This is a genomic window from Roseateles sp. UC29_93 (assembly GCF_042695725.1).
GTDB lineage: Bacteria > Pseudomonadota > Gammaproteobacteria > Burkholderiales > Burkholderiaceae_C > Roseateles > Roseateles noduli_A.
On the sequence record NZ_CP170545.1, the window covers coordinates 4,192,258 to 4,248,242 of the forward strand.

General features: G+C 68.3%; 51 protein-coding genes, 4 pseudogenes and 1 riboswitch (2 of these 56 only partly in view). Of the genes and pseudogenes, 29 read left to right on the plus strand and 26 right to left on the minus strand.

What is annotated here, in order from left to right:
* Positions 1–224: pseudogene (locus ACFJIX_RS19570) on the minus strand (TonB-dependent receptor domain-containing protein); it reaches 1,679 nt to the left of the window's first position.
* Between the two features lie 81 nt (positions 225–305).
* A riboswitch (cobalamin riboswitch) is annotated at positions 306–559 on the minus strand.
* Positions 560–705: 146 nt separating this feature from the next.
* The gene (locus ACFJIX_RS19575) at positions 706–1,683 is read right to left on the minus strand and encodes a GMP reductase (protein ID WP_377153962.1); all 978 of its coding nucleotides are present in this window, start codon (positions 1,681–1,683) and stop codon (positions 706–708) included.
* Positions 1,684–1,927: 244 nt separating this feature from the next.
* On the opposite strand from ACFJIX_RS19575, the gene ACFJIX_RS19580 reads away from it, so the two are divergent.
* Entirely contained in the window at positions 1,928–3,049 is a 1,122-nt protein-coding gene (locus ACFJIX_RS19580; protein ID WP_377153963.1) for a beta-ketoacyl-ACP synthase III, read from the plus strand.
* Between the two features lie 11 nt (positions 3,050–3,060).
* On the opposite strand, the gene ACFJIX_RS19585 is transcribed toward ACFJIX_RS19580, so the two are convergent.
* The 9 genes from ACFJIX_RS19585 to ACFJIX_RS19625 form a co-directional block, all read right to left on the minus strand.
* Positions 3,061–3,507, minus strand: a complete 447-nt coding sequence (locus ACFJIX_RS19585; RefSeq protein WP_377153965.1) for a hypothetical protein — start codon at positions 3,505–3,507, stop codon at positions 3,061–3,063.
* Positions 3,508–3,632: 125 nt separating this feature from the next.
* Positions 3,633–4,271, minus strand: coding sequence for a glutathione S-transferase family protein (locus ACFJIX_RS19590; protein ID WP_377153967.1), 639 nt, complete (start codon positions 4,269–4,271; stop codon positions 3,633–3,635).
* 70 nt (positions 4,272–4,341) lie between these two features.
* The gene (locus tag ACFJIX_RS19595; protein WP_377153969.1) at positions 4,342–5,127 is read right to left on the minus strand and encodes a helix-turn-helix transcriptional regulator; all 786 of its coding nucleotides are present in this window, start codon (positions 5,125–5,127) and stop codon (positions 4,342–4,344) included.
* A 195-nt stretch (positions 5,128–5,322) separates the two neighbouring features.
* Complete coding sequence (locus tag ACFJIX_RS19600) at positions 5,323–5,862, minus strand: metal-dependent hydrolase (protein WP_377153972.1); 540 nt, start codon at positions 5,860–5,862, stop codon at positions 5,323–5,325.
* 21 nt (positions 5,863–5,883) lie between these two features.
* Positions 5,884–7,092: a M48 family metalloprotease gene (locus tag ACFJIX_RS19605; RefSeq protein WP_377153975.1), complete on the minus strand. Its 1,209-nt coding sequence runs from the start codon at positions 7,090–7,092 to the stop codon at positions 5,884–5,886.
* Positions 7,093–7,171: 79 nt separating this feature from the next.
* The gene (locus ACFJIX_RS19610; protein ID WP_377153977.1) at positions 7,172–8,194 is read right to left on the minus strand and encodes a ribonuclease I; all 1,023 of its coding nucleotides are present in this window, start codon (positions 8,192–8,194) and stop codon (positions 7,172–7,174) included.
* A gap of 105 nt (positions 8,195–8,299) precedes the next feature.
* Positions 8,300–9,127, minus strand: a complete 828-nt coding sequence (locus ACFJIX_RS19615) for a transporter (protein ID WP_377153979.1) — start codon at positions 9,125–9,127, stop codon at positions 8,300–8,302.
* 109 nt (positions 9,128–9,236) lie between these two features.
* Positions 9,237–11,507, minus strand: coding sequence for a penicillin-binding protein 1A (locus tag ACFJIX_RS19620; protein ID WP_377153982.1), 2,271 nt, complete (start codon positions 11,505–11,507; stop codon positions 9,237–9,239).
* Between the two features lie 322 nt (positions 11,508–11,829).
* Entirely contained in the window at positions 11,830–12,723 is an 894-nt protein-coding gene (locus ACFJIX_RS19625; RefSeq protein ID WP_377153984.1) for a CPBP family intramembrane glutamic endopeptidase, read from the minus strand.
* A 168-nt stretch (positions 12,724–12,891) separates the two neighbouring features.
* On the opposite strand from ACFJIX_RS19625, the gene sbcB reads away from it, so the two are divergent.
* Both sbcB and ACFJIX_RS19635 read left to right on the plus strand, forming a co-directional pair.
* A complete protein-coding gene (gene sbcB / locus ACFJIX_RS19630; RefSeq protein ID WP_377153987.1) occupies positions 12,892–14,355 on the plus strand; it encodes an exodeoxyribonuclease I in 1,464 nt (487 codons plus the stop codon).
* Between the two features lie 225 nt (positions 14,356–14,580).
* Entirely contained in the window at positions 14,581–15,510 is a 930-nt protein-coding gene (locus tag ACFJIX_RS19635; RefSeq protein ID WP_377153989.1) for a GGDEF domain-containing protein, read from the plus strand.
* A 158-nt stretch (positions 15,511–15,668) separates the two neighbouring features.
* On the opposite strand, the gene ACFJIX_RS19640 is transcribed toward ACFJIX_RS19635, so the two are convergent.
* Positions 15,669–17,924, minus strand: coding sequence for a TonB-dependent receptor (locus tag ACFJIX_RS19640; protein WP_377153991.1), 2,256 nt, complete (start codon positions 17,922–17,924; stop codon positions 15,669–15,671).
* 297 nt (positions 17,925–18,221) lie between these two features.
* Between ACFJIX_RS19640 and ACFJIX_RS19645 the strand changes: the two genes are divergently transcribed.
* Positions 18,222–18,527: a flagellar basal body protein gene (locus ACFJIX_RS19645; protein WP_331614553.1), complete on the plus strand. Its 306-nt coding sequence runs from the start codon at positions 18,222–18,224 to the stop codon at positions 18,525–18,527.
* A gap of 136 nt (positions 18,528–18,663) precedes the next feature.
* Here the strand turns inward: ACFJIX_RS19645 and ACFJIX_RS19650 are convergent, their stop codons facing one another.
* Entirely contained in the window at positions 18,664–20,631 is a 1,968-nt protein-coding gene (locus ACFJIX_RS19650) for a bifunctional 2',3'-cyclic-nucleotide 2'-phosphodiesterase/3'-nucleotidase (RefSeq protein WP_377153993.1), read from the minus strand.
* Positions 20,632–20,636: 5 nt separating this feature from the next.
* Positions 20,637–21,152, minus strand: coding sequence for a GAF domain-containing protein (locus ACFJIX_RS19655; RefSeq protein WP_377153995.1), 516 nt, complete (start codon positions 21,150–21,152; stop codon positions 20,637–20,639).
* Positions 21,153–21,234: 82 nt separating this feature from the next.
* On the opposite strand from ACFJIX_RS19655, the gene ACFJIX_RS19660 reads away from it, so the two are divergent.
* Entirely contained in the window at positions 21,235–21,930 is a 696-nt protein-coding gene (locus ACFJIX_RS19660; protein ID WP_377153997.1) for a hypothetical protein, read from the plus strand.
* Between the two features lie 44 nt (positions 21,931–21,974).
* Here ACFJIX_RS19660 and ACFJIX_RS19665 read toward each other — a convergent pair whose 3' ends face one another.
* The 4 genes from ACFJIX_RS19665 to ACFJIX_RS19680 all read right to left on the minus strand — a co-directional run bounded on the left by ACFJIX_RS19665 (position 21,975) and on the right by ACFJIX_RS19680 (position 24,885).
* Complete coding sequence (locus tag ACFJIX_RS19665) at positions 21,975–22,451, minus strand: DUF2269 family protein (protein WP_377154000.1); 477 nt, start codon at positions 22,449–22,451, stop codon at positions 21,975–21,977.
* Positions 22,452–22,495: 44 nt separating this feature from the next.
* Positions 22,496–22,885: a DoxX-like family protein gene (locus tag ACFJIX_RS19670; protein ID WP_377154002.1), complete on the minus strand. Its 390-nt coding sequence runs from the start codon at positions 22,883–22,885 to the stop codon at positions 22,496–22,498.
* Positions 22,867–24,282 (minus strand): DCC1-like thiol-disulfide oxidoreductase family protein, encoded by a 1,416-nt coding sequence (locus ACFJIX_RS19675; protein WP_377154004.1) that lies wholly within the window; start codon positions 24,280–24,282, stop codon positions 22,867–22,869. The genes ACFJIX_RS19670 and ACFJIX_RS19675 overlap by 19 nt, the downstream gene beginning before the upstream one ends.
* Before the next feature lie 72 nt (positions 24,283–24,354).
* Complete coding sequence (locus ACFJIX_RS19680) at positions 24,355–24,885, minus strand: GbsR/MarR family transcriptional regulator (RefSeq protein WP_377154007.1); 531 nt, start codon at positions 24,883–24,885, stop codon at positions 24,355–24,357.
* 188 nt (positions 24,886–25,073) lie between these two features.
* Between ACFJIX_RS19680 and ACFJIX_RS19685 the strand changes: the two genes are divergently transcribed.
* Positions 25,074–27,788, plus strand: a complete 2,715-nt coding sequence (locus ACFJIX_RS19685; RefSeq protein ID WP_377154009.1) for a hypothetical protein — start codon at positions 25,074–25,076, stop codon at positions 27,786–27,788.
* Here the strand turns inward: ACFJIX_RS19685 and ACFJIX_RS19690 are convergent.
* From ACFJIX_RS19690 to ACFJIX_RS19705, 4 genes are all read right to left on the minus strand, one after another.
* Complete coding sequence (locus ACFJIX_RS19690) at positions 27,756–29,024, minus strand: alpha/beta hydrolase family protein (protein WP_377154011.1); 1,269 nt, start codon at positions 29,022–29,024, stop codon at positions 27,756–27,758. The two genes, ACFJIX_RS19685 and ACFJIX_RS19690, sit on opposite strands and share 33 nt — an antisense overlap.
* A 63-nt stretch (positions 29,025–29,087) precedes the next feature.
* Positions 29,088–30,824 carry a YbaL family putative K(+) efflux transporter gene (gene ybaL, locus ACFJIX_RS19695; protein ID WP_377154013.1) on the minus strand — a complete coding sequence of 579 codons (1,737 nt, stop codon included), beginning with the start codon at positions 30,822–30,824 and terminating at the stop codon, positions 29,088–29,090.
* Positions 30,824–31,165: a DUF4936 family protein gene (locus ACFJIX_RS19700; RefSeq protein WP_377154015.1), complete on the minus strand. Its 342-nt coding sequence runs from the start codon at positions 31,163–31,165 to the stop codon at positions 30,824–30,826. The genes ybaL and ACFJIX_RS19700 overlap by 1 nt, the downstream gene beginning before the upstream one ends.
* Entirely contained in the window at positions 31,162–32,151 is a 990-nt protein-coding gene (locus ACFJIX_RS19705) for a YgfZ/GcvT domain-containing protein (protein ID WP_377154017.1), read from the minus strand. Before ACFJIX_RS19705 ends, ACFJIX_RS19700 begins: the two co-directional genes overlap by 4 nt.
* A gap of 109 nt (positions 32,152–32,260) precedes the next feature.
* Between ACFJIX_RS19705 and mltG the strand changes: the two genes are divergently transcribed.
* The 11 genes from mltG to ACFJIX_RS19760 all read left to right on the plus strand — a co-directional run bounded on the left by mltG (position 32,261) and on the right by ACFJIX_RS19760 (position 40,172).
* The gene (gene mltG, locus ACFJIX_RS19710) at positions 32,261–33,256 is read left to right on the plus strand and encodes an endolytic transglycosylase MltG (protein ID WP_377161862.1); all 996 of its coding nucleotides are present in this window, start codon (positions 32,261–32,263) and stop codon (positions 33,254–33,256) included.
* 60 nt (positions 33,257–33,316) lie between these two features.
* Complete coding sequence (tmk, locus tag ACFJIX_RS19715; RefSeq protein ID WP_377154019.1) at positions 33,317–33,928, plus strand: dTMP kinase; 612 nt, start codon at positions 33,317–33,319, stop codon at positions 33,926–33,928.
* A complete protein-coding gene (gene holB, locus ACFJIX_RS19720) occupies positions 33,922–34,986 on the plus strand; it encodes a DNA polymerase III subunit delta' (protein WP_377154021.1) in 1,065 nt (354 codons plus the stop codon). Before tmk ends, holB begins: the two co-directional genes overlap by 7 nt.
* Positions 34,987–35,062: 76 nt before the next feature.
* The gene (locus ACFJIX_RS19725) at positions 35,063–35,452 is read left to right on the plus strand and encodes a PilZ domain-containing protein (protein WP_088407064.1); all 390 of its coding nucleotides are present in this window, start codon (positions 35,063–35,065) and stop codon (positions 35,450–35,452) included.
* Positions 35,453–35,540: 88 nt separating this feature from the next.
* Positions 35,541–36,326 carry a TatD family hydrolase gene (locus ACFJIX_RS19730; RefSeq protein WP_377154023.1) on the plus strand — a complete coding sequence of 262 codons (786 nt, stop codon included), beginning with the start codon at positions 35,541–35,543 and terminating at the stop codon, positions 36,324–36,326.
* Between the two features lie 34 nt (positions 36,327–36,360).
* On the plus strand, positions 36,361–37,089 hold the full coding sequence (locus ACFJIX_RS19735) for an ankyrin repeat domain-containing protein (protein ID WP_377154025.1): 729 nt from the start codon (positions 36,361–36,363) through the stop codon (positions 37,087–37,089).
* A gap of 175 nt (positions 37,090–37,264) precedes the next feature.
* Positions 37,265–37,531: a hypothetical protein gene (locus ACFJIX_RS19740; protein WP_377154027.1), complete on the plus strand. Its 267-nt coding sequence runs from the start codon at positions 37,265–37,267 to the stop codon at positions 37,529–37,531.
* 163 nt (positions 37,532–37,694) lie between these two features.
* Positions 37,695–38,357: an OmpA family protein gene (locus tag ACFJIX_RS19745; protein WP_377154030.1), complete on the plus strand. Its 663-nt coding sequence runs from the start codon at positions 37,695–37,697 to the stop codon at positions 38,355–38,357.
* A 27-nt stretch (positions 38,358–38,384) separates the two neighbouring features.
* A complete protein-coding gene (locus ACFJIX_RS19750) occupies positions 38,385–39,095 on the plus strand; it encodes a hypothetical protein (protein WP_377154032.1) in 711 nt (236 codons plus the stop codon).
* Between the two features lie 305 nt (positions 39,096–39,400).
* The gene (locus ACFJIX_RS19755) at positions 39,401–39,562 is read left to right on the plus strand and encodes a DUF1328 domain-containing protein (protein WP_067270282.1); all 162 of its coding nucleotides are present in this window, start codon (positions 39,401–39,403) and stop codon (positions 39,560–39,562) included.
* Between the two features lie 61 nt (positions 39,563–39,623).
* Positions 39,624–40,172 (plus strand): hypothetical protein, encoded by a 549-nt coding sequence (locus ACFJIX_RS19760; protein ID WP_377154034.1) that lies wholly within the window; start codon positions 39,624–39,626, stop codon positions 40,170–40,172.
* A gap of 180 nt (positions 40,173–40,352) precedes the next feature.
* Here the strand turns inward: ACFJIX_RS19760 and ACFJIX_RS19765 are convergent, their stop codons facing one another.
* Entirely contained in the window at positions 40,353–40,832 is a 480-nt protein-coding gene (locus ACFJIX_RS19765) for a carboxymuconolactone decarboxylase family protein (RefSeq protein WP_377154037.1), read from the minus strand.
* Positions 40,833–41,072: 240 nt separating this feature from the next.
* Here ACFJIX_RS19765 and ACFJIX_RS19770 point away from each other — a divergent pair, with 240 nt between their 5' ends.
* Entirely contained in the window at positions 41,073–42,269 is a 1,197-nt protein-coding gene (locus tag ACFJIX_RS19770) for an MFS transporter (RefSeq protein WP_377161864.1), read from the plus strand.
* A gap of 135 nt (positions 42,270–42,404) precedes the next feature.
* Here ACFJIX_RS19770 and ACFJIX_RS19775 read toward each other — a convergent pair whose 3' ends face one another.
* The gene (locus ACFJIX_RS19775) at positions 42,405–42,626 is read right to left on the minus strand and encodes a hypothetical protein (protein WP_377154039.1); all 222 of its coding nucleotides are present in this window, start codon (positions 42,624–42,626) and stop codon (positions 42,405–42,407) included.
* 335 nt (positions 42,627–42,961) lie between these two features.
* Here ACFJIX_RS19775 and ACFJIX_RS19780 point away from each other — a divergent pair, with 335 nt between their 5' ends.
* Positions 42,962–43,084, plus strand: coding sequence for a hypothetical protein (locus tag ACFJIX_RS19780; protein ID WP_377154041.1), 123 nt, complete (start codon positions 42,962–42,964; stop codon positions 43,082–43,084).
* The gene (locus ACFJIX_RS19785) at positions 43,081–43,494 is read left to right on the plus strand and encodes a hypothetical protein (protein WP_377154043.1); all 414 of its coding nucleotides are present in this window, start codon (positions 43,081–43,083) and stop codon (positions 43,492–43,494) included. The genes ACFJIX_RS19780 and ACFJIX_RS19785 overlap by 4 nt, the downstream gene beginning before the upstream one ends.
* Positions 43,495–43,586: 92 nt before the next feature.
* Here the strand turns inward: ACFJIX_RS19785 and ACFJIX_RS19790 are convergent, their stop codons facing one another.
* Entirely contained in the window at positions 43,587–44,282 is a 696-nt protein-coding gene (locus ACFJIX_RS19790; protein WP_377161866.1) for a Bax inhibitor-1/YccA family protein, read from the minus strand.
* 105 nt (positions 44,283–44,387) lie between these two features.
* Between ACFJIX_RS19790 and ACFJIX_RS19795 the strand changes: the two genes are divergently transcribed.
* The 5 genes and pseudogenes from ACFJIX_RS19795 (at position 44,388) to ACFJIX_RS19815 (ending at position 50,657) form a co-directional block, all read left to right on the plus strand.
* Positions 44,388–44,789 (plus strand): heme-binding protein, encoded by a 402-nt coding sequence (locus ACFJIX_RS19795; RefSeq protein ID WP_377154045.1) that lies wholly within the window; start codon positions 44,388–44,390, stop codon positions 44,787–44,789.
* 442 nt (positions 44,790–45,231) lie between these two features.
* Positions 45,232–46,360 (plus strand): annotated as a pseudogene (carA, locus tag ACFJIX_RS19800) (glutamine-hydrolyzing carbamoyl-phosphate synthase small subunit).
* 18 nt (positions 46,361–46,378) lie between these two features.
* Positions 46,379–49,644: pseudogene (gene carB / locus ACFJIX_RS19805) on the plus strand (carbamoyl-phosphate synthase large subunit).
* Between the two features lie 84 nt (positions 49,645–49,728).
* Positions 49,729–50,208 carry a transcription elongation factor GreA gene (gene greA, locus ACFJIX_RS19810; RefSeq protein WP_088406621.1) on the plus strand — a complete coding sequence of 160 codons (480 nt, stop codon included), beginning with the start codon at positions 49,729–49,731 and terminating at the stop codon, positions 50,206–50,208.
* Between the two features lie 11 nt (positions 50,209–50,219).
* Positions 50,220–50,657 (plus strand): DUF4149 domain-containing protein, encoded by a 438-nt coding sequence (locus ACFJIX_RS19815; protein WP_377154047.1) that lies wholly within the window; start codon positions 50,220–50,222, stop codon positions 50,655–50,657.
* 84 nt (positions 50,658–50,741) lie between these two features.
* On the opposite strand, the gene yhbY is transcribed toward ACFJIX_RS19815, so the two are convergent.
* On the minus strand, positions 50,742–51,221 hold the full coding sequence (gene yhbY / locus ACFJIX_RS19820; protein WP_377154049.1) for a ribosome assembly RNA-binding protein YhbY: 480 nt from the start codon (positions 51,219–51,221) through the stop codon (positions 50,742–50,744).
* An 18-nt stretch (positions 51,222–51,239) separates the two neighbouring features.
* Here yhbY and ACFJIX_RS19825 point away from each other — a divergent pair, with 18 nt between their 5' ends.
* The 4 genes and pseudogenes from ACFJIX_RS19825 to glmM all read left to right on the plus strand — a co-directional run.
* Positions 51,240–51,914, plus strand: coding sequence for an RlmE family RNA methyltransferase (locus ACFJIX_RS19825; RefSeq protein ID WP_377161868.1), 675 nt, complete (start codon positions 51,240–51,242; stop codon positions 51,912–51,914).
* Positions 51,915–52,200: 286 nt separating this feature from the next.
* Positions 52,201–54,105, plus strand: coding sequence for an ATP-dependent zinc metalloprotease FtsH (ftsH, locus tag ACFJIX_RS19830; RefSeq protein WP_377154051.1), 1,905 nt, complete (start codon positions 52,201–52,203; stop codon positions 54,103–54,105).
* A gap of 204 nt (positions 54,106–54,309) precedes the next feature.
* Positions 54,310–55,158: a dihydropteroate synthase gene (folP, locus tag ACFJIX_RS19835; protein ID WP_377161870.1), complete on the plus strand. Its 849-nt coding sequence runs from the start codon at positions 54,310–54,312 to the stop codon at positions 55,156–55,158.
* A gap of 135 nt (positions 55,159–55,293) precedes the next feature.
* A pseudogene (glmM, locus tag ACFJIX_RS19840) lies at positions 55,294–55,985 on the plus strand (phosphoglucosamine mutase) (it continues 647 nt past the right edge of the window).

A 55,985-nucleotide genomic window follows, 5' to 3' on the forward strand; every position in this document is an offset into this window, starting at 1 on the left:
GCGGCGCCGCTGTCGCGCAGGGTGTCGCGGTCGATCAGGACGACGTCGGCCACGCTCTTGCTCAGCGCCTGCGGCTCGCGGGTGCCGATGACGACGACGGGATCGAGGGAAGACTGCGCGAAGGCGCCCGTCGAGACGATGGACAGGGCGGGCAGGGCGACCAGCGCGGTCGCGGAAGCACGGGCGACGGCGCGCAACGCGGCGCGGGGAGAAGAGGGTTGCATGTCGGAATCGGATGAGCAGCGGCAGACGGCCGCTTCCCCGCGGCCGCATGCGGAATGGACGCACCATCCCCCTGGAGGGACGGCGACGATCCGCCTGTTGGCCGGTATCCGGGCTGTCGGAAGAATGAACCCGTGTTGCCTTCCCGGACGACCGTCCAGTGGTTTTCAGACACGAGCCGCGCGCTCTCAGCTTTCAGAAGAGGCGCGCCTTCCGCTTACCGTTGCGGGGGCAGCTCAGGTTGGGGCCACGACCGCGCGGGTGCGGCCCCTCCTGATTCCCGTTGAACTGCGCCGGCGGAAGGCCGGGCGCGAGCACCAACGGGGCGCATCATAACGGGAGGCCCCTCGACTTCGAGTCGTCTGGCGCGGGCACTCCACGACGCGAGGGGCATCCCTCCGGGAACCCCTCGCATCATTCCGGCCCCACCAGCACTCGCTGCCCGCGGGCCTGGGGCATGCGGGTGGACTGCGGGCCTTGTCCTTACATGAACAGGTGTTCGCCGGCGTTTTCTCCGCCGAGGACCACGTAGTTCACCTTGCGCAGATCGCCGAGGCTGCGGCCGCCGGCATAGGAGATGGAGCTCTGGAGGTCCTCTTCCATCTCGCGCAGCGTGTCGGCGAGGTGGCCCTTCACGGGCTCAAGGATGCGCTTGCCCTCGACGTGCTTGTACTCGCCCTTGTTGAAGTCGGACGCGGAGCCGTAGTACTCCTTGTAGCGCTTGCCGTCGACCTCGACGGTGTTGCCCGGCGACTCCTCATGACCCGCGAAGAGCGAGCCGATCATCACCATCGCAGCACCGAAACGCACGCTCTTGGCAATGTCGCCGTGATGGCGGATGCCGCCGTCGGCAATGATCGGTTTGGTCGCGACACGGGCACACCACTTCAGCGCCGAGAGCTGCCAGCCGCCGGTGCCGAAACCGGTCTTCAAGCGCGTGATGCAGACCTTGCCCGGACCGATGCCGACCTTGGTCGCGTCGGCGCCCCAGTTCTCGAGGTCGATGACGCCCTCGGGCGTGCCGACGTTGCCGGCGATGACGAAGGTGTCGGGCAGCTTGTGCTTGATGTGGCCGATCATGCGCTGCACGGCATCGGCGTGGCCGTGGGCGATGTCGATGGTGATGTAGTCGGCGCCGAGACCCTCGGCGGCCAGGCGGTCGATGAGGGCGTAGTCCGCCTCCTTCACGCCGGCGCTGATCGAGACCAGCAGGCCCTTGTCGCGCATCGTGCGGGCGAAGGCGATCGCATCGAGGTCGAAGCGGTGCATCACGTAGAAGTAGCCGTTGGCGGCCAGCCATTCGGTGATGGACTCGTCGACGACCGTCTTCATGTTCGCAGGCACCGCCGGCAGCTTGAAGCGGCGGGGGCCGAACTCGATGGAGGTGTCGCACTCGCTGCGGCTGTTCACGCGGCACTTGCGCGGCAGCAGCAGGATGTTGTCGTAGTCAAAGATTTCCATGGTCCAAAGTCGCAAAGTCGGGCTGCGTTGATGCAGTGCACGCCCTGGGCTGCGAGCGCTTGACTTGGGACCCGGCCAAAAAAACCGAGTCCCAAAATTTGGGCCCGGTGACCCATTCTACGCGTGCTGCGGGAAGTCCGCGCCGCGCTGCGGTGCAGCATGCATCGATCGGGGGCTTTTGGGCGCAGTTCGCTAAACTTCGCCCCCTTGGCCCTGCAACGGGCGACATCAGAAGACAAGCCACATGCATTCCGTCGTCATCAGCGGCACCGGTCTCTACCAGCCCCCGCACGTCATCACCAACGCCGAGCTGGTGGACTCGTTCAACCGCTACGTGGACCTGCAGAACGCCGAGCACGCCGAGGCCATCGCCGCCGGCACGCGCGAGGCGCTGGTGCACTCGAACGTGGAGTTCATCGAGAAGGCCTCGGGCATCAAGCAGCGCTACGTGATCGAGAAGGAAGGCGTGCTGGACCCGACGCGCATGTACCCGCGTTTCGAGGAGCGGGCGGACGACCAGCTGTCGCTGATGGCGGAGATCGCGGTCGACGCGTCGCGCAAGGCGCTGGCGGCCGCGGGCAGGAAGCCCGAGGACGTGGACGCGGTGTTCTGCTCGGCGGCGAACATGCAGCGCGCCTATCCGGCGATGGCGGTGGAGATCCAGCAGGCGCTGGGCGCGGGCGGCTACGGCTTCGACATGAACGTGGCGTGCTCGTCGGCGACCTTCGCGCTGGAGCAGGCGTACAACGCGGTGCGCTCGGGCGCGTCGAAGTGCGTGCTGATCGTGAATCCGGAGATCACCTCCGCGCATCTGGAATGGAAGGACCGCGACTGCCACTTCATCTTCGGCGACGTGTGCACGGCGATCGTCGTCGAGCGCGCCGATCTGGCGACCGCGCCTGAGCAGTGGGAGATCCTGGGCACGAAGCTGGCGACGCAGTTCTCCAACAACATCCGCAACAACTTCGGCTTCATGAACAAGGCCGAGGACAGCGATCCCAACGGTCGGGACAAGACCTTTCGCCAGGAGGGCCGCAAGGTCTTCAAGGAAGTGGTGCCGATCGCCGCGGCGCACATCGAGAACCACCTGGCCGCGCTGCACATCCAGCCCAATGACGTGAGCCGCTACTGGCTGCACCAGGCCAATCTGGGCATGAACCAGCTGGTGATCAAGAAGCTGGTCGGCGGCGAAGCCGGCGCGGAGATCGCGCCGCTGATCCTGGACACGTATGCGAACACGGCGTCGGCCGGCTCGGTGATCGCGTTCCACGAGCATCGCGCCAACCTCAAGCAGGGCGACCTGGGGGTGATCTGCTCGTTCGGGGCGGGGTACTCGGTGGGGAGCGTGATCGTCAAGAAGCGCTGAGCTTCCGGGGGTCAGGCCTGAACGTCCACCAGGACGCCCTTGGCCTGGTCCGGCGCCTCCTGCGGCGCCTTGCCGACCGCACCGTCGTAGGTCACGGGCGCAGCGGTGCCATCGGACGTGGCGTCGTCCGCGGATCCCTCCGCCAAGGCCCCGTCGACTTCGGTCCCCGTCGCCGGGTCCGCCGCACCTGCCGTCGAATCGACCAGGTCGCTCTTGCTGGCCGCCTCCGTTTCGGCCTGCGCCAGAGCGAGCGCCTGCTGCGCCTTGGGCGACAGCGCCTTCAGCTTCTCATCCTTGACCGCTTGCGGGATCGTCGTGTCCTTGTTGATCAGTTGCGCCTGGAGGCCGGTTTCGAGCAACGCGGCGGCGGCGCCCTTGGGCGCGGTGCCAGGTCTTGCCGGCCCGCTGTCTGCAGACGGCTTGAAGGCGCTCAGGGTCGAGGTGAGGGAGATGTTCATGGTCGCGGTTGAAGAGGCGAAAGCCTCGTCCCTCGTCGCAAAGGCGGAGGTCCTGCCATGACATCGGCGGGAACCTGCCAAGGCTGAAGGTCCCATTCGAGGTAGACCGTTGCCTGGCGGCGTGGTCAGGTCAGCAGTGGCTTCAGGTCAGGATCGCCCTTCGCCATGGCCCGTCGATAGGCCGGCCGTTCGCCAATGCGCTGCAGATACGCCCGGATGTTCGGATACGGCGCCAGATCGACCGGCATGAACAGCCGCATCGTCGTGAGCGAGAAGACGCTCATGATGTCGGCCGCCGTGAACTCGGCGCCGGCGAAGTAGGGCGCTTGGCCGAGTCGTTCTTCAACGAGCGCCAGCACCTTGTCGAGCCGCTCCTGCGTTGCCTCCAGGACCGGATGATTCGCCGGCAACGCGCGCCCCAGCGTCATTCGTCGCAGCAGCACCGGCTGCAGATTGCCGTTGGCGAAGTGGAACCAGTACAGGAACGGTGCGAAGTCCGGATGATCGGCGCCGGGCTTCAAACGGCCATCGCCGTGCCTCGCGATCAGGTACTCGACGATCGCCGCCGATTCGGCCAGCAGCAGGTCGCCGTCCTCGATCAGCGGCGCGGCGCCGAGCGGATGCAGCGCCTTGAGCTCGGGTGGCGACAAGCGCGTCACCGCATCGCGCGTATAGCGCTTGAGCTCGTAGGGAATGCCGAGCTCTTCGCAGAGCCACAGGATGCGTTCCGACTGGGAATGGCCGAGGTGGTGGAGGGTGAGCATGTCGTTCAGTCGAAGTTGTCGAAGTCGTTGAAGGCGCTCGGGTCGTCGAGGTCGTCGACCGAGCGCCGCGTCAATCCGCGCGCTCGTGCCCGCGGACGGAAGTGGGCGCGAAGCCGAAGCGTTCACGGAAGCGCACGGCGAAGCGGGAGGGCGACTCGTAGCCCACGGAACGGGCGATCTCAGACACGGGCTGTGTGGTCGCCTGGAGCAAAGTCAGCGCGGAGGCCATGCGGGCGTCGACGATCAAGGCTGTCATCGATGCGCCTTCAGCGGCCAGTCGGCGCCGCAGCGTTGCTTCGGACATCGCCAGCGCGTCGGCGACGCGGGAGGCTGTCCAGCCGTGATCCAACCGGCCGGCGATCAACGCGCGCACGCTGATGGAGACACTGGCATCGACGGGCGCGGATCGCAGCACGACTCCGTCCTCCAACAACCAATGCATCACCTCCAGCACGCGCTGACGGGCGATGGCATCGGGCAACGCAGGGTCAGGTGCCAGTGCTTGCGTGGCGCGCTCGAAGGCGTCGGACAGGCCGGGCCGCACCTTCGACAGCAAGCGCACCGGGGAGGGCGGTGTGCCCCTTCGCTCGTGCTGAGCGACGCGAGCCGCGTAGTACGCGTCGTCCAGCAATTGGGCGTCGAAGAGCAGCCAACGCGCTTCGTACTGCGTTCCCTCGGCGACGAGGTTGGTGAAGTCGACGGTCTGGTTGCCGCTCAGCAGGATGGCCTGCCGGGGCTGCGCACGCACGCTGGCCCCGCGTGCCGGCTTGACGGTCTTGATGCCGCGATCGACGAGGATCAGTGCGGGCAGATCGACGCGCATCCGCAGGATCTGCAGGCCGCGCCCTTGCAGCACGTGAGCCGCGACACCGACGCCGGGGCGGATGTGCAGCTCGCGGGCCAGCGCGGACCCGTCGGGGGCGTGGATCGTGCTCGGCTTCAAATCGATTCCTCGTGAAGGGATGAATCGATCCTAGCGGGAGAGCCTCACGCCGCCGGTGCGGCGGCGATCAGGTTTGGTGCCGATCCGATCAGACCCGATCAGGCCGGGTCAAACGCGCCGACGGCGCCATGCGGCCACTCCGACCGCGATCCCGATGGCCGCAGCCAACGCTGGCAACCACACCCACACCAGCTCCGACTGCAGCACCTCCCAGCCCCGCCCGCTGAGCACGCGCTTCAAGCTCAGCGGCGACACCTCGATGACCTGCGCGGAGAAGAAGACGCGTTCCTCTGAGAACGGCCACCACAGCGCGACGCCGTGGCCGCCGTCGGTGAGCATGTCCAGCAGGCCGTGGGACAGGCCGGACAGAGCGACGAAGACGAAAGCCCACCAGCGCGGCGCCCGCAGTGCCCGCGCCGACAGGAATGCGATCAGTCCCATCAGCAACGCGAAGACCAGAGAATGCGAAGCCCCTCGATGCCCGAACGCATCCGCGTACGGGATGCCGATGCGGAAGGCGATGACGTCGAGGTCCGGGATCACCGAGGCGGCGATGCCGGCCATCAACAGGCGGTTGGAGACGAGCGGCTTGCCCAGGCCCAGTCGCGCGGCGACGGGGATGATGGCGTGGGTGAGGATGGTGGGCATGTCAGGCCCTCAAGCGTTGGCTCATCCGTAGATCGCTTCGAGCTTGCGCCCGACGAGTGTGGTTTGCGACATCTGCAGGAGGCGACTGACTTCTTCAGCCAGCGCCTGCTCGTCGGCAGGAAGCAATGCCACCGTGGGCGGCAGATCCTCCCGCCGGAGCAACTGATCGACCCGCATCGCGGTCGGTGGATGACTCGCGTCCGTCCGCCAGGACTCAGACCGGGACGCCGCGCGATGCGCATCGAGTTCGGCGGCGCCGACCGCCGCGGCGGCGCCTCGCACCGCCGGCTCGATCGCGTCGTGCGGCGTGGTCAGCGCATGCACGCGGACAGCAGCATCGACGACCTCGTCCAGATAGGTCTTCTCCAGGACGCCGCGCATCGCCGCCGAGCCGGCGACCGTTGCCGCCAGCAGGTCGGCCAGGTACTCGGCGCGCTGCGATTCCCGCATCACCAGCCAGAGCATGCCGCGGGCCGCCGCGAACAGCAGCTCGGAGACGGTGAGCATCAAGAGTTCGAACGGCAGCCCGACCAGCGACACGATCGGCCCGGCCGCCATGCCCTGTCCGAGCTGACCGATGGCGAGCGGTCTTGCCGCCGTCCCCCAGGCCGCCAGCGTGTCGACCGCATGGCCGAGGAACTGGCCGCGCAACGGATCGCCGTTCACGCCGTGCGACAACTCATGGGCGAGGAGGGCCACCTGCTCGGCCGGCGTCAGGATCGCCATCAGCGGGCTGCCGATCTCGACGTAGCGCTCCCGCCGCCAGCCGGCGACGCGGTAGTTGGCGTTGAAGTCCGCGCAGACGCCGATGCCGTCGACCGGTCGCGCGCCCAGCGCAGCCGCGATCCGGTCGCTCAACGCATGGAGCGCGGGAAAGCGCTCGCGCGAAAGAAGGTGGTCGGGGGCCTGAGGGAGGCGGGGACGGGCGGCGATGCACAACAGCACGAGCGCCACACCGCCGAGCGGGATGAAGAGGTTGTTCCAGGCACCCGCCAGCAGCATCACGCCCGCCACGCCTGCGCCGAGTCCGGCGCCGTGCACCAGCAAGGCCAGCAGATAGGCCAGGGCGAGGCGACCGGACACCCGCACGCGAAGGCGCCGGGTCGCGATCAGGTCCTCCCGGGAGACTTCTTCCAGCAGGTTCCTGGACAGGCGCTCGCCCAGCTGTCGACGGACGCTTTCCCAACGCCGGATGGCCGTCGCGGACGACGGTTCGATGGCCGCGGCCATGCCTCACTCCCTGGATCGTTTTATTGGACGTGGAGCATACAAGCAGCGTTCATCGCGTTGCAGTAGGGCTTCGCCGCGTTCAGCGCCCGCTCGCCTCGATCCGGATCTCATCCCTGCGGCAGGTCCCGCCGCCGCTGCCGCTCGGCTGATCGCCCAGCAGCTCCTTCAGTGTTCCGCCGGCCTTGTAGTCCCTCGGCAGCTTCACCTGGATCTCGGTGAGGTACTGCCCCGAGCACATCAGCTTCACGCTGTCGCGGTAGGCGTCGCTGCCGGTCTCCGCCTTCAGCTTCTCGTAGAAGGTGTTGCGCGAGATCGCTCCGCCGATGTTCTGACGGATGTACTTGCCCACGCCCGAATCGTTGAACTGCTTCACCAGGTCCACCGCCCGGCGGAAGTACGCGTCCGGATTCAGCGTCGTCTGGCAGGTGCCGTGCTTGCGCCACTCGTGCTCGCCGAAGCCCTTCTCGTAGAGGAAGTTCGGCATCCACGGTCCGATGTACGACACCGTCTCCTTCGAGAGGTTCATCGGCGCATTGCTGCAGTCCCCGTAGCTGATCCCGCATTGCTGCCGGTTGGGCCACAGGCCGTGCAGCGTCAGGTTGGTCACCTTGAGCTTGCCGTCTTCCATCGCCTCGCACTCGGGCTTGCCGCGCCGCCCGCCCGCCGTCCATTCGCAGAAGCCGGGCTGCCACGACATCGCCAGCACGAAGCTGTCGTATTGATCCGGCGTCTTGCACATGCCCTGACCGGAGTTCGCCGCGGCGGTGTCGCCCGACGGCGCGCGGGCACCGGGTGATGTCGCGGTCGATGTCGACGGGGCGGCACCGCCCGCGGCCGCGCCGCAGTCGTTCTGCACCCAGCGCTCCGGTGGCCGCGCGCCGGGCACCTGCACCCGCGTCCAGCCCGCGTTGTGCGACTCCAGGATCGTGTAGCCCGTGCCCGGCGACAGCTTCGCGCCGTCGGGGTTGGTGCTCTTCCTGAAGGACTGGAAGGCGTCGCAGGCGCGCGAGGCGGTGAAGGTGCCGCTCGCGGGATCGGCCCACGCCGAGGGCAGGGCGCTGATCACCAGCGACAGGGCGGCGATTCGGAGAACGAGGCGCATGGGAGTCAGGCGATGCTGTCAGGACAGCCGGCTTTGTACGTCATCTCGGCGTCGACGGGAATGAGCCCGTGGCTCACATGAAATAGCCCGTGGCTAACGGGACGATCAGAACCCGATCGACACACCGACGCCCAGCACCCAGTCCGCCGTCTGCTTCGTCAGACCACGGTTGATCGACGCGTCCAGCTGGAGCTTCCGGTCGACCAGCCAGGTGACGCCGGTGCCCGCCGAGATGCTCCGCCCGCCGTTGCGGTTGGACGCGAGCTGGTCGCCCGCGACTTCGACGTAGCCCTTCCACGCCTCCGCGATCGGCCAGCCCAGCGACGCGCCGAGGATGCCGCCGACGAAGTGCTTGCCGTCGTCGCGACTGTCGCGGTACAGCCCGCCGATGAGGCCGGCCGACCAGTCATGCGGCAGGTCCCATTCCGACGTCAGCCGCAGCGACGGGCGCAAGCCCTGACCCCGGAACGCGGACGAGCCGCTGTCCATGTCCACGTTGAACAGCCACGCGAGCCCCGGCTTGCTGCGCTCGGCGTCGCCGTCCTGCACGTGCCACTTCACGCCGAGCGCCGTGTCGGCCCAGCCGCTCACCTTGGCGGTGCCGCTGCCGTCGGACGCGCGCAGGCGCTGGTAGCCGTCGGTCTCGACGCGGAACTCCCAGTCCTCGGCAAAACCGAAACGCAGCAGCGTCGGCGTCGACCACAGCCGGCTGCGCACGCCGTCGCTCTTGTCGCGTTGGTAGCCCAGGCCGGTCTCCAGCAGCGCGCGGCCCTTGCCGACGGTGCTGCTCGATTCGACGATGCCGGGCTGATCCGGCTCGATGGCGTCGTCGGCATCCGCCGCGCGGGCAGGTCCCGCGAACGCGGCAAGCGCGGCGAGCGTGGTGAAGAGGAGACCCGCCAGCCCGCCTCCGGAAAAGGTACCGTCCTTCATCGCAAACTCCCTCCGCGTCAGTTCGCGGTCCTTGGCGCCATGGCCGTCACGGCCGTCGTGGTGACCTGAGTGGCCCCGGCGGCCTCAGTGGCCGCAGCGATCGATCCGGTCACTGTCCGCCGCTGCGATCGCCGCCCATCCACCAGGACGGCGGCACGCCCGAGGCGCCCGTCGCAGGCCCCGAGGCCGCGTCCGACGCCGGCAGCGGCGGCGGCATCGGCCCGATCGTCTTCAGACCCGCGTCGCCCGCATACTCGCTGAAGACCCAGTCGGGACCGAACGGGCCTTCCTCCTGCACCAGGCCGCCGTCCTTCGGCGGCTCGATCTCGGAGGGCTTGATGTCCTTCAGCGCGACCTGCATGTAGTCGATCCACGCCGGCAGCGCGATGCCGCCGCCGGATTCGCCCGCCCCCAGGCTGCGCGGCTGGTCGTAGCCGATCCAGACCACCGTCGCCACGCGGCGCTGGAAGCCCGCGAACCACGCATCCACCGCGTCGTTCGTCGTGCCGGTCTTGCCGTAGAGGTCGTAGCGCTTGAGCGAGGCGCTCGCCTTGTAGGCCGTGCCGCGGATCGCCACCTCGCGCAGCAGCGAGCCGGTGATGAACGCGTTGCGCTCGCTGATGGCGCGGCGGTCGTCGGTGAGTTTCTCCGGCTCCGCCTGGAACAGCACCTGGTTCTGCGAATCCACGATCTTCGTCACCAGCAGCGGCTTGAGCAGGTAGCCGCCATTCGCGAAGACCGAATAGGCGCTCGCCATCTGCAGCGGCGTCACCGAGCCCGAACCCAGCGCCAGCGTCAGGTTCTCCGGCTGCTTCTCGAGGTCGACGCCGAACTTCGCGGCCCAGGCGCGCCCGCGCGCCGGCGTGAGCTGTTCCAGCACCCGGATCGTGACCATGTTCTTGGACTTGGCCAGCGCCTGGCGCAGCGTCATCGGGCCGTCGAAATTGCCGTCGGAGTTGCGCGGATTCCAGTCGCCGACCGAGATCGGCGCGTCGTCCACCAGCGTCGCGGGGCTCGCGCCGACTTCCATCGCGCCGGAGTAGATGAAGGGCTTGAAGCTCGAGCCCGGCTGCCGCCATGCCTGTGTCGCGTGGTTGAACTGGTTGCGGTTGAAGTCGAAGCCGCCCACCAGCGCCAGGATCTTGCCGCTGTCGGGCTCGACCGACACCAGCGCGCCCTCGGCCTCCGGCGACTGCGTCACCGCCCACGCGCCCTTGGGGAACTCCTTGGTCGGCGCGCCGCGCAGCACGCGGATGATGGAGCCTCGCTGGATGCGCAGGTCGGGCTTGGCCTTGGCGGAGAGGGCCGACTGCACCGAGCGCAGGCCTTCGCCCTTGATCTCGATGTCGTCGCCGTCGGAGAGGCTCGCCTGGAGCTTGTTGTTCGCGACCTGCGTGACGACCGCGGCGCGCAGGTCGTCGTTGTCCTGGTGCTCGTTGAGCGCCTGCGCGATCGCGGCGTCCTGGTCCTGCGCGTCCATGCCGTCGGGCAGGTCGACGTCGCCTTCCGGACCGCGCCAGGCCTTGCGGCGTTCATAGTCCATCAGCGTGCGGCGCAGCGCCTTGTATGCGGCGACCTGGTCGTCCATGCGCAGCGTCGTTGTCACGCGCAGGCCGCGGCTGTAGGCCTCGTCGCCGTATTGCGCGTGCACCACCTGGCGGACCATCTCCGCCGCGTACTGGCCGTAGGGCAGGCGCTGGTCCTGCGCGGTGCGCAGCTTGACCGGCTCGTCGCGCGCGTGCTGCGCCTGCTCCGGCGTGATCATCCCGACGTCCACCATCCGCTGCAGCACCACCGCCTGGCGGCGCTGCGCGCGGGGCAGGTTCATGATCGGGTTCGCGTAGTACGGGTTCTGCGGCAGGCCCGCCAGCATCGCCGTCTCCGCGGTCGACAGGTCCTTGAGCGACTTGCCGAAGTAGGCCTGCGCCGCCGCCTCGAAGCCGTAGGCCCGCTGACCCAGATAGATCTGGTTCATGTAGACCTCGAGGATCTTGTCCTTGGACAGCTGGCTCTCGATCTTGAAGGCCAGCAGGATCTCGACGAACTTGCGGGTGTAGAGCTTCTTCTTCGTCAGGTACAGGTCACGCGCAAGCTGCTGCGTGATCGTCGACGCGCCCTGGCTGCGCGACGAGAACAGGTTGGCGATCGCCGCCCGGAAGATGCCGGTGAAGGACACGCCCTGGTGGTCGTAGAAGTTGGCGTCCTCCACCGCGAGCAGCGCCTGCTGCATCTGCTTGGGGATCTTGTCCAGCGGCAGGTAGCTGCGCCGTTCCGCGCCGAACTCGGCCAGCAGCTGGCCGTCCTCGGTGTAGACGCGCAAGGGCTGCTTGGGGTTGTAGTCGGTCAGACGGTCCAGGTCGGGCAGGCCCGGCCAGACCACCGCGGCCCGCGCCGGTGACCAGCAGCGCCAGGGCGAGCACGCCGGCACCGGACCAGACGGCGATGCGCTTCCACGTGGGCAGTTCACGCAGCGAGTCCCGGATCGGCGCGGTACGGCGCCAGAGCGCCAGGAAGAAACCGGCCAGGGAGCGGGCGACGGTGCGAGCGAATTGAGCGATCTGCTGCATGCGGGGCGCACGAGTTCAGGTCGGCGGATTATCGTCAGACATCCGGGGTTGTCCCGGCATCGCTTCGCACGGCAACAATCCGTACACAGAAGACACACGGCCGACTCACATTGATGGGAATCGGCGGGCAGGGCATCAACCGTGCCCGAGGTTCAAGGTCAGGAAGACCAGCGCGTTGAGCGCGAAGTGCAGCAGGATGGCGAGCTCGATGCGGCCGCTCAGCGTGTAGGCCAGGCCGTAGCCCAGTCCGGCCAGCATCGCCAGCGCCACGTAGGCGGTGCCGCCCGCCGCATGGGCCAGGCCGAACAGCAGGGCGGCCAGCAGCACCGGCAGCCAGCCGTTCATCGTGCGCAGGTCGGTGCCGAGGCGGCGCGCCAGCAGGCCCTGGATGACGCCGCGGAAGGCGGCCTCCTCGGCCACGCAGGTCAGGAACAGGTTGGCGGCCAGGTACAGGCCGGCGTTGTCCGGCCAGCGCAGCGTCGGCCGGCCGAGGCCGCCGACCACCGCCAGCAACCAGGGCAGGGCGAGCGTTGCGGCGACGACCGCCCCGAGCGCCCAGCCCGGCAGGCCGGGCAGGCCGGGCGAAGGCGCCAGCGCGACGCCTTCCGACCGCCTGCGCTGCTGCGAGGCCAGCACCGCCAGCATCAGCATGCCGGCGACGCCCTTGTCGAAGTTCAGGTACTTGAGCGACGGCGGCCGGGCGTCGGAGGTGGTCGCGAGGTAGGTCGGATTCAGGAACCCGGGCAGCAGGTGCAGCGCCAGCGCGAGGCCGATCACCAGCATCAGCAGCATCAGCGTGGCCTCGCGGCGTGGGCGGTGGCGGGCCTCGATCGCCATCCAGGCGAGCGACGCCAGGGCGGCCACCGGCACCATCGCGGCGACCGTGAGCTGCCCGTTCACCAGCCCGGCGGTGACCGCCATGATCAGCAGGGACAGCCAGGGCCAGGGCGCGCGCACCGGCAGCAGCGTGGCGGCAATCGACAGGCACAGGAGCAGGTGGCTGAGCGGCATCGGGGTCCGGGTTGTCATGGGGCAATCGCGCCGCAGTATCCGCGAAGCGGAGCGGCGTCCTTTCCAGGCGCGGTACGCACGCCCGTTGCGCGCCCTGTGGCGCCTCCCTTCGCCCGCCCGGATGCCCGCCCGGATGCCCGCCCCGATGCCCGGCATCGCCGCCCCGCTGAGGTATCGTCCCGCCCCATGCATGAGATGACTTTCTACTGGCACGACTACGAGACCTTCGGACGCGTGCCGCGCCGCGACCGGCCGGCGCAGTTCGCCGGTATCCGCACCGATGCGGACCTGAACGAGATCGGCGATCCGCTGATGGTCTACTGCCAGCCGCCGACGGACTCGCTGCCCGATCCGGAGTCCTGCCTGCTGACCGGCATCCTCCCGCAGACCTGCGCCGAGCAGGGCCTGGCCGAACACCGCTTCGCCGCCGACATCCACGCCGAGCTGTCGCGCCCGGGGACCGTCGGCCTGGGCTACAACACGATCCGCTTCGACGACGAGGTCACGCGCTTCCTGTTCTGGCGCAACCTGATCGATCCCTACGGTCGTGAATGGCAGAACGACTGCGGCCGCTGGGACCTGCTGGACGTCGTGCGCTGCGCCTACGCGCTGCGCCCGGAAGGCATCGAGTGGCCGAAGCACGAGGACGGCCGCCCGTCCTTCAAGCTGGAGCACCTGACCGCCGCCAACGGCCTGGCCCACGAGGCGGCGCACGATGCGCTGTCCGACGTGCGCGCCACGATCGCGCTGGCCCGCCTGATCAAGCAGAAGCAGCCCCGGCTGTGGGACTTCTGCCTGAAGCTGCGCCGCAAGGACGCCGTCTGGGCCGAGATCGGCACGAACCGGCCCTTCCTCCACGTGTCGGGCATGTACGGCACGGAGCGCGGCTGCATCGCGCTGGTCTGGCCGCTGGCGCCGCATCCGACCAACAAGAACGAGCTGATCGTCTGGGACCTGGGCAGCGATCCGGCCGAGCTGCTGGCGCTGGACGCCGAGGCGATCCGGTTGCGGATGTACACGAAGCAGGAGCTGTTGCCCGAGGGCGTGACGCGGCTGCCGATCAAGACGATCCACGTCAACAAGTCGCCGATCGTGATCTCGTCGATGAAGATCCTGTCGCCCGAGATGGCCGCCCGCTGGGGCCTGGACCTCGCGCAGGGGCAGGCGCATGCGCATGCGCAGACGCTGGCGACGCGTGGCGGGGAGCTCGCGCGGCTGTGGCCGCAGGTGTTCCAGCGCCCGGCCGGTGAGGGCGCTGTCGACGTCGACGAGGACCTGTATGGCGGCTTCGTCTCGAACGACGACCGCCGTTCGCTGGAACGCCTGCGCGGGCTGTCTCCCGAGGCGCTGGCCGACCGCGTGGCGCAGGGCAAGGTCGCCTTCGAGGACGCCCGGCTGGAAGAGATCCTGTTCCGCTACCGCGCGCGCAACTTCCCGGACAGCCTGACCGCGGACGAGCAGGCCCGATGGGAACACCACCGGGCCACCCGGCTGCACCTGGGCGAAGGTGGGGCACAGACGCTGGAAGCCTTCTTTGAACGCATCGACACGCTGGCCCAGGCAGCCGAAGAGTCGGAGGACGAGCGCGCGGGCGAAATCCTCTCCGCCCTGTACGACTGGGCCGAACAGATCGCCCCGCCGCCGCCCTGAGGCAACCCCGCTTTCGGGCGCCCCGTGTCGTTGCAAATCCTCGCCATAGCAGGGCGATGGCTGTGGTTTGCGCCTGACGGTGCATCCCAAACCGGGGCCGCCTCAGGGCGGCGGCACCTCGACGGCACACCGCGGCGGCACCGCCGCGGCACTGGAACGGGGGCCTTCCGGGGTTTCCAGGACCGGGTAAAACGGGTACACCTTCGTCAAACGCCAGGAGACGACATGCAATCCCAACACGACGCCGCCGACCCGATCGCCGCCCGCATGCGGGCGATGATGGTGCGGGCGCCGCTGGCCGTGGCCTTCGTGGCCGCCGGCCGCTTCGAGGTGGTCAGCGAGCACTTCAACCACCTGTTCGGCCACGGCGACGAGACCGACCTGACAGGCACCGACCAGCGCGCGTCGGTCGTGTCGGATTCGGCGCACCAGGCGCTGCAGGCCCGCATCGGCACCGCCTTCGGCGCGGGACGGCCGCTGGACGAGGAAGTGGAATTCGTCCGCCGCGATGGCTCGCGCTTCTGGGGCCGGCTGCAGGCGACGCCCGTGCACTGGGAACAGCCGGCGGGCGAGGCGATGTGGATCCTCGACGACGTCACCGCCGCCCGCCAGCAGCGGTTGCAGCCGACCTGGTCCGCCAAGCACGACGAGGTCACCGAACTCTCCAACCGCCGCGAGATGGAACGCCGCCTGGCCGAACACGTCGGCAGCCGCCGGCATGAGCCGGTGTCGGTGCTGTTCGTCGACATCGACAAGTTCAGCGAGATCCTGCAAGGCATGGGGGCGGAAGTCGCCGACCATTTCCTGTACGGGCTCGGGCAGATGCTGATCACGAAGGTGCGGGCCTCCGACACCGTCGCGCGGCTGGAGAACGACCACTTCGTCGTGCTCCTGCCGGACTGCGACCAGCATTACGCCCAGATCGTCGCGGAGAAGATCCGCTCGTCCATCGCCGGCTATCGCCTGCGCTGGGGCCTGCACCGGGCGCGTGTGAAGGCCAGCCTGGGCGTGGTGCAGCTGCAGCCGTCGCTCGATACCGTGGATGCGGTGCTCGGCGCCGGGCAGTTGGCCTGCGCCGAAGCCAAGGCGGCCGGCGGGGATTCGGTCCGGGTGTTCATCTCGAGCGGGAGCTACGAGGAACTGGCGGGGGCTTGAGGCTCGCTCGTCGCTGGAGGCCCCCGGACTTCGCAACGCCAGGCGCGGCCCATCACAGGGCATGAGGGCTCCCTCCAGGACCCTCACGCCCTGTTCCGGGCCCAGTGGCGTCTCTGCCCTCGTGAGAGGGCTCGTGGCCTGCGTGGGGGCGTCCTGGCTCAGTACTCGAACGAGGCGTTCACGCTGACCGTGCGCGGCGTGCCCAGCACCAGATAGCCGCTGCCCGGGAAGCCGCCCGAGGACGCCCAGTAGTTGCGGTCCGCCACGTTGTCGACGCGGGCCCGCAGCGTGACCAGGTGGCCGCGGACGTCCATCGCATACCGCGCGCCGACGTCCACGCGACCCCAGCCCGGCACGCTCAAGGTGTTGGTCGCATTGGCGTACATGCTGCTGGTGGCGACCACCCGCGCATCCAGCGACAGGCCCTGCGCGCCGGGCACGTTCCACTCGGTGCCCAGGTTCAGCATCGCGCGCGGCACGCCGATCACGCGCTTGCCGTCGGTCGTCGCGACGCCGGTGCGCTTCTGCTCGGCATCCAGCCAGGTCAACCCGCCCAGCAGCTTCAGGCCGGGCATGGGTTCGCCGAAGGCGGTCAACTCGATGCCCTGGTGACGGTCCTCCCCCTCGGCGGTGAAGCTCACGTTCGTGACTACCACGGACCGCGGCTTGGCCGTCGAGAAGAAGGCGACGCCGCCGCCGATGCGGCCGCCATCGAACTTCAGGCCGACTTCCTTCTGCTTCGATTGATAGGGCGGCAGCATCGTGCCCTGCAGCGATGGGCCGGTCGACACGCCGGCCGTGTCGCCCTGCGTCAGCCCCTCGATGTAGTCGGCGTAGGCCGACAGCGACTTGCCGAGCTTGAACACGACGCCCGCCATCGGGCTGGTGCGGCTGAGGTCGTACGGCACCGCCGGCGCGCCGGTGTTGTACGCATAGCTGCGGATGTCCATGGACTGGTGGCGCAGGCCCAGCGTCAGGCGCAGGGTGTCGTCGAGCATCACCAGCGTGTCCGCGAGCGCCGCGCTGCGCAGGCGCGTCATGCCGGTCGTCGCCGGGTCGTCCAACTGGTTGCTGACGGAGAGCAGCGTCGGCAGCGGCGCCGCGCCACCGTCGTACAGATTCGTCGGGATCAGCCGCACTTGCGTGCTCGTCGTGGACACGCCGAAGGCGGCGCGCTTGTCCAGCCGGAAGGCACTCACCGAGGCCACCAGCTCATGCTTCACCGGCCCCGTGGTCAGCAGGCCCCGCACGCCGACCTCGCCGGTGCGGACGCGGTCCTCGCGCGTGTTGTCGAAGCGGGAAGTGGTACCCGCACCGGTCGTGCTGTTGGTCAGGGTGAGGTTGGCCAGCGAATTGGCTTCGTCGCTGCTGCGCGCGCCGGCGGCGAACCACGCGGTCCATCCCTCGCCGAGCCAGCGGTCCAGGTCGACCTCGCCGCGCAGCGTGCCGAACAGGTCGCGCTCGTTGGAGTAGGTCCATGGCTGCGCCCAGTTGGAATCGCTGTCGGGCGCCTTGGGCACCGCGGTGGCGGTCGCGCCCAGCGTGACGTTGGTGCGGGTGCGCTTGAGCTTGTGGTCCTGGTAGCCGACGTCGGCGGACAGGCGCACGTCGCGGGCGCGCCAGTCCAGACCGATGGAGGCCATGCCCAGGTTGACGCTTTCCTTGTCCACGCTGGTGTCGCCGGCGCGCGAGGCCAGGTTGACGCGCACGCCGGTGGCGTTGTCCGGGCCGAAGCGCCGAGCCACGTCGACGGCCAGGATGGTCTGCCCGCCGCTGGCCGTGCCGACCGTCATCTGCGTCAGCGGCAGGCTGGGCGCGCGCTTGGGCAGCAGGTTGATCGAACCGCCGATGGCGTCGCTGTTGGGCGTCGCGCCGTTGAGGAAGGCCGAGGCGCCGCGCAGCACCTCGACGCGCTCGAAGAGCTCGGCCGAGATGTACTGGCGCGGCAGCAGGCCGTACAGCCCGTTGTAGGCGACGCTGTCGGAGTTCAGGATGAAGCCGCGGATGAAGTAGCTCTCCTGGAAGTTGCCGAAGCCCCGCGCGACGCGCACGCCGGGGTCGTTGAGCAGCACGTCGCCCACGCTGTGCGCCTGCGTGTTCTGGATCAGTTCGTTGGTGTAGGCCGTCGTGCTGAACGGCGTGTTCATGAAGTCCTGGTTGCCGAGCAGGCCGACCCGGCCGCCGCGCGCCACCTGGCCGCCGGCATAGGACTTGATCAGGCCGCCGCGCGAGGCGTCCGCGCTCGCTTCGACGACCACCTTCTGCAATTGCGTCGTGGCAGCTGTTGAAGCTGCGGAAGACGCCGCGGTTTCAGGGGCTTGCGGCGTCGACTGGGCGAACGCGCCACCATGCAACGCGGCGGTCAGGGCGAGCGCCAGCGGCGCAAGGGTGGGTCGGAAAGCGGCAGACGGCATGGCGATGAGAAGAGTTCGCAGATAAGAATGTTTCGCATTATCTGGAGACCAGGCCTCTGTCCGATGCGGCCGGCACGTAAGGCGCTGCAAACACCCCATCCGGGGTAGGTCAGACGGGCGTTTGGCGATCGAATTGCCCTCCGATGGCGCATTCGGCGTCGTTTTCAGCGGAAACCCGGACGGATCCGATCCAGAAAAATGAGCCGGAAACCCATTTCTTTTCTAAAGATCGGCTGGAAAGTGCCGATGACGGCGGGATGCCTGGTCGCTTGAGACCGGGATCCTGGGAAGAACGCCATGTCCAACGTCAGCCTGTCGACCGCCTTGTCCGGCATGTCCGCCGCCAACGAGCGCCTGCGCGCGTCCGCGAACAACGTCGCCAACGCCGCCACGCCGGGCTACCGCCGCGAGCGGATCGAGGCCCAGACGGCCGAGGACGGCAACGGCGTCACGACCAAGGTCGAGAAGCTGCCGGAACCCGGCGCCGACCTCGCGGCCGACATCGTCGAGCAGAAGTCGGCGACCTACGCCTTCGTCGGCAACCTGCGGGTGCTGCAGACGCAGATCCGGGCCGAGGGCGCGCTGCTCGACATCCACGTCTGAGCGTCCCGGCAGAGACTTCCCCGCCTCAATGACAAACGGCCGCTTCGAGCGGCCGTTGTCGTTTCCGGAACGCGGCGGAGGCGGCTGCCTTCGCCCGGCCAGGGCTTCAGCGCATGGCCTCAGCGCATGCCTCAGCTCATGGCTTCAGCTCGAACAGCGACGAACCGTCGCCGTTGTCCTTGACCCGGGTCACCTGGGGCGTGTCCTTCAGGTGCGCCGCGGCCCCGTTGCCGGACACGAACTGCATCGCCACGCCCGGGACCGGCCGGATGCGCCAGGACGACGCCGCGACCGCCGCGCTCAGCGACGGCTGCGCCGCGAGGAAGTGGGCCAGGGCCTCGCGCGTCTCGTCCGGCGCGTCGACGACGACCTTGTCCGCCGCCAGCGCCGGGAAGTGGCCGCCGCCATAGGCGCGGTAGTTGTTCGTGACGACGAGGAAGTCCGCGCGTTCATCCAGCGGCTGGCCGCGCCAGGTCAGGTTCACGACGCGCTGTCCGTCACCGAGCCGCTTGCCGTCCTTGTCGAAACGCGCCGGCTGCGTCACGTCGAGCTCGTAGCGCAAGGCGCCGTCCTGACCCAGCATCATGTCGAAGTTGAAGCTCGGGTAGCTCGTGTCCACGAGGTCCTGCCGCGCCGGCCCCTGCGGATCGATGCGGCGGAACTGGCCGGCGGACATCTCCAGCCAGTCGCGCACCTGGGCGCCGCTGAGCTTCACGACCTTGATCGTGTTCGGGTAGACGTAGAGGTCGGCCACATGCTTGATCGCGACCGGCCCGGCGGGAATGTCGGTGTACTGCGTCCAGCCCTGGCGGCCACCGGACTTGAAGGGCGCGGCGGCGCTCAGCATCGGCAGCTTTTCCAGCGCCGTACCCTGGACCGCCTTCAGCGCGTAAGCCAGCTGCGCCTGCGCGACCAGCCGCACGGCGGTGCCGTCGAGCACCTGCGAGAAGTAGCTCTGGATGGGCTGATCCGCCATCGCGACCTGGCTGCGGACGTAGTCGAGCGTCGCCTGATGCTCGCCGGCGATCACGACCGCGGGCATCGGGTCGGCGTCGACGAGCGGCTTGCGCGTGGCGCGGTCGAAGATCGGGCGCAGGCTGGACTGGCTGTCCACGACCTGCCACCGCTTGCCGCTCTTGCCGCCCCTGGCGTCCTTGCTGTCCGTCTGCTTCAGCGTCAGGTCGACGATGCCGAGGTGATCGCCCCAGCGGCCCGGCATCACGGCGGGCGTGCCGTAGAGCTGACCCTTCGCGAGGTCCACGCCCGGGTAGCCGGCGAAGCCGGGGCCGGGGAACTCGGTATGCGCATGACCCAGCAACAGCGCGTCCACGCCCTTCACGCGGGCGAGCTGGGCGGCCATGTTCTCGGACAGCTTGGGCAGCTCGGTCTTGTCGATGCCGGTGTGGGCGATGACGACGATCAGGTCCGCGCCACGTCGGCGCAGGTCCGTCACCTGCTCGGCGGCGGCGTCGACCATGTCGCGCACCCGTACTTTGCCGGCGAGGTTCTGGCGGTCCCACTCCAGGATCTGCGGCGGTGTGACGCCGACGACGCCGATCTTCAGCGCGTGGTCCTGGCCGGCCTCGTCGCGCATCGTGCGCTCGAGCATCACGCTGGGCGTGAACGCATGACGACGGCCGTCGGCCTCCATCACGTTGGCGTTCAGGTAGGGGAAGCTGGCGCCGGCGATGGCCTGGCGCAGGAAGGGCAGGCCGTAGTTGAACTCGTGGTTGCCGAGGTTGCCGGCGTCGACGTCCAGCAGGTTCAGGATCTTGTAGGCGGGATGGATGTCCCCGGCCTTCAGCGGCTTCACACGCGCGACGACGTCGCCCAGCGGATTGCCCTGCAGCAGGTCGCCGTTGTCGAACAGCAGGCTGTTGGGCGCCTCGGCGCGGGCGCGGTGGATCAGCGTGATCGTCTTGGCCAGGCCGAACTCCTGGGCCGGGCGGTCCTGGTAGTAGTCGTAGTTCAGCAGGTTCATGTGGATGTCGCTGGTCTCCAGCACGCGGAGCTTGAGCTCCGCGGCGGACAGCGGCATCGACAGGACGGACAGGGCCGCCAGCCCCAGCGCCAGGACCGGGGGGCGCGTCGAGCGCGTGCGCATCGGGGTCAGGCCCAGTCGGTGCCGTCGACCAGCACGGCGATCGCGCGCTGGAAGCCGTCGGCGTCGATCGCGTCGAAGCGGGCGGGCTCGGGGCTGTCGAGGTCGAAGACCCCGCGCAGTTTCCCGCCGGCGACGATGGGCAGCACCAGTTCCGAACGCGAGGCCGCGTCGCAGGCGATGTGGCCGGGGAAGGCGTGCACGTCCTCGACGAGCTGGACCTCGCGCGTCCGCGCGCAGGCACCGCAGACGCCGCGGCTGAAGGCGATGCGCACGCAGGCGACCTTGCCCTGGAACGGGCCGAGCACGAGCTCCTGGTCGTTCGTCGCGTTGACGAGGTAGAAGCCGGCCCAGTTCAACGTCGGGACGGCGTTGAAGACCAGCGCGGAGAACTGCGCCAGGTTGGCGAGCCAGTCGCGCTCGCCATGCAGCAGGGCCTGGGTCTGGGCGACCAGCGTGTCATACGAGGCGCGCTTGGCCTCGGGGCTGGACATGTCCAGCAGCGCGGTGGGTTCGAAGCTCATGGGGCGGGATTGTGGCGGAGGTCATGCCGGGCGGTCGTCCGTCACGGCGAGAATGCGCCCCGTTTCAAGGGAGATCGGAACGATGAACGCACGAGGGAAGACGGCGCTGCTGGCCGTCGCGACGGGTTGGATGATGGCGGTCGGCGGTCACGCGCAGGCCGACGAGGTGAAGGCCGCGGCGATCCCCGCATCCGCGGCGGCGCCGGCCTCGCCGCTGCTCGGCCCCGATGAGCAGGTCGGCTGGGTGACGCAGGGCGAGTGGTCGCGCCGCTGGTGGGAATGGGCCTTGTCCTTCGAGGACGACCTCAGTCCCGTCGCCGATCGCACCGGCGTCCAGTGCGGCAACCGCCAGTCGGGGGACGTGTTCTTCCTCGCCGGCACCTACGGCACGGCCCGCACCGTGCGCACCTGCCGGGTACCGGCCGACAAGTACCTGTTCTTCCCGCTGATCAACTACGTCTTCACGCCGACGCGTACCGGCATGCCGAGCTGCGCACAGGTCACGCGCGACGCCGAGCGCATCACCGAGGGCGCCGAGATGCTGGTGCTGGAACTCGACGGCGTGCGCTACGACAACCTGCGGCGCCATCGGCAGGCCAGCCCGGAGTGCTTCAACGCCTGGGCGCGACATCCCAGCGGCGCGCGGCTCTTCCCGTCGGCGTCGAACGGCTACTACGTGATGCTGAAGCCGCTCGCACGCGGCCGGCACACGCTGAACTTCGGCGGCGCGTTGCCGCGCATGTCGCAGGCGGTCAGCTACACCTTGATCGTTGAGTAGGTCTCGTCCCGCAAGCGCCCGGCTGACCGGGCGCGCCGGGCCGCTCAGCCCCACAGCGCCGGCTTGTTCACCATCAGGTAGAAGACGACGAGCACCGCGATGAAGGCCGGGTAGCCCAGGCCTTCCCACCAGCGGGCATAGCGCCAGTACAGGGCCGGCAGCGGCTGGCCGCTGGCGAGCGCCGCGTCGGCCATCCGCGACAGCCGGATCTGCAGCCACACCACCGGCAGCCAGCAGGCGCCCGCGAGCAGGTACAGCACGATGGACAGCGCCAGCCACGGCGTGTCCAGCGACCAGCCGGCGGTCATCGCCAGCCACACGCCGGTGAGCGGCTGCACGATCACCGCCGGCGTCGTGAACCAGAGGTCCGCGCGCTTGACCAGCCGCGCCACCACGGCCTGCGCCGCCAGCGAGCCGCTGCGGTTCGCGAAGAACAGGTAGAAGGCCGAGCCGAAGCCGGTGCCCGCCAGCAGCACGCTCGACACGATGTGCAGCCACTTGATCACGAGGTAGGTGTTCATCTTCTTTCCTCCAGGATTCTTGTTCTTCGAGATGTCCGGTACCGTCAGGCCGGCGCGTCCTCGTCGAGGATCAGCAGCAGGATCGCTATTGGCAGGTTCTTGGTCAGGCAGCCCAGCGGGTCCAGCCACAACGTGGGCAGGATCACCGTGGCCACCGCCGTCATCAGCAGCATCATCCCGCCCGCCAGGCGGTACACCCAGCGGCGATGCCAGCGCCACATCGCCGCGCCGATCAGCAGGTCCACCAGCGCGCCCGCCACGATGACCGGCGCGATCCAGGCCTCGGGCGTCTGCGCGGCGACCATCAGGTCGCGGCTGCGGCCGTCGAGCTCGATCAGGCTGGCCGCGCCGGTGGCGAGCCACAGCGCGATCAGCCCCGCCCGCGCGACGACGCGCGTGCGGCGATGCCGGAAGTTCACAAGTCCGATGCCCATGCGGCCTCCACGAATCGTTCGACGGGGACCGCCGGCCGGCCGAGCACGCGCTCGAACGCGACGGCGTCGCCGATGTTGTCCTGCTCCAGCAGGGCCAGGCTCTCGCTGCTCCACGGCTGGCTGCTGACGTGGTCGCCCAGCCGGGCGCTCCAGCGGCTGGGAGCGTCAGGCAGCGGGATCACGCGCGCCGGCTGCTGTCCGCGCTGGCGCCGGAGTTCGCCGATGAAGGCCGCCAGACTCAGCGCCCGCGGGCCGACGGCGGTCACGATCTCCGGCCCGCCGTCCTGCAGCAGCCGCAGCACCGCCTGCGCGACGTCGGGCACGGCGACGGGTTGGACCTGGGCCTGGACGGCCGCGCGCGGCAGCACCAGCACCGGCAGTCGGGCCAGGTTCATGAACAGCGCGGCGCTCGCGCCGCCGCGGCCGTAGACGATGCTCGGGCGCAGCACGATGCCGTCGAGCCGGCCCTCGGCGCGCAGGCGCAGCAGCACCTCGTCCGCGGCGCGCTTGGTCGTCGCGTAACGCGTGGGGCTGTGTGCCACGCCGTTCGCGGAGATCTGGATCACGCGCATCACGCCCGCACGGGCACAAGCCTCGAACAGCGCCGCGGGCGCCCGGTGATGGACCGGTTCGAGCTGGCGGCGCGGCGTGTCGCGCAGCAGGCCGACCGCGTTGACGACGGCATCGAAGCCGGTGACGCGCGGCACCCAGAGGTCGGGGGTCAGGTCTTGCTGGAAGTCCTGCGTGCGGGAGTTCCCCTCGGTGACGGCCAAGCCCGCCTCGCGCAGCGTGCGCACGATGCGGCGACCGACGAAGCCGCTGGCGCCGCAGACCAGGACCGATCGGATGGATGTCGGGTTCATGACGCGTCTCCGGTGTCGTCGCGCCGCACATGATGCGGATGCGGGTGGGGGGTGGTATTCGCAGGCGTCGTCGCGGCACGCGGCGCGTCCGGCTCGGCGTTCCGCCGCGCGGCGCAGGCCGGTCTCGAAGACCATGCGCACGATCGGCCGGGGAATCCGGTAGCGGTTGCGGGCGACGACCGGATAGGCGCGGTCGCACACGGTCCGCAGCACGGGCAGGTCCATGATCCGCGCGATCCATCCGAGCTGCGCGCCGCGGTAGGCGAGCCCGATCGCCTCGGCACCGATCGCGAGTTGGCCATCGGCGCGCAGACCGTGCATCAGGTCCATCAGCGAGGGCATGTCCGTGCCCGGCGGAAACGCCGAGAAGCCTGGCTCGGAGATGTCTACGAAGCGCAGCAGGCCGGCGGTGTTGCGCAGCATCAGGTTGTGCATCTCGCCGCTGCAGATGGGGCAGGCGCCGTCGAAGTAGAGGGTCAGCGGATAGATCGACGGATCGGGGCCGGTGGTGGGGGCCGCGGGGAAAACTCGCATGGTGTTCTCCGGTTTGTGGTCTTGTTTGATATTTCAGTAGAGACAGAAATTCGTGTTCAAAAAAGGGGCGGGTCAGGACCCGTCCCCGCGCACGAAGCGCTGCACGCTCGCGCCGAGCTTGAGCACCTTCTCCAGCGTCGACGGCGAGAGCCGCATCATTTCCTCTGACCAGGCGCCCAGCGTCTGCATCAGGCGCAAGCACTCGCGCACGCGGTCCTGGGCGTCGGGGGATTCGTTCTGGAAATCTTCGTCGGCGACGAGCTCGGCCAGCATGCGCACGGTGGGATCGAACTCGCGGTGCTTGCGCTCGCGGACGATGGTGCGGAGCAGTTCCCAGACGTCCGCCGTCGTCTCGAAATAGTCGCGGCGATCCCCGAGCACGTGGGTCACGCGGATCAGGTTCCAGCTCTGCAGTTCCTTGAGGCTGGTGCTGACGTTGGAGCGGGCGACCGACAGCGTCTCGGCCAGTTCCTCCGCGTTGAGCGGCCGGCCGTGGAAGTAGAGCAGGGCGTGGATCTGCGCCACGGTGCGGTTGACGCCCCAGGCGCTGCCCATCTCGCCCCAGTGCAGGACGAAGCGGCGGGCGGTGTCGGTGAGTTCCATGCACTGGACTGTAGCTTGACAGAAATTTCTGTCAAGACAGAAATGGCGTGTTCGAGAACTTGGATGACTGAAATCTGGCGCCGCGCGCCAAGACGGAACCGGCCGGCGGCGGATTCAGGCAATCCTCGACGAGTGCCACCAGACGGCACCGTTTCGATACTGCCGGGTTTGATTCGTGGAGATACCGGATGACGGCAAAGGCAGTGAAGCAGCGACGCAAGGATGGCGAGCAGGCGCAAGAGCAGGAGGATGGACAAGCGCACGAGCATAAGCACGAGACGCCGCCACGGGACCAGGCGGGCGACGTGGACAGGCAGGACGTGCCGGTCGCTGTCGATGAGGAGGGGCAGCACTCGGTCGTCGTGGCGGCGGCAGGCGTCATGACTGCCTTCGCGGCATTGGGGGCGATGTCGGGGACAGGCGGCGCGAGGACGGCGGTGTTCCAGCCGCCGCCGTCGCGAGTGCCGACGATGCTGACCATTCCGAAACCGATGATCGCCGATGAGTCGATGCCGTTGAACGCTCGGCTTGTGCCCGTTCACGAGCGAGTGCCCGAGGCGGCGGTGGATGCCAGGGCGGACGTCGACGCGTCACCGGTTCCGACGATCGCGCCAGAGCTTGAGCTCACGCCTCCGACAGTGCTTCCACCATCCGAGTCCGCAGCTGCGTCCGACGCCGAATCCGAGTCCGATCGCAAGCCCGAGCAAGTTCACGCACCCGTGCCAGCAGCCGAGCGCGAGCACGAGCACGAGCACGAGCAGGTGGATGTGGATGAGGCGGGCAGAGACGAGGGGGAGGAGAGCCACGAGAGCGACGAATTCGATGAGCGCGACGACAGCCCGACGCCGATCGAGGTCGCGGGCCTTCTCCGACTGAGCCTGCAGAACGACACGGGCTTGACCGATTCGCAAAGGAAGGACTTCGTCACCTCCGATGCCACAGTGAGGGTTGACGGCGTGACCGAGGACCACGACAAGGTCGAGTACCGCATTGATGAGGGGCCCTGGATGCTGCTTGGGGATGACCACGTCATTCACGAAGCGCAGTTTCAGGGCGATGGCGTGAAGCGGGTCGACGTCCGGTCTTTCGATTCGCACGGAGGTCCCTTGTCAGCGGATAGCCTCCACTTCGAGCTGGACACGACGGGGCCAGTGCCGCTTACCCATCAAGTCATGCATCCAATGGGAAGGGTGAACGAGGCCGGTGATCCGGAACCCGATGGCAGCTTTTGGCTCACGAAAGACGCGCAGGTAAAGCTGCTCGGATTGGAGGACGGGGCCATGTGGGCAGCCCATCAGTACACAGCGAAGGGCACGCATCAGGTTGCCGGGGAATCAGCCGAGGGCCAGGACAGCATGCTCACGGAGCGCTTTTTCAAGGAAGGCCCGCAACTTTTCGTCGTGGGCGTCACCGATCGGGCAGGCAACTCGGGAGCCTACAACGGCGCGTCCCTCAAGTTGCAAGGCCTTTGGTTGGACACGACGCCGCCACCGGCCCCGCAGTGGTCGTCCATTGGCGAGGCCCTGGGCGTCGAACAGTTCCAGCTCGACAATCTCGAGCGACATGCGCATCTGGAGCATCGTCGGGACGAGCATTCGGACTGGCAGCGCGTGCGGGAGGGCGTGCTGACAGGACCGATGGAGGTCCGGCAAGTCGACCTCGCGGGGAATTCGAGCCTGGAGTCCGCTCGGCTTGGGGTCAATCAGATCCTGACGATCGGTGCAGCGAGGTCTGATCCGGCGTCGCTCCCGGATCGGGAGGAGACCCATGCCGAGAGCCTTGCCCCCCTTCGACTCCGCCTGTTGAACGACACCGGCGTCACCGAGGAGCAGAGGTCCGATCTCATCACCCGCAATGCCACCGTGTGGGTCGAAGGGGTCGATTCAGAACATGGGCAGCAGGCGCAATACCGGATCGATGCCGGGGAATGGCGTCCTCTCGGGGAGAGGGACCTCATCAGCGACGCGGATTTCCCGGGGGATGGTGCGAAGCAGGTGGACGTGCGAACCCTGGATCCGGATGGCCGTCCCCGGTCGGAGGCGAGCTTGGCGTTCAAAGTGGACAGAGGCAACGACGAGCCGAATTATCTGACCGTCGTCCACGATCGCGGGCTGGTGTTCGACGCAACGCCGGAGGGGTGGCGGGAGAACTATGTGTTGACCAATCAGCCGCTCGTTCGAATCTGCGGTATCGAGCCGGGCGCCCGTTTTCGTGTCTGGCAGTCCGATCCCCATACCCACAGGGATATCTCGGGAGACGATGGCGTCGAAGGCAGCGGCGAGCTCATTCCGGAAGGGGCGTTCCGGGAAGGGGGACAGACCATCCGGGTCAAACTGTATGACAGCGCGGACAACATCAGCCAGGAAGCTCGCTTGGTGTCCGTCTGGCTGGACACCACGCCTCCGCCTGCGCCGGAGTTTCTCAGCCGGCCCACCGAATGGGGCCACGAAACGATGCTGGCCACCAATCGCGAACACGACAGCCACTTCCAGTACCGAGGGAAAGGGGGCGGCGAATGGACGACCGCCCGTTTTGGCGAAAGCATCCTGGGGCCGGTCGAAGTGCGCCAGGTCGACCGCGCGGGAAATCCGAGCCAGGCCTCCGATCTGTCCGCCAACCAGCAGCTTCTTGTCGCTCACAAGACCGCGCCGCCGGAGGCGCCACAGTTCAAGCTCAGTGGGGACGACGACATCCTGATCCCTGCCAACCTCGAAGAGGGCGGCGTTCTCGATTACCGCGTCGACGGCGTCGGTCGTTGGAAAATGCTTGTCGAGGGCAAAGTCGTCGTCGGGCCCGCGGAGGTCCGCCAGAGGGACCAGGACGGCAATGTCAGCCAGGACAGCTTTTTCCTGGCACCTGACGTTCCGCTTTCAATGCCGATGCCCTCGAGCACCGTCCTGTGAACGTCTGAGGCTGCCGAGGGCGCCCAGCCAGGTGTCGACAGGTCCGGCCAGCCACGCGCGAGCCGCTTCCGACTGTTTGAGTTGCTGGTCCAGGAAAGCCACGCTGACCTGCTGGGCCGCCGTCATGCCGAGCTGCTGCTCGTGCAACTGCCGGTAGTCGGGCACAGCCGGGACCGGCGCCATGCGCGTCGGTCCTTCCTGGCCGCGTCCGCCGCGGCCGCCACCGCCTCGGCGGCCCTGGGGCTGCGACTGCGCCTGCTCCTCGGCGGCGCGGATGCGTTTCTGCTCGCGCTCGGTGTCCTCGGGCCGAGGCTCGTTGCCGCCGAGCGCCGCATGGCGGACCTCGTTCGCGCTGAGGAGCCAGCCTCGTCCCGCCGGCATCGCGGCGAACGGCGCCTGGCGCCACTGCACGTCCCGCACCAGGCCGAGCACATCGCTGTCGTCCGGCCCCGTCAGGCCGAGCACCGGGATCGAGATGTCGCGATACCGCGCCGCGTCCGGTGAAGCGAACACCTGCGGGCTGATCACGATCGCGGCCACCGGCTGCACCGTCTTCAGCGCCAGCACCGAGCCGTCGGATTGCCGCTCGCCCGCCACCGCCATCGCGGTCTGCGCGCCGAGTTCATACCCTGCAACGACCGTTTTCGACCAGTCCAGCGAGCGCCACGGCGGATCGCCCTGGCCTTGGCCCTGCCGGCCCAGCCGCTGCGCCTCGGCAAGCAGCTCGTCCAGCCGCGCCAGCCGCTTGCGCATCTGCGCATCGGCGTAGTGACGCCGACCCAGTTCGGTGAACTCCGCCGAGCGCGCCAGCTCCGATGACCAGGCCGTCGCGTCGTCGTCCAGCGCCTGCAGCGAGAGCACCGCATAACCGGCCGCCGCCCAGGCGCGGCGCCAGCGGATGCCGGCGGTGTCGGACTCGCCCAGGCCGGGCAGGTACACGACGACCGGGCGGGGCGTGGTCCCCGCCGTCGCGCCCATGCTGGCCGGCATCGTCAGGCTCACGCGCACGTCGTCGCCGCGGATCCGCCACAGGATCGGTTGCATCGTCACCGGCTCGCCCTGCGGCGCGTAGCCGCGGGAAGCGAACTCGCGTTGCTGCTGCTGTTCCTCGATGCGCGCCTTCGGCGGCCCGCCGCCGCAACCGGCGAGCAGCAGCGCCGCGCCGAGCAGGGCAACACCCGCGAGGGTCAGGGAGCGGGCGAGGGCGCGCGGGCGAGGACGGGTCGGTTCGATCATGGGCGGCGACGCTAAGCGGGCGATGTAAAGCGGCGATTGCTGGGCGGCCGGGCGCCCGGGCGCTCAATGCGCCGGCGCCGCCACGGGCGACAAGCCCTCCGGGATGTCCGCGTTGAAGCGCTGCAGCACGTGCCGGCTCATGCCCTTGGCGAGTTCCTCCTCGCCGTAGAACACGGTGCCGAGCTGCTCGCGGCGCAGCAGTTCGGATTCCTCCTCGCCGTGGGTGCGCAGCACGATCTCGATGCCCGGGTTCAGCTGTCGCGCCGTGTCGGCCATCTGCCGCGCCTTCATCGAATCGGGCACCGCCACCACCAGCATCGCCGCGTTGGCGATGTGGGCCTGGACCAGCACCATCGGTTCGCTCGCGTCGCCGCTGACCGCCGCCATGCCGCGCTTGCGCAGCGCCTCGACGGTCTCGCGGCCCTGGTCCGCGACGACGAAGGGGATGCCGCGCTCCGTCAGCGCGTCGGCGATGCGCCGCCCCACGCGACCGTAGCCGACCAGCACGACCTGACCCTCCAGGTATTGACGCTCGGTCGTCTGCGGCAGCTCGGCGTAGGGGTCGTCCCGCGCCTCGAGCTCGCGCGCGAAGGACGAGCGCGCCAGCACCCAGCGCTGCAGCGGCTGGATCATCGCGAACATCACCGGGTTCAGCGCGATCGAGATCAGCGCCGCCGCCAGCACCAGGTTCATCCCGGCCTTTGGCAACAGCCCCAGCTGCACGCCCAGGCCGGCGAGGATGAAGCTGAACTCGCCGATCTGCGCCAGGCTGGCCGACACCGTCATCGCCGTGTTCAGCGGATAGCGGAACACGATGACCAGCGCCGCCGCCGCGATCGCCTTGCCCAGCATCACGATCGCGACGACGCCCAGCAGGTGCAGCGGCTGGTCGACCAGGGTCATCGGGTCGAACAGCATCCCCACCGACACGAAGAACAGCACCGAGAACGAGTCCCGCAGCGGCAGCGATTCCTGCGCGGCGCGGTGGCTGTATTCGGACTCGCGCATCACCGTGCCGGCGAAGAACGCGCCCAGCGCGAAGGACACGTGGAACAACTCCGACGCGCCGTAGGCGATGCCGATCGCCACGGCGATGACCATCAGCGTGAACAGCTCGCGCGAGCCGGTCCGCGCCACCTGCCACAGCATCCACGGCAGCACGCGCCGCCCGACGACCAGCATCAGCACGACGAACGCGGCCATTTGCGCGAGCGTCTCGGCGATCGTGCGCCACAGCGGCGCGTCGGCGGAGGCGCCGGGCGCGGCGTTGCCGCCCAGCACCGTGGACAGCGGCGGCAGCAGCACCAGGATCAGCACCGTGGCCAGGTCCTCGACCACCAGCCAGCCGACCGCGATGCGGCCGTTCATGGATTCGAGCGAGCCGCGCGACTCCAGCGCCTTTAGCAGCACCACCGTGCTGGCGCAGGACAGCGTCAGGCCGAAGACCAGCGCCTGACCCGCCGGCCAGCCCCACCACATCGCCAGGCCCATGCCCAGCGCCGTGGCGGCGGCCATCTGCACGACCGCGCCCGGCAGCGCGATGCGCTTGACCGCCATCAGGTCCTTCAGCGAGAAGTGCAGCCCGACGCCGAACATCAGCAGCATCACGCCGATCTCGGACAGCTGCGCGGCGATGCCGACATCGGCGACAAAGCCCGGCGTGGCCGGGCCGATCGCGATGCCCGCCAGCAGGTAGCCCACGAGCGCCGGCAGCTTCAGCCGCTCCGCGATGAAACCCAGGATCAGCGCCAGGCCGAAGCCCGCCGCCAGCGTCGAGATCAGGGAGACGTTGTGTTCCATCAGTGCGCCGCTCCCGGACCGGCGACGGCGGCGAAGGCCTCGCGGTGACGGGGGCCCTGCGCGAACGCGCCCAGGGCGGCGGCGATCCGGCGTTCCGCGTCCGCCGCGTCGGGCAGCTCGGGGCCGTAGATCTCCATCCAGGTCTGGAAGACCGGATCGTTGTCATGGCGCTGGAGCAGCCGCACCGGCTGCGCCTCACGCGCCTGTTCGAAGGCGGCCAGCGCGGCCGTCAGCTGGTCCGCATGGACGCGGTAGTAGACGTAGAGCTCGACCGGCGCGGTCGAGCGCGGAACAGGAGGGCGGGGAGGCGCGGCGGCGCGCGTCGGCGGCGATGCATTCATTCAGGTTCTCCGATAACGTAAGGCAGGGGACGCGGGGTAAGGACAGCGCCTTGCGCGCTGCCCAGATGCAAGCTGCCGGACTCGAGCGCGGCGAGCTTCACTTCCGCCAGCAGCAGCGGGCGGCCTTCCTGGCGGCCGAAGCCGGCGACCATGCCGGCGGGCTGCTCCGGATCGGCGCTGTGGAAGATCTCCTGGCCGGGCGTGGCGTCGGCATCGCTGCCTTCCAGCGCGAACAGGTGGGTCCGTCGCTTGATCGTGCCGCGGTACTGGCTGCGCGCCACGACTTCCTGGCCCGGATAGCAGCCCTTCTGGAAGTTCACGCCGCCCAGCAGTTCCAGGTTGAGCATCTGGGGCACGAACTGTTCCACCGTCCCCTGGCGGATCCAGGCCAGCCCGGCGGTCACGTCCAGGCCTTGCCATTCCTCGGGATCGATGACAGGCAGCGCCGGCGCCGGCGCGTCGGCGGGCTGCAACAGCAGGAAGCGCGGCGTCAGGCCGTCGTCGGGCAGGCGCGTGGCCAGCGCCTCGCGGCCGTCGGCCAGGGCGACGCGGCCCACGGACCAGACCGTCGCCGGGGCGGCGCCCGCTGCGGCCCCCGCCAGCCAGTCGCGCGCCTGCGCGCCGGACAAGCCCCACACGGCCCAGGCCGCGCTGTCGTCGCTCAGCTTGCACTTGGCGCGCAGCACGAACATCGACAGCCGCTTCACCGTCGCCGGCAGCACCTCGGCGGGCAGCGCCAGCAGCACGGTCTGGTCGTCGGGCTTGACCGCCAGCATCGTCGCCAGCAGGCGGCCCTTGGCCGAGCAGAAGCCCGCCAGCCGCGCCTGCGCGCCGGTCTGAAGGGCCAGGTCTTGCGTCAGCTGCGTGTGCAGGAACTTGGCGGCTTCCTCGCCCTGGGCGCGGATCACGCCCCAGTCGGCAAGCCGGACGGCGCCCAGCGCCGAGGACGGCACGGGCGGCGGAGCGTGGTGGAGGTCTTCGATCATGGGCCGATTATCATCAGCCCCCGCATTTCACGAAGGGCGTCGGGTCTTGTCACGCGCGAAAAACAGATCTCGCGGCACCGCGAGAAAAACGAAGAAGCAGTCGGGCCGGATCGGGCGCTGGCTGCTGTCCGTCCTGGTGGCGGGCGTGGTGCTGGTCGGCGGCGGCGCGGGCGCGCTCTGGTGGTGGCTGCAGGCGCCGCTGGCGCTGGAGAAGCCGGGCATCGAACTCTCCATCGAACCGGGCACGCCGCCGCAGCAGGTCGCGCAGGCCTGGGTCGCGGCCGGCGTGCAGACCGATCCGCGCTTCCTGTACGCGTGGTTCCGGTATTCGGGCCAGGCGAGGAAGATCCGCGCCGGCAGCTACGAGATCCATGCCGGCATCACGCCGCGCGAGCTGCTCGACAAGATGGTGCGCGGTGACCAGGTGCTGGAACAGCTGCGCCTGATCGAAGGCTGGAACTTCCGCCAGCTGCGCGCCGCGATCGCGGCCGCGCCGGCCTTGAAGCAGACCACCGCGACGATGACGGACGAGCAGATCATGGCGGCGATCGGCGCGCCCGGGCAGGCGCCCGAGGGGCGCTTCTTCCCGGACACCTACGCCTACAGCCTGGGCGTCAGCGACCTGACGGTGCTCAAGCGCGCCCATGCGCTGATGCAGAAACGGCTGGAGAGCGCCTGGGCCGGCCGCGGCGACGGCCTGCCGCTCAAGAGCGCGGACGAGGCGCTGATCCTGGCCTCCATCGTCGAGAAGGAAACCGGCGCCGCCGCGGATCGCGGCCTGGTCGCGGCGGTGTTCGTCAACCGGCTCAAGGCCGGCATGCCGCTGCAGACCGATCCGACGGTGATCTACGGCCTGGGGGCGGACTTCGACGGCAACCTGCGCAAGAGCCACCTGCAGACCGACACGCCGTTCAACACCTACACCCGCGGCGGCCTGCCGCCGACGCCGATCGCGATGCCGGGCCTGGCCGCGCTGCAGGCCACGCTGCATCCGACGCCGTCCAAGGCGCTGTACTTCGTATCGCGCGGGGACGGCACCAGCCAGTTCAGCGAGGACCTGGCCGCGCATAATCGCGCGGTCAACAAGTACCAGCGCGGCCGCTGAAGCGACCGCGCTTCGCTTTTTCCGCTTTTTTCCCATCCGGGTTCCGAGAGAGCACCACGCGTGAGCGGTCGTTTCATCACCTTCGAAGGCATCGACGGGGCGGGCAAGTCCACCCACATCGAGTCCGTCGCGCAGCACCTGCGCCAACGCGGCGCCGAACTGGTCCAGACCCGCGAGCCCGGCGGCACGCCGCTGGCCGAGTCGTTGCGGGGCCTGTTCCTGCACCAGGACATGGACGGGCTGACCGAGGCCTTGCTGGTCTTCGCCGCGCGGCGCGACCATGTGCAGCGCGTCATCGCGCCGGCGCTGGCGCTGGGCCAGACGGTGCTGTGCGACCGCTTCACCGACGCGAGCTTCGCCTACCAGGGCGGCGGCCGCGGCATGGACGTCCAGGTGCTGGCGACGCTGGAACAGTGGGTGCAGCAGGGGCGCCAGCCGGACCTGACCTTCTGGTTCGACGTGGACCCCGCCGTGGCGGCGCAGCGTCGGGCGCAGGCCCGCGACGCGGACCGGCTGGAGCAGCTGGATCTCGACTTCTTCGCCCGCGTGCGGGCCGGTTATCAGCGTCGCGCCGAGGCGGCACGGGGCCGCATCGTGCGCATCGATGCGGGCGACACCATTGCAGGCGTCGCGGACCAGATCCGCGCGGAACTGGAGCGCCGGGGATGGTGACCGATTCCTCCGTCACGGCCGACGGCGCCGCGGCCTTGGCCGAAGGCGGCCAGTTGCCGCTGCCCTGGCTGGCCGAGCCGCTGCATCAGGCGCTCACACAAGGCCGCAGCCATGCGCTGCTGCTGCAGGGGCCGGCCGGTGTCGGCCAGTTCGACCTGGCGCTGCTGCTGGCGCAGGCCTGGCTCTGCGAGGCACGCACCTCCACCGACCAGCCCGGCTGCGGCCGCTGCCCGAGCTGCCACCTGCTGCGCTCGCGCTCGCATCCCGACTTCCAGGTGCTGCTGCCCGAGGCCTTGCGCGAGCCCCTGGGCTTCGGCGCGATGGACGCCGAGGGGGACGGCGCCTCCTCGGCCAAGGCCAGCAAGACCAAGCCCAGCCGCGAGATCAAGATCGAGGCCGTCCGCCAGATGCTGTCCTTCGCGCAGGTCAGCGCGGCACGGGGCAAGGCCAAGGTGGTCGTCGTCTATCCCGCGGAGGCGCTGAACACCATCGCCGCCAATGCGCTGCTGAAGACGCTGGAGGAGCCGGCGGGGCTGCTGCGCTTCGTCCTGGCGAGCGCCGCGCCGCAGCAGTTGCTGCCGACGATCCGCAGCCGCTGCCAGCCGCTGCAGATGGCGCTGCCCGGCCGCGAGGCCGCGCTGGCCTGGCTGAGCGGGCAGGGCGTCGACCAGCCCGGCGTGCTGCTGGACGCCACCGGTGGCCGTCCGCAGGAGGCGCTGCAGTGGAGCGAGGAGGGCATCGCCGCCAGGACCTGGCTGGAGCTGCCGCGCCGCATCGCCAAGGGCGAGGCCGTGGCGCTGACCGACTGGCCGGTGCCGCGGGCGATCGCCGCGATGCAGCGCCTGGTGCACGACCTGATGCGCATCGCCCACGGCGCCGGGCCGGCCTACTTCCCGCGCGGTGCGCTGCCCAAGCTGCCGGCGGTGCGCGGCGCGCTGGACCAGTGGGCCCGGACGCTGCAGCAGGCGGCGCGGCACGCGGACCACCCGCTCAACGCCGGGCTGCTGATGGAGTCGCTGGTGGCCCAGGGGCAACAGGCGATGCGGCCGGCACGCTGATCAGCGCGGTAACCAAGTCTGACCCCGGGGCGCCGCGAGTAGACTTGGCGCCATGAGCGAACTCAGCCTGAAACCCATGAGCACCACGCCGCCCGCGTCCGCCCCCGTCCCGGCTCCCGCCGGCGGTGCCCGACCCAGCGTGATCCAGCTGGTGTTCAAGGAGAAGGGCGCCCTCTACGCGGCCTACATCCCGATCTTCTCGGAAGGCGGCGTCTTCGTGCCGACCACGCGCGACTACAAGCTGGGCGAGGACATCTACCTGCTGATGACACTGCCCGAGGATCCCAACCGCTATCCGGTCGCGGGCAAGGTCGCCTGGCTGACGCCGGCCAACGCGTCGGGCGGCCGCACGCAGGGCGTCGGCGTGCGCTTCCCCGGCGACGAGAAGACCCGCGTGATCAAGCTCAAGATCGAGGAACTGCTGGGCACGGCGATCTCCTCGGCCAAGCCGACGCAGACGATCTGATCCCCGCAGACCGGCGGCACCGTGGCCGTCCCGCCGCGGCGTCGGCGCCGCTTCAGCGCCCGGCCACGAGCCCGGCGGAGTTGTTCCCATGTACATCGATTCCCATTGCCACCTGAGCTTTCCCGAGCTCAAGTCCCAACTCCCCGACCTGCTCGCCGCGATGGACGCGGCCCAGGTGACGCAGGCCGTCTGCATCTGCACGACGATGGAGGAGTTCCCCGAGGTCCGTGCCATCGCGGACGCGCACCGGCAGCTGTTCGCGACCGTCGGCGTCCATCCGGACAGCGACGAGGTCCATGAGCCCAGCGTCGACGAACTGGTCGACGGCGCCGCGCATCCGAAGGTCGTCGCCATCGGCGAAACCGGACTGGACTACTACCGCCTCAACGGCCGGACCGTCGAGGAGATGGAGTGGCAGCGCGAGCGCTTCCGCCACCATATCCGCGCCGCGAAGCGCACCGGCAAGCCGTTGGTGATCCACACCCGCTCGGCCGCCGAGGACACGCTGCGACTGATGCGCGAGGAGGACGCCGGCCAGCCCGGCGGCGTCGTGCACTGCTTCACCGAGACCATGGACGTGGCGAAGGCGGCGCTGGACCTGGGCTTCCACATCTCGTTCTCCGGGATCGTGACCTTCAAGAACGCGGCGGACCTGCGGGAGGTCGCGAAGATCGTCCCCGCCGACCGGATCCTGATCGAGACCGACAGCCCCTATCTGGCGCCCGTGCCGTACCGCGGCAAGCTGAACCAGCCGGCCTATGTGCCGCACGTGGCCAAGCTGATCGCCGAGGTCCGCGGCGTGCCGGTGGAGACCTTGGCGGCGCAGTGCACGGCGAACACGCGGCGGCTGTTCCAGCTGCCGGAGGCCGCCTGAGATGGCGGCCGGTTCGCTCCGGAAGACGTCGAGCATGGGCGTGTCGTCCGCCGTGGGCGCTGCCCTGGTAGGCCTGATGCTGGCCGCGGCGCCGGGGGCGACGGTCCTGGCGCAGGGGCGCTTCGGATCGCCGTCGCAGGCGTCGTCGTCGTCGGACAGCTCGACGTCGCCCGAATTGCATGTCGCCGCCCGCAACGACCACGCCAGCACGGTGATGAAGCTGCTGCTGGAAGGAGTCGATCCCAACGTCCGCGACAAGCAGGGCAACACGGCCCTGCACGTGGCGATCCGCGAGGAGTCCGGCAAGGCCTTCGAAGCCCTGCTGAAGAGCCCCGGCACCGACGTCAGCGCGATCAACCAGGCTGGCGAGACGCCGCTGATGCTGGCGGCGCTCAAGGGCCAGCTGGCGTGGGCCAAGGAACTCGTGAAACGCGGCGCGCTGGTCAACGAGCCCGGCTGGTCGGCGCTGCATTACGCGGCCGCCGGACCGAACGAGCATCTCGTGCGCTGGCTGGTGGAGCAGGGCGCCGACATCGACGCCCGGTCGGACAACGGGACGACCCCGCTGATGATGGCGGCCGGCTACGGCGGCCTCAGCGGCGCCGAGGTGCTGATCGCCGCCGGCGCCGACGTCACGCTGAGCAACGACCACAAGATGACGGCCGCCGACTTCGCCCGCCGCGCCGGCCAGGACGAGATGGCCGACAGGCTCGACAAGCTGGCCCGGGCGCGGCATCCGTCACGCCCGCGCACGTCGCCGTGAGGCGGCTGCTGGCAACCCCCTAGGAATCCGTCTGACACGCGGTTTGGCCCGCCGCCCACTGTTGGCGGCGCGGGTCGGTCCCTACAGTTCATTCCATGCCGACACGGTGTCGGCGCCGCCCTCAGGCCCTCGCAAGCTGGCCCTCGGAATCAACTGAATCCCCCTGGAGACCGACATGCAGACCACGACCCAAGACTTCGCCGCCAACCCGTTCGCGATGCTGCTGGATCCCGAGCGCGTCGCCCACGAAGTGGCCGCCTCCGAGCGTCTGTCCCGTCTGCGCAGCCGCGTCTACCGCCCGCTGGACAAGCCGCTGATCGCGCATCGCGGCGCCGCCGACCAGGCCGCCTTCGACGAGGAAGTCGACGCCGCCGAACTCTCCGAAGCGGACCTGCTGCCGCTGGACGATGAGCCGTCCGACGGCATCGCGCTGAGCGCCTGATCCCTGCCGGGGCAAGGAATCGTCTGCCGACGCGTTGTCAGCCCTGTCTGACTTCCGCTTCCGACAGCCGACTACACCCGACGCCCCGCGATCTCCCTAGCATGACACTCAGCAAGGTCCATTTATCGTGTGACCAAGCCCCACAGCCCTCCTGGAGACTGTCATGCGCCGCCCCCGAGTCCTCGCCATCCACGTCGCCAACGCTTCGCGCGTTTCCGTCGAGAGCCGCTGGCGGCTGACGGCGATGGCCGGCTTGCCGGTCCTGGCGGTCGGCATGCTGCTGGGCCTGGGCGGCTGCGCCTCGATGGACGGCCGCACGGACGGCAACGTCCCCGGCGCCACGACCGGCGCCACCCCGGGTACGGCGCCCGCCGTCCTTGGCGGCAACCTCTGGTCGTCCCGGATGGAAGAGCGTCGCCAGGCGCTGGTCCAGGCAGGCGCCGGTGCGGGCATCAGTGTTGCCCGTACGCCGGACAACCAGCTCAAGCTGAGCGTGCCCGCCGATGTCTCCTTCGACATCGGCCGTTCCGAACTCAAGCCGGCGCTGCGCCCGGTGCTCGACGAGGTCAGCCGCAACCTGGACGACAGCGTCCGCGTGACCATCGTCGGCCACACCGACAGCTCGGCGGGTGACGCGGTCAACGGCCCGCTGTCGCTGGACCGCGCCGAGGCCGTGCGTGAGTACCTGGTCCATCACGGCGTCCGGCGCGGCCGGTTGCTGGTGGAGGGCCGTGGCGGACGACAGCCGGTGGCCAGCAACGCCACTGAGGCCGGGCGGGCCGCCAATCGTCGGATCGAGATTTTCCTGTCGCAACCCGCGTCCTAAGTTGTCTGCAAGAACGGGAGTTGAGTCATGAACGCCTTCTGCCCCCGAAATGTCCTTCGCGCGGCGCTGATGCCGGTGACCCTGTCGCTGGCCTCCGTCGTCCAGGCGGCACCCGCCGTCACCGCGACGCCGAGTTCGCTCGATGATCATGTCGAGCTGTCGGGCCGCAGCCTGTCGGAACGGACGCGCCAGCAAGCCTTGCGCGACACCTCGTCCGGCTCCCGCTACACGGTGACGCAGAGTGCCGCCGAGCCGTTGGCGACCGCCAACCAGTCCCCGGGCGCCGCCGGCTGGTATGGCCGTGCGCCGCAGGCCACGCAGACGATGTTGTGGGCCAGGCCCTTGTCCGGCAGCGGGCTCCGGCTGGGCGTCGGTGTGGAGCAGCGAGGCGCCGCGTTCGGCGGCGGGTTGTATGCGACGCCCTACCAGAACCTGCGCCCCGGCGCGGCCGGCGACGCCGGCGTGCTCGTCGGACTGGCGATGCCGACCGGGCCACGATCCCACGCCTTCGTGCAGACGCCACTGATCGACGCACAGCGCGCCCAGATCGATGATCTGAACGTGCCGGGACTCAACAACCGCGATCAGCGTCAGGTGCGCGTCGGCCTGGCGTTCAACAGCCGCAAGCCGTATGCGGACCTTCGCAAGGGCTTCAAGATGGAACTGAGCGGGCAGTCGTCGCTGACCTTCCGTCCGCGGGGCGGGCGCGTCGGCGTGACCTTCCAGAAGATCTGGTGAGACGGCCGCCTTCGCGCGCCTCGTCCACCCTCCACGAAAGCCGGCGCGAGCCGGCTTTTTCGTTGCGGCCTCGCTGCTGCTTCATTGAGGCCTTCGTCGGCGTCACCTTGATGCCGCGTGGTGCCAGTCGTCGACATCCGGTCTTCGGTCCCGCTGCGTGGGACCTTGGCGGGTCGGTAGGTCCTCTCCTACAGCGCATCGGTTGCGGCTCCGACGCTGGGTCGCGGTGCGGGACTGCCTCTGGCGGACGGGCCAGTCCCTAAAGTTCATTCCATCGCGGCACGGTGCCGCGCAGGAGAACCGAGATGCTGCACTACGCCGTCGTCTTTTTCGTCATTGCCTTGATCGCCGCGCTGTTCGGCTTCGGCGGCATCGCCGCCGGCGCCGCGAGCATCGCGAAGATCCTTTTCTTCGTCTTCGTGATCATGGCCGTCGTGACCTTCGTGATGAGCCTGCTTCGAAAGTGACGGTGCCGGATCCGACCGCCGCCGATTCACTGCCTCTCCCAACAACAAGCAAAGGATGACCATGAACAAGCACGCAACCACCGCACTGATCACCGCCGCCCTGAGCCTGTGCGCCGGCATGGCGCAAGCCGCCAACTTCTCGAAGTCGGTCTACGACGGCGCCAAGGACGACATCAAGAAGACCTACAAGGTCGACAAGGACGGCTGTGATCAGCTGTCGGGCAACGCCAAGGACATCTGCGTGAAGGAGGCCAAGGGCCGCGAGGACGTGGCGCTGGCCCAGCTCGAGTACAACTACAGCGGCAACGCCAAGGACGAGGCCAAGCTGATCGAGGCGCGTTATGAGGCCCGCTACGACGTGGCCAAGGAGCGCTGCGACGACCGCTCGGGCGAGGCCAAGGACGTGTGCCAGCGCGAAGCCAAGACCTCGTACGAGAAGGCCAAGGCCGAACTCAAGATGAACAAGAAGGTGGCCGCGGCCGTCGATGACGCGGAGGAAACCCGCGTGAAGGCGGACTACAAGCTGGCCGCCGAGAAGTGCAACACGCTGTCCGGCGATGCCAAGGACGTGTGCGTGAACTCGGCCAAGGCGCGTTACGCCCAGCGTTGATCGGCGGAGCAATTCCACCCCGGCGGGGGGCGCCGTCGACCCGAGGTCGTTCGCGCCTGACGTTGCACCGGCGGATCCGGGCCCAGAACTCGAACATTGCCCGGATCCCCCTGTCGACACCACTGCAACGGCGCCCCGAGGGGCGCCGTTTTCTTGGGGTCAGCCCGGGGCGGGGCAAGGTCAGGCGAGCCCGGCCTTGTCCAGTCCGAAGGCCTTGTCCTGCGAGCCGGGAATGCTCTGGAACGCGACGTTGAGGCGGTTCCAGGCGTTGATCGAGGACACCAGCCAGGTGAGGTCGGACAGTTCCTTCTCGTTGAACTGCTCGCGGACTTCGGCATAGACCGCGTCGGACACGCCGGACTCGGGGATGCGCGTGAGCGTCTCGGTCCAGAGCAGCGCGGCACGTTCGCGGCTGGAGAACAGCGGCGACTCGCGCCAGATCGCGACGTGGTGCAGGCGCAGCGGGCGCTCCCCGCCGATGACCGCCTGCTTGACGTGCATGTCCAGGCAGAAGGCGCAGCCGTTGAGCTGCGAGGCGCGGATCTCGACCAGATATTGCAGGGCGTGCTCGAGTCCGCCCTCCTTCAGGGCCATGGACAGCTCCACCAGCTTCTTGAAGGCGGCGGGCGACTGCTGCATGTAGTTCAGACGTTGGCTCATGGAAGTCTCCGTGTTGAGGAAGTGAAGGGTAGGTATCCACAAGACGGCGCAGCCGTCGCACTTGTGACATCGCTTTGCGCCCAAGCGCCGGTGTCGCCTCGCTAAACTGGCCGGCGCCCGCCCAAGAAGGCCTTGAACACCTCGTGCCGTGACCGCTCCAGCCTCCCCGTCTTCCCCTCCTCCGGCGCCGCGCCGGTCCCCAAGACCAGCGTCTTCCGTCATCCCGGCTTCACGGCGTTCCTGATCTGCCGCCTCGCGGCGGTATTCGCCGGGCAGATCCAGGCGGTGGTCGTCGCCTGGCAGGTGTACGACCTGACCCGCGAGCCGTTGGCGCTGGCGTATGTGGGCCTGGCGCAGTTCATCCCGATGCTGCTGCTCCTGCTGCCGGCCGGTGACCTGATCGACCGTTTCAGCCGCAAGCCGATCCTGGCGATCAGCTGGGCCGTGAGCGCGAGTTGCAGCCTGGCGCTGTGGTGGCTGTCCGGCCATGGCCACGCGGGCGTGACCGGGATCTATGCCGTGCTGGTGCTGTTCGGCTGCGCGCGGGCCTTCTCCGGTCCCGCGTTGCAGAGCCTGTTGCCGCAGATCGTCCCGCGCGAACAGCTGGCGCAGGCGATCGCCGCCAACAGCATGCTGCTGCGCGTGGCCAGCATCGGCGGTCCGTTCCTGGGCGGGATCCTGTACGGATTCGGTGGCTCCGGCCTGACCTATCTCGTCTGTCTGGCCTGTTTCGCGCTGGGCACCGCGCTGCTGGTCGGCGCCGTGCCGGTGCGCTTTGCCGCGCCGCCTTCGCCTGCGGGCGGCAACATCTGGCAGCGCTTCGGCGCCGGGATCCACTTCATCCGCTCGCGGCCCATCATCCTCGGCACGATCTCGCTGGACCTGTTCGCGGTGTTGCTGGGCGGCGTCGTCGCGCTGCTGCCGATCTACGCCCACGAAGTCCTGCATGCCGGCCCGGAAGGACTGGGCGCGCTGCGCAGCGCCATGGCCGTGGGCGAAGTCACCGCCGGTCTTTATCTCAGCCTGCGGCCGTTCAACCGGCATGTCGGGAAAGTGATGTTCGCGGCGGTGGCGGTGTTCGGCCTGGCCAACCTGGTGTTCTCGTTGTCGACCACCTTCTGGCTGTCCTTCGGGGCGCTGGCGATTGCCGGCGCGGCGGACATGGTCAGCGTCTACATCCGCGGCGCGCTGGTGCAGTTCTCCACCCCCGACGAAATGCGGGGCCGCGTCAACGCGGTAAACATGCTCTTCATCGGCTCGTCGAACGAGTTGGGGGAGTTCCGCGCCGGGAGCGCCGCGGCCGCGCTGGGCGCGGTGCCCGCGGCGGTGACGGGGGCCGTCTGCACGCTGGGCGTCGTGGCGGCCTGGGCGGCGCTGTTCAAGCCGCTGCGCACGGTCGACCGCTTCGAGGAAGCGACCCCGGCCGTCACGCGCTGACTGTCATCACGCCTACAAAGAAAAGCCGCGCCGACCCGGAGGGTGCGACGCGGCAACAGGGAGGATGCAGTGGAGGGGGTGGCAAACGCCAGGCCCGCCTTGAGCGCAGGCCTGGGGCCGGATGCCGTCAGGTCGTCAGTGGCTGTTGCGACCGCGCACGGCCGGCGGAAGGTAATCCTTGCCAACCATGGCGCGGGCGAACAGGTAGTTGTTGCGAGCGCGGGCGGGCAGGCTGTCCAGATCGACGTGACCTTGCGGATCGCACGGGAAAGACATCCCGCGGCCAGCGTCGAAGATGGATTCAAACCGGATCTCGAATTGCGACGCAGCGGCGTCGGCGGCGATCTGGAGGTTCATTTGGGTTCTCCTGCTGAGTGCCTTTGCTTTCACTATCGGCGCTGGGGCGTTCGCTTCCCATAAGCGCAGCACGGTGCGTGGTGTCGGTGCGCGGAGGTGGTCCGTGTCCGACGTCGTCCTACAGCATGTGGGCACAACGGAAGTGCGTCGGATGACGTTGACGGTGCGGTCGAAGTTCGCCCGGAACTTCACACAGTTTTGCAGTCCTGCACGGCACTGCGATGGCTGTGGGACAGCGCCTACAGCGCGTCGCGGTGGCCGCCGCTTCGCTGGCGCTCCGGTGACGACGACGATGCCTTCATCGCAACCTGATCCCGCTCCGGTTCGAGGTCACCATGGACGACAACATGCTCATGCTGATGACATTGGCCACGTGTACGGCTACCGCGTTGGCGGTGCGTATGTGGCAATGGCTCGACGAACTGCCGCGGGACGACTTCCAGGAGGACCTGCCATGAGCGCCCGACCACCCCTGCCGCCCGAGCATCCCGCCGACGCTTCCACGGTCGATCCTTCCGTCGAACGTCTGGCCAGTGAAGACCAGCCGCTGAGTCAGTCCGCCTTCATCTGCGGCGAAGTGACCTACCGGACCGGTGACGGTCCGATGATGGCCATCCGTCCCGGCGCCGTGCAGGTCGAAATCAACGAGCACGACGTGACGCTGGGCTGGGAGGAGGGCGACTCGCGCCTGAGTGCCCTCATGCCTCGCAGCGAGTACGCGCGCTTCATCGGCACCGGCGCGATCAAGCCGGTCGTGACGCACCGACCGGACGACGTCGCTGCGGGGGCCGGCGACGCAAGCGATGCGCCGAACGCATCGAACTCGCAGCCGGAACTGGACAAGGCGCAGGGCAAGCCCGGGCACTGAGTCGGGACGGCGTCACGCACGAGCGGGCGGCGCTGCGCAATGAAAAACGCCTCGGAGATTCCGAGGCGTTTTTGCGTGCGGCGAGGAGACGATCAGTCGCGATCGCCGCCGACGATGCCCAGCAACTGCAGCAGCGCGGTGAACACGTTGTACAGGTCCAGGTAGATGTTCAGCGTCGCGCTGATGTAGTTGGTCTCGCCGCCGTCGATGACGCGCTTGACGTCGACCAGCATGAAGGCCGAGAAGATGCCAAGCACGGCGACCAGCAGTGCCAGATGCACGCCGGTGGATTGCAGGAAGACGTTGGCGATGCCGGCGATCATCGCGATCACGGCGCCCACGAACAGGAACTTCTGCAGGCCCGAGAGGTCGCGCTTGACCACGGTCGCCAGCGACGCCATCGCGAAGAAGATCCCCGCGGTGCCGCCGAAGGCCGTCATGATCAGCGTGCCGCCGTTCTTGAAGCCCAGGATCGCGGCCAGCAGGCGCGACAGCATCAGGCCCATGAAGAACGTGAAGGCCAGCAGCGAGGCGACGCCGGCGGCGGAGTTCTTGGTCTTCTCGACCAGGAACATCAGGCCGAACGCGCCGACGAAGAACAGGATCATGCTCGCGCCGTTGCCCATGGCGGCGAGCAATCCGGTGCTCACGCCGATCCAGGCGCCGAGCACGGTCGGGATCAGCGAGAGCGCCAGCAGCGCGTAGGTGTTGCGCAGCACGCGCTGGCGGTCGGCGGACAGCGACGAGCCGAAGCCGCCGGGGTTGAGGTCGATGATGCGGTCGTTCATGTGCGTGCGCCCCATGAAGTGAGAGTTGCTGTCGATTGTAGGCATGGGTCTTAAGGCTTCGTTAAAGTGATCGTCTTTCCTTCAATGACCCCGACGAGGCCGCAGATGAAACAGAAGCCCTTCCTGACCCTGGACGACGTCAAGCGCATCGCCGCCGCCGCGGAAGCTGAAGCCGTCAAGAACAACTGGCCCGTGACCATCGCGATCGTCGACGACGGTGGTCATCTGCTGTGGCTGCAACGCCTGGACAACGCTGCCGCCACGTCGGCCGTGATCGCCCCCGCGAAGGCCAAGACGGCCGCGCTCGGACGCCGCGAATCCAAGGTCTATGAGGACATCGTCAACAACGGTCGCAACGCCTTCCTCAGCGTGCCGCTGGAAGGGATGCTCGAGGGCGGCGTGCCGGTGATCGTCGACGGCTTCTGCGTCGGCGCTGTCGGCGTCAGCGGCGTGAAGTCCAACGAGGACGCGCAGGTCGCCAAGGCCGGCATCGCCGCCCTGGGTTGAGTCACAAAGTGCTCAGTCCCCATCCGGGGTAGTCCTCGGTCCCAGACCGTGGAAGTGCTGGATGGTTCAGGGACGGGAGGCCTTGGGGTTTTGGCGCTTGCCGCCAAGGCCCCATGGCCTCGCGGCCAAGCGCTCAAAGGTCGCAGTCAAGGACCCCCAAAACGTGCGCCCCCGATGACCCGTTTGCGCAAATCTTCTCCGTGAATACCCGACGGGTTATACTCGTCAGGTTTACCCGCAACCTACCGCGTCCCGCACACTTCACCCCCGATCGCATCGGATCCCACACGGATCGACTCCCTCACAGGAGACCCGGTCGCACCCGCGCGCCAGCCGTCCATGGCGCGTGCCGGCGGCGAATCCAGGGCCCTGAAGCAGAGCCGGGCGCGCGCACAACAACGGAGTTTCCCGTGCTGCCCGATCTGCTTTCCGCTCCCCCGCGATTCTTGCCCTGGCAGACGGCACGGTCTTCAAGGGTTCCGCGCTCGGTGCCGCCGGCCGGACCGTTGGTGAGGTGGTGTTCAACACCGCGCTCACCGGCTACCAAGAAATCCTCACCGACCCCAGCTATTGCCGCCAGATCGTCACGCTGACGTATCCGCACATCGGCAACTATGGCGTCAATGACGAGGACGTCGAGGCGTCGAAGATCTTTGCCGCTGGCCTGATCATCAAGGAGGCGCCGGTCCTCGACTCGAACTTCCGCAAGGGCCGCACGCTGCGCCAGTACCTGAAGGACGAGGGCACCGTCGCCATCGCCGACCTGGACACGCGCCGCCTGACGCGCGTGCTGCGCGAGAAGGGCGCCCAGAATGGTTGCATCCTGGCGCTGGGCGCCGGCGAACAGATCACGCAGGCGCACATCGACGAAGCCGTCTCGCTGGCCAAGGGCGCGCCGAGCATGGCGGGCCTGGACCTGGCGAAGGTCGTCAGCCGCACTGAACGCGAAACCTGGACCGAGACCGAGTGGACGCTCGGCAAGGGCTACGGCGAGCAGACCGCCCCCGAAGTTCCACGTCGTCGCCTACGATTTCGGCGTCAAGAGCAACATCCTGCGCATGCTGGCCTCGCGCGGCTGCCGCATCACCGTGGTGCCGGCGCAGACGCCGGCCTCGGAGGTCTTCGACCTCGAGCCGGACGGCGTGTTCCTGTCCAACGGCCCCGGCGATCCGGAGCCTTGCGACTACGCGATCAAGGCCACCGCGCAGCTGATCGAGGCCGGCATCCCGACCTTCGGCATCTGCCTGGGCCACCAGATCATGGCGCTGGCCTCGGGCGCGAAGACCTTCAAGATGAAGTTCGGCCACCACGGCGCGAACCATCCGGTGAAGGACCTCGACAACGGCCGCGTCAGCATCACCAGCCAGAACCACGGTTTCGCGGTCGATCCCGACACGCTGCCGTCCAACCTGCGCGCGACGCACGTCAGCCTGTTCGACGGCACGCTCCAGGGCCTGGCCCGCACCGACAAGCCCGCGTTCTGCTTCCAGGGTCATCCGGAAGCGAGCCCCGGCCCGCACGACATTTCGTATCTGTTCGACCGCTTCATCGGTCTGATGTCCAAGGCCTGATGAAGAGGGAGACGACTCATGCCCAAGCGTTCTGATATCAAAAGCATCCTCATCATCGGCGCCGGCCCGATCATCATCGGTCAGGCCTGCGAGTTCGACTACTCGGGCGCCCAGGCCTGCAAGGCGTTGCGCGAGGAGGGCTACAAGGTCATCCTGGTGAACAGCAACCCGGCGACGATCATGACGGACCCGGACACCGCGGACGTCACCTACATCGAGCCGATCACCTGGCAGGTGGTCGAGAAGATCATCGCCAAGGAGCGCCCCGACGCGATCCTGCCGACGATGGGCGGCCAGACCGCGCTGAACTGCGCGCTCGACCTGCACAAGCACGGCGTGCTGGACAAGTACAAGGTCGAGATGATCGGTGCCAACGAGCATGCGATCGAGAAAGCCGAGGACCGTCTGAAATTCAAGGACGCGATGACCAAGATCGGGCTGGGGTCGGCCCGCTCGGGCATCGCGCATTCGCTGGAAGAGGCCTGGTCGGTGCAGAAGCGCATCCATGCCGAGATCGGCGGCGACGGCTTCCCGATGGTGATCCGTCCCAGCTTCACGCTGGGCGGCACCGGTGGCGGCATCGCCTACAACCCGGAGGAGTTCGAGGAGATCTGCAAGCGCGGCCTCGACCTCTCGCCGACGAACGAGCTGCTCATCGAGGAGTCGCTGATCGGCTGGAAGGAATACGAGATGGAAGTGGTCCGCGACAAGGCGGACAACTGCATCATCGTGTGCTCGATCGAGAACCTGGATCCGATGGGCATCCACACCGGTGACTCGATCACGGTGGCCCCGGCGCAGACGCTGACCGACAAGGAATACCAACTGCTGCGCAACGCCTCGATCGCGATCCTGCGCGAGATCGGCGTCGACACCGGCGGCTCCAACGTGCAGTTCTCGATCAACCCGGTCGACGGCCGCATGGTCGTGATCGAGATGAACCCGCGCGTGTCGCGCTCGTCGGCGCTGGCCTCGAAGGCCACGGGCTTCCCGATCGCCAAGATCGCCGCGAAGCTGGCCGTCGGCTACACGCTCGACGAGCTCAAGAACGACATCACCGGCGGCATCACGCCGGCCTCGTTCGAGCCGAGCATCGACTACGTCGTCACCAAGATCCCGCGTTTCGCCTTCGAGAAGTTCCCGATGGCCGACTCGCGTCTGACGACGCAGATGAAGTCGGTCGGCGAAGTGATGGCCATGGGCCGCAACTTCCAGGAATCGTTCCAGAAGGCGCTGCGCGGCCTGGAGACCGGCATCGACGGCCTGTCCGAGATCAGCACCGACCGCGAGGAGATCGTGCAGGAGATCGGTGAGCCCGGTCCGTCGCGCATCCTGTTCCTGGGCGACGCCTTCCGCATCGGCATGACGCTGGACGAGGTCTTCGAGGAAACGAAGATCGATCCGTGGTTCCTCGCCCAGATCGAGCAGTTGATCAAGATCGAGCTGTCGCTGGCCGGCCGCACGCTGGCTTCGCTGAGCGTCGACGAGCTGCGCCTGCTGAAGAAGAAGGGCTTCTCGGACAAGCGCCTGGCCAAGCTGCTGGGTACGAACCAGCACGAGGTGCGCAAGACGCGTCACGCGCTGAACGTGCGCCCGGTCTACAAGCGCGTCGACACCTGTGCCGCGGAGTTCGCGACGCAGACGGCCTACATGTACTCCACGTACGACGAGGAGTGCGAGGCCAACCCGACCGACAAGAAGAAGATCATGGTGCTGGGCGGCGGTCCGAACCGCATCGGCCAGGGCATCGAGTTCGACTACTGCTGCGTCCATGCGGCCCTCGCGATGCGCGAGGACGGCTACGAGACCATCATGGTCAACTGCAATCCGGAGACCGTCTCGACCGACTACGACACCTCGGACCGTCTGTACTTCGAGCCGGTGACGCTCGAGGACGTGCTGGAGATCGTGGCCAAGGAAAAGCCGGTCGGCGTGATCGTGCAGTACGGCGGCCAGACGCCGCTGAAGCTGGCGCTGGACCTCGAGGCCAACGGCGTGCCGATCATCGGCACCTCGCCGGACTCGATCGACATGGCCGAGGACCGCGAGCGCTTCCAGAAGCTGCTGCATGAGCTGGGCCTGAAGCAGCCGCCCAACCGCACGGCGCGCAACGAAGACCAGGCCGTCGCGCTGGCCAACGAGATCGGCTATCCGCTCGTCGTGCGCCCGAGCTACGTGCTGGGCGGCCGCGCGATGGAGATCGTCCACGGCGACAAGGACCTCGAGCGCTACATGCGCGAGGCCGTGCGCGTCAGCGAGAAGTCGCCGGTGCTGCTGGACCGCTTCCTCGAGGACGCAGTCGAGGTCGACGTCGACTGCATCTGCGACGGCACCGACACGATGATGGGCGGCATCATGGAGCACATTGAGGCGGCCGGCATCCACTCGGGCGACTCGGCCTGCTCGCTGCCGCCGTACACGCTGTCCAAGGAGCTGCAGGACGAGCTGCGCCGCCAGACCGCGGAGATGGCCAAGGCGTTGAAGGTCGTCGGCTTGATGAACGTGCAGTTCGCGATCCAGGGCGACGTGACCAAGGGCTTGTCCGAGAACACGGTCTACGTGCTCGAAGTGAACCCGCGCGCGTCCCGCACGGTGCCGTTCGTGTCCAAGGCGACCAGCCAGCCGCTGGCCAAGATCGCCGCGCGCTGCATGGCCGGTGTCAAGCTCAAGGACCAGAAGGCCGCCGGCGGCAAGCCGCCGGTCGAGATCCAGCCGCCGTACTTCAGCGTCAAGGAAGCCGTCTTCCCGTTCAACAAGTTCCCCGGCGTGGACCCGATCCTCAGCCCGGAAATGCGGTCGACCGGCGAAGTCATGGGCGCCGGCCGGACCTTCGGCGAAGCGATGCTGAAGAGCCAGCTGGGCGCGGGCTCGCGCCTGCCGCGCCAGGGCAACGTCCTGATCACCGTCAAGAACAACGACAAGGATCGTGCCGTCGCATTGGCGCGTGATCTGGCGGCGCTGGGCTTCGGCGTGGTGGCCACCAAGGGCACGGCGGCCGCGATCGAGGCGGCGGGCGTTCCGGTGCGCGTGGTCAACAAGGTCAAGGACGGCCGCCCGCACATCGTCGACATGATCAAGGGCGGGGACATCCAGCTGGTGTTCACGACCGTCGACGGACGCGCACGGCGATTGCCGACAGCCGCCACATCCGTCAGGCGGCGCTGGCCAACCGGGTGACCTATTACACGACGATGGCTGGCTGCGAGGCCGCCGTCGAAGGCATGAAGCACAAGGACGGCCTGCTGGTGCAATCGCTGCAGGAACTGCACGCCGAACTGCATTAAACTGCCTCATCCCATTCCGCCGCCGCTGCTCAGCGATCCTGAGCGGCAGCGGCGGTTTGTTTTGTTATTCAAGGTTCTAGAGACATGGCCACGACGATCCCACTGACCAAGCGCGGCGCTGAGAAGCTCAAGGAAGAACTGCATCGGCTGAAGACGGTCGAGCGGCATGCCGTGATCAACGCCATCTCGGAAGCCCGTGCGCAGGGCGACCTGTCGGAAAACGCCGAGTACGAAGCCGCCAAGGACAAGCAGGGCTTCATCGAAGGCCGCATCCTGGAGATCGAAGGCAAGCTGTCGTCGGCGCAGGTGATCGATCCGTCGTCGGTGAATGCCGGCGGCAAGGTGGTGTTCGGCACCACGGTCGACCTTGAAGAGGAAGAGTCCGGCAACGAGGTCACCTACCAGATCGTCGGCGACGACGAAGCCGACCTGAAGCAGGGCCTGATCTCGATCAGCTCCCCGATCGCGCGCGCACTGATCGGCAAGGAAGCCGGCGACGTCGCGGAAGTGGTGGCGCCCGGCGGCATCAAGCGCTACGAGATCGTCGACGTCCGCTACATCTGAAGCGCTGAGCCATGCTGCTGCGGATCCGCGCGCTGCTCGCCGCGCTGTGGGCCGGCGAACTGCTGACGGTCGCCTTGCTCGCGGCCCCGAACGCGTTCGCGACCCTCGAGCGGGCCGTGGCCGGCAAGTACGTCGCACGGCTGTTCGAGATGGATGCCCGAGTGGCGCTCGCCGCTGGCGTATTGCTGATCCTCATGGAGCGGCGACTGCACCGCGACGGCGCTGTCCGCGGGTCGGCGATGAGCCCGGATTTCTGGCTGCCCCTGGTGGCCATCGGATGCACCGCCGCCGGCTTCTATGCGTTGCAGCCGCTGATGGAGGCTGCGCGGCAAGGGCAGGGGAGCTGGACCTTCCTGCAGTTGCACGCGGTGTCGCTGGTTCTCTTCGGGGTGAGAACCCTCGCGGTCCTGGTGCTGGCCTGGCGGGTGAACGGGGCGACGTCCCGCTGAGCACTCAGACTCGAACGGCGAGGACAAAGAGAAAGACGGCCCGTGGGCCGTCTTGTCGTTGGCGCCCTGGCGCCGTCTCGGGCATCAGCCCTGGCTGGACTTCTTGACGCTGGTCTGGCGCGGTTTCTTGGCGCGCTTGACCTCACCGCCCTGGGTGACGCGCTGGTTGCCCAGGACGGTGACCTTCTTGATCTGCGGACGGTTGTTGCCGCTTTTCGAGAACTTCACGATCTTGACGACCTTGGGGGCCGAACGGGCGTCTTCCTTGGCGGCGGCCTTTTCCTTCTCGGGCATCGGGCGCCACAGGACGAGCAGCTTGCCGATGTGCTGGATGGGCGCGGCGTCGAGTTCCTCGGCCAGCGTGGCGAGGATGGCTTCGCGACCGTCGCGGTCGTCCGACATGACGCGCACCTTGATCAGGCCGTGGGCCTTCAGCGCGTTGTCGACCTCCTTGGTGACGGCGGCCGTCAGGCCATCGCCGCCTATCATCACCACGGGGTCGAGGTGATGAGCGTCGGCGCGTTTTTCCTTGCGCTGGGCAGGGGTCAATTGAATAGCAGGCATCTGCTTATTATCCGTGCAATGAAAGTCGATACCAAAAGCAAGAAGGTGAACAAGGCGTGGTTGAACAACCACGTCAACGATCCCTACGTCAAATTGGCCCAGAAAGAGGGCTACCGCTCGCGCGCGGCCTACAAGCTCAAGGAAATCGACGAGGAATTCCAGCTGATCCGCCCCGGGCAGGTGGTGGTCGATCTCGGCGCATCGCCAGGCGCGTGGAGTCAGTACCTGCGCCGCCGTTTCGCGCCCAAGGAGGCGGGCGCCGGCGGCGCCGCGGTGGGTGAGCTGAACGGCCGCATCATCGCGCTGGACCTCCTGGAGTGCGAGCCGATCGAAGGCGTGGAGTTCCTCCAGGGCGATTTCCGCGAGGACGAGGTCTTGGCCCAGCTCGAGGCGATGCTCGACGGAAAGAAGGTGGATCTTGTGGTCTCGGACATGGCGCCCAACCTGTCCGGCATCGAAAGCACCGACGCGGCGCGCATGGAGCATCTGATCGAACTGGCGCTGGACTTTTCCCAACAACACCTGAAGCCCGAAGGTGCGCTCGTTGCCAAGGTGTTCCACGGCAGCGGTTATGACCAGCTCGTGCATGCCTTCCGTGCGCAGTTCAAGCGGGTGAAGACCGCCAAGCCCAAGGCCTCCCGGGAAAGATCGGCCGAGAATTTCCTGGTCGGCATCGGATTGAAGAAGGTCTGAAACGGCTTGAAATGGGTGTGTGGACCCTGCCGAAAAGGCAGGAGACAAACGCCAGGATGAGCCGGAAAGCGGCTGGATGCGACTGAAAGCGCGATGAGGCGTCAAAGTCGGGGGCGCTTCGAGCGGTTGGTCGGCGTTGCCCGTGGCAATATCTATCGTCGTGTATGGGAATGCCAATCAGGTCTGGGGACTTGACTGGCCTAGAATCCGCCCCATATGCCGTGAAAGTCCGCTGCCCGAGGCTGTATCGGTGGGCGTGCGGTGATGGAATGACAAAGGAGTCGCGGTGAACAATCAGTGGTTCTCGAAGGTGGCTGTATGGATGGTGATCGCCTTGGTGCTGTTCACTGTCTTCAAGCAGTTCGATCGCAGCGCAACCCAGGGTACCCAGACCGTTTACTCGGAGTTCCTCGAAGAGGTCCGTGCCAAGCGCGTCAAGCAGGTCATCCTGCAGGAGACCCCCGCCGGCACCGAGATCCAGGCGACGACCAGTGACGGCAACAAGCTGCGCACGACCGCCCCGTTCATGGATCGCGGCCTGATCGGTGACCTGATCAACAACGGCGTCAAGTTCGACGCGAAGCCGCGGGAAGAGCCCTCGGTGCTGATGAACATCCTGCTCAGCTGGGGCCCGATGCTCCTGCTGATTGCCGTGTGGGTGTACTTCATGCGCCAGATGCAGGGCGGCGGCAAGGGGGGCGCGTTCAGCTTCGGCAAGTCGAAGGCGCGCATGCTCGACGAGGCCAACAACACCACGACCTTCGCCGACGTCGCCGGATGCGACGAGGCCAAGGAAGAGGTCAAGGAGCTGGTCGACTTCCTGAAGGACCCGCAGAAATTCCAGAAGCTCGGTGGCCGGATCCCGCGCGGCGTGCTGCTGGTCGGCCCTCCGGGGACCGGCAAGACGCTGCTGGCCAAGGCCATCGCCGGCGAGGCGAAGGTCCCGTTCTTCACGATCTCCGGTTCCGACTTCGTCGAGATGTTCGTCGGCGTGGGCGCGGCCCGTGTCCGCGACATGTTCGAGCAGGCCAAGAAGAGTGCGCCTTGCATCATCTTCGTCGATGAAATCGATGCGGTCGGTCGCCATCGCGGTGCCGGCCTGGGCGGCGGCAACGACGAGCGCGAGCAGACCCTCAACCAGATGCTGGTCGAGATGGACGGCTTCGACACCAACCTCGGCGTCATCGTGATGGCCGCGACCAACCGTCCGGACATCCTGGATCCGGCACTGCTGCGTCCAGGACGTTTCGACCGTCAGGTCTACGTGACGCTGCCCGATGTGCGCGGCCGCGAGCAGATCTTGAACGTGCACATGCGCAAGGTCCCGGTCGGCCAGGACGTGCGCGCTGACATCCTGGCGCGTGGCACCCCGGGCTTCTCCGGTGCCGATCTGGCCAACCTCGTCAACGAGGCTGCATTGTTCGCTGCCCGCCGCAATGGCCGCGTGGTCGACATGCAGGACTTCGAGAAGGCCAAGGACAAGATCATGATGGGCCCCGAGCGGAAGTCCATGGTCATGCCCGAGGAAGAGCGCAAGAACACCGCGTACCACGAAGCCGGCCATGCACTGGTGGCGCGCCTGCTGCCCAAGACGGATCCGGTGCACAAGGTGACGGTGATCCCGCGTGGTCGCGCGCTGGGCGTGACGATGCAGTTGCCCGAAGGCGACCGCTACAGCATGGACAAGGACCGCATGCTGTCGACGATCTCCGTGCTGTTCGGCGGCCGGATTGCTGAAGAAGTCTTCATGAACCAGATGACGACCGGCGCCAGCAACGACTTCGAACGCGCCACGGCCATCGCCCGCGACATGGTCACCCGCTACGGCATGACCGACGAGCTGGGCCCGATGGTCTACGCCGACAACGAAGGGGAAGTCTTCCTGGGCCGTTCGGTCACGAAGACGACCAACATGTCGGAAGAGACGATGCGCAAGGTCGATCAGGAGATCCGCAAGATCATCGACGAGCAGTACACGATTGCCCGCGACCTGATTGAAGGCAACAAGGACAAGATGCACGCGATGGCGACGGCGCTGCTCGAATGGGAAACCATCGACGCCGACCAGATCAACGACATCATGGAAGGCCGTCCGCCGCGTCCGCCGAAAGACTGGACGCCGCCGGCCAACAAGCCGGACAGCGGTGGTACCCCGGCGGTCACCACGGGCAGCGCTCCGGCAGCCGCCTGATCGACAGGGCGTCAGATGACCTGCAAGGGTCTCTGATTCCTGATGGATCCCCGAAGGGCCGGTCTCGCGACCGGCCCTTCTGCTTTTGCGATCTACCCCGACCTGAAGCACAGGCGCTTCCGGGCTTGCGTCATACTTGCCGTCTGGCGAGGCAGTCCCTGGCGCAATCGAGCGCGCGGCCGCGCCCTCGACACTCAGCCGTCCATGACTTCTCCCTCGATCTGGCAGACCACGCGCTTCGACCTCGATTTGGCAGAGCGGCCGTTGGTGATGGGCATCGTCAACGTGACGCCCGATTCCTTCTCGGACGGCGGGCAACATGCCGACGCGCTGAGCGCGATCAATTTCTGTGAGCGGCTGCTCGGCGAGGGCGTCGACATCCTCGATCTGGGCGGCGAATCGACGCGCCCGGGGGCGCCGCGACTCGATGCCGACGAGGAGTGGAAACGACTGGAGCCAGTGCTGCGTGCCGCGCTGAACTTCGGCGTCCCGGTGTCGGTCGACACCTGCAAGACCGAGGTGATGCGCCGTGCGCTGGACCTGGGCGTCGACATCATCAACGACGTGCAGGCCCTGCGCGACGAAGGCGCCGACAGGCTGCTGGCCGAGCACGGCAGCGCCGGCATATGTCTGATGCACATGCGGGGCCAGCCCGCAGGCATGCAGCAGCTGACCGAGTACGACGATGTTGTCCTCGAGGTGGCCGATTTCCTGCGCGAGCGGATGCGGCATCTGGTCGATATCGGCGTGGCGGCCGAACGGATCACGCTGGATCCGGGTTACGGCTTCGCCAAGACCGTGGATCAGAACCTTGAACTGCAGCGGCGTCAGCGCGAGTTGCTTGCGCTGGGACGACCACTGCTGATCGGCTGGTCGCGCAAGTCGACGCTCGGGGCCGTGACCGGCAAGGCCGTCGATGAACGCATGCCGGCCAGCGTCGGTGCGGCGCTGGCATCGGTGGCCCTGGGCGCGCGCGTGGTACGCGTGCACGACGTCGGGCCGACCGTCGACGCGCTCAAGGTCTGGCAAGCCTTCGGCGCATCGCAGGGCTGACCTCCGTCCAGGCAGGACCGTCGAGCGCTCCAGCGCTCCCCCGATCGGGTGCCCCAAGGTGGGCGAGCAGCGACCACCTCGGCATCGGCGACAATCCGCGGATTCAAGATCGAGAAGTCGCAGGAGATCGCCTCAATGAGCCGGAAGTATTTCGGAACCGACGGTATTCGCGGAACCGTGGGCCGCACCCCCATCACCCCTGACTTCATGTTGAGGCTGGGCCATGCGGTGGGTCGCGTGCTCAAGCGCAGTTATGCCAAGCCCAGCGTGCTGATCGGCAAGGACACCCGCATCTCCGGCTACATGCTCGAGTCCCGCGCTGGAAGCCGGCTTCGCGTCCGCTGGCGTCAACGTGCTGCTGACCGGCCCGCTGCCGACGCCCGGCGTCGCCTACCTCACCCGTGCGTTGCGCCAGCACCTGGGCGTGGTGATCTCGGCATCGCACAACCCGTTCGCGGACAACGGCATCAAGTTCTTCTCGTCCAAGGGCGAGAAGCTGCCTGACGCCTGGGAGCTGGACGTCGAGGCCGTGCTGGACGAGCCGCCGGTCTGGGTCGATTCCGCCAGCCTGGGGCGTGCCCGCCGCCTGGACGACGCACAAGGCCGCTACATCGAGTTCTGCAAGGCCAGCTTCAGCAGCGACCTCAGCCTGCGCGGCATGAAGCTGGTGATCGACGCGGCGCACGGCGCGGCTTACCAGGTGGCGCCGTCGGTGTTCCATGAGCTCGGGGCCGAGATCATCACGATCGGCAACAAGCCCGACGGCTACAACATCAACGACAAGGTGGGCGCCACGGCACCGCAGGCGCTGGTCGCCGCGGTCAAGG

Coding starts and splice junctions, on each gene's coding strand:
- ACFJIX_RS19575 (WP_377153962.1), bottom strand. CDS start 1,683: ATGGAAATCTTTGACTACGACAACATCCTGCTGCTGCCGCGCAAGTGC.
- ACFJIX_RS19580 (WP_377153963.1), top strand. CDS start 1,928: ATGCATTCCGTCGTCATCAGCGGCACCGGTCTCTACCAGCCCCCGCAC.
- ACFJIX_RS19585 (WP_377153965.1), bottom strand. CDS start 3,507: ATGAACATCTCCCTCACCTCGACCCTGAGCGCCTTCAAGCCGTCTGCA.
- ACFJIX_RS19590 (WP_377153967.1), bottom strand. CDS start 4,271: ATGCTCACCCTCCACCACCTCGGCCATTCCCAGTCGGAACGCATCCTG.
- ACFJIX_RS19600 (WP_377153972.1), bottom strand. CDS start 5,862: ATGCCCACCATCCTCACCCACGCCATCATCCCCGTCGCCGCGCGACTG.
- ACFJIX_RS19605 (WP_377153975.1), bottom strand. CDS start 7,092: ATGGCCGCGGCCATCGAACCGTCGTCCGCGACGGCCATCCGGCGTTGG.
- ACFJIX_RS19610 (WP_377153977.1), bottom strand. CDS start 8,194: ATGCGCCTCGTTCTCCGAATCGCCGCCCTGTCGCTGGTGATCAGCGCC.
- ACFJIX_RS19615 (WP_377153979.1), bottom strand. CDS start 9,127: ATGAAGGACGGTACCTTTTCCGGAGGCGGGCTGGCGGGTCTCCTCTTC.
- ACFJIX_RS19625 (WP_377153984.1), bottom strand. CDS start 12,723: ATGACAACCCGGACCCCGATGCCGCTCAGCCACCTGCTCCTGTGCCTG.
- sbcB (WP_377153987.1), top strand. CDS start 12,892: ATGCATGAGATGACTTTCTACTGGCACGACTACGAGACCTTCGGACGC.
- ACFJIX_RS19635 (WP_377153989.1), top strand. CDS start 14,581: ATGCAATCCCAACACGACGCCGCCGACCCGATCGCCGCCCGCATGCGG.
- ACFJIX_RS19640 (WP_377153991.1), bottom strand. CDS start 17,924: ATGCCGTCTGCCGCTTTCCGACCCACCCTTGCGCCGCTGGCGCTCGCC.
- ACFJIX_RS19645 (WP_331614553.1), top strand. CDS start 18,222: ATGTCCAACGTCAGCCTGTCGACCGCCTTGTCCGGCATGTCCGCCGCC.
- ACFJIX_RS19650 (WP_377153993.1), bottom strand. CDS start 20,631: ATGCGCACGCGCTCGACGCGCCCCCCGGTCCTGGCGCTGGGGCTGGCG.
- ACFJIX_RS19655 (WP_377153995.1), bottom strand. CDS start 21,152: ATGAGCTTCGAACCCACCGCGCTGCTGGACATGTCCAGCCCCGAGGCC.
- ACFJIX_RS19660 (WP_377153997.1), top strand. CDS start 21,235: ATGAACGCACGAGGGAAGACGGCGCTGCTGGCCGTCGCGACGGGTTGG.
- ACFJIX_RS19665 (WP_377154000.1), bottom strand. CDS start 22,451: ATGAACACCTACCTCGTGATCAAGTGGCTGCACATCGTGTCGAGCGTG.
- ACFJIX_RS19670 (WP_377154002.1), bottom strand. CDS start 22,885: ATGGGCATCGGACTTGTGAACTTCCGGCATCGCCGCACGCGCGTCGTC.
- ACFJIX_RS19675 (WP_377154004.1), bottom strand. CDS start 24,282: ATGCGAGTTTTCCCCGCGGCCCCCACCACCGGCCCCGATCCGTCGATC.
- ACFJIX_RS19680 (WP_377154007.1), bottom strand. CDS start 24,885: ATGGAACTCACCGACACCGCCCGCCGCTTCGTCCTGCACTGGGGCGAG.
- ACFJIX_RS19685 (WP_377154009.1), top strand. CDS start 25,074: ATGACGGCAAAGGCAGTGAAGCAGCGACGCAAGGATGGCGAGCAGGCG.
- ACFJIX_RS19690 (WP_377154011.1), bottom strand. CDS start 29,024: ATGATCGAACCGACCCGTCCTCGCCCGCGCGCCCTCGCCCGCTCCCTG.
- ybaL (WP_377154013.1), bottom strand. CDS start 30,824: ATGGAACACAACGTCTCCCTGATCTCGACGCTGGCGGCGGGCTTCGGC.
- ACFJIX_RS19700 (WP_377154015.1), bottom strand. CDS start 31,165: ATGAATGCATCGCCGCCGACGCGCGCCGCCGCGCCTCCCCGCCCTCCT.
- ACFJIX_RS19705 (WP_377154017.1), bottom strand. CDS start 32,151: ATGATCGAAGACCTCCACCACGCTCCGCCGCCCGTGCCGTCCTCGGCG.
- holB (WP_377154021.1), top strand. CDS start 33,922: ATGGTGACCGATTCCTCCGTCACGGCCGACGGCGCCGCGGCCTTGGCC.
- ACFJIX_RS19725 (WP_088407064.1), top strand. CDS start 35,063: ATGAGCACCACGCCGCCCGCGTCCGCCCCCGTCCCGGCTCCCGCCGGC.
- ACFJIX_RS19730 (WP_377154023.1), top strand. CDS start 35,541: ATGTACATCGATTCCCATTGCCACCTGAGCTTTCCCGAGCTCAAGTCC.
- ACFJIX_RS19735 (WP_377154025.1), top strand. CDS start 36,361: ATGGGCGTGTCGTCCGCCGTGGGCGCTGCCCTGGTAGGCCTGATGCTG.
- ACFJIX_RS19740 (WP_377154027.1), top strand. CDS start 37,265: ATGCAGACCACGACCCAAGACTTCGCCGCCAACCCGTTCGCGATGCTG.
- ACFJIX_RS19745 (WP_377154030.1), top strand. CDS start 37,695: ATGCGCCGCCCCCGAGTCCTCGCCATCCACGTCGCCAACGCTTCGCGC.
- ACFJIX_RS19750 (WP_377154032.1), top strand. CDS start 38,385: ATGAACGCCTTCTGCCCCCGAAATGTCCTTCGCGCGGCGCTGATGCCG.
- ACFJIX_RS19755 (WP_067270282.1), top strand. CDS start 39,401: ATGCTGCACTACGCCGTCGTCTTTTTCGTCATTGCCTTGATCGCCGCG.
- ACFJIX_RS19760 (WP_377154034.1), top strand. CDS start 39,624: ATGAACAAGCACGCAACCACCGCACTGATCACCGCCGCCCTGAGCCTG.
- ACFJIX_RS19765 (WP_377154037.1), bottom strand. CDS start 40,832: ATGAGCCAACGTCTGAACTACATGCAGCAGTCGCCCGCCGCCTTCAAG.
- ACFJIX_RS19775 (WP_377154039.1), bottom strand. CDS start 42,626: ATGAACCTCCAGATCGCCGCCGACGCCGCTGCGTCGCAATTCGAGATC.
- ACFJIX_RS19780 (WP_377154041.1), top strand. CDS start 42,962: ATGGACGACAACATGCTCATGCTGATGACATTGGCCACGTGTACGGCT.
- ACFJIX_RS19785 (WP_377154043.1), top strand. CDS start 43,081: ATGAGCGCCCGACCACCCCTGCCGCCCGAGCATCCCGCCGACGCTTCC.
- ACFJIX_RS19790 (WP_377161866.1), bottom strand. CDS start 44,282: ATGAACGACCGCATCATCGACCTCAACCCCGGCGGCTTCGGCTCGTCG.
- ACFJIX_RS19795 (WP_377154045.1), top strand. CDS start 44,388: ATGAAACAGAAGCCCTTCCTGACCCTGGACGACGTCAAGCGCATCGCC.
- greA (WP_088406621.1), top strand. CDS start 49,729: ATGGCCACGACGATCCCACTGACCAAGCGCGGCGCTGAGAAGCTCAAG.
- ACFJIX_RS19815 (WP_377154047.1), top strand. CDS start 50,220: ATGCTGCTGCGGATCCGCGCGCTGCTCGCCGCGCTGTGGGCCGGCGAA.
- yhbY (WP_377154049.1), bottom strand. CDS start 51,221: ATGCCTGCTATTCAATTGACCCCTGCCCAGCGCAAGGAAAAACGCGCC.
- ACFJIX_RS19825 (WP_377161868.1), top strand. CDS start 51,240: ATGAAAGTCGATACCAAAAGCAAGAAGGTGAACAAGGCGTGGTTGAAC.
- folP (WP_377161870.1), top strand. CDS start 54,310: ATGACTTCTCCCTCGATCTGGCAGACCACGCGCTTCGACCTCGATTTG.